Annotated in this window: 50 protein-coding genes (2 of these 50 cut by a window edge); 24 read left to right on the top strand and 26 right to left on the bottom strand. The window is 65.7% G+C overall.

From position 1 onward, the window contains the following. Positions 1-309, bottom strand: the 5' portion of a protein-coding gene (locus PSQ39_RS15925) for a glutathione S-transferase N-terminal domain-containing protein (RefSeq protein ID WP_273927819.1). The gene continues 306 nt to the left of window position 1, outside the view; only the first 309 of its 615 coding nucleotides appear in the window; its start codon is at positions 307-309; its stop codon lies off the left edge, out of view. A gap of 92 nt (positions 310-401) precedes the next feature. Between PSQ39_RS15925 and purB the strand changes: the two genes are divergently transcribed. Next, positions 402-1781, top strand: a complete 1380-nt coding sequence (purB, locus tag PSQ39_RS15920) for an adenylosuccinate lyase (RefSeq protein ID WP_273927818.1) — start codon at positions 402-404, stop codon at positions 1779-1781. Positions 1782-1917: 136 nt separating this feature from the next. Beyond that, positions 1918-2478 (top strand): YaeQ family protein, encoded by a 561-nt coding sequence (locus PSQ39_RS15915; protein WP_273927817.1) that lies wholly within the window; start codon positions 1918-1920, stop codon positions 2476-2478. A 17-nt stretch (positions 2479-2495) separates the two neighbouring features. Here the strand turns inward: PSQ39_RS15915 and PSQ39_RS15910 are convergent, their stop codons facing one another. Next, positions 2496-2987 (bottom strand): DUF3717 domain-containing protein, encoded by a 492-nt coding sequence (locus PSQ39_RS15910; RefSeq protein ID WP_273927816.1) that lies wholly within the window; start codon positions 2985-2987, stop codon positions 2496-2498. Positions 2988-3401: 414 nt separating this feature from the next. Here PSQ39_RS15910 and PSQ39_RS15905 point away from each other — a divergent pair, with 414 nt between their 5' ends. The 3 genes from PSQ39_RS15905 to PSQ39_RS15895 all read left to right on the top strand — a co-directional run bounded on the left by PSQ39_RS15905 (position 3402) and on the right by PSQ39_RS15895 (position 5055). Further along, complete coding sequence (locus PSQ39_RS15905) at positions 3402-4115, top strand: TerC family protein (RefSeq protein ID WP_273927815.1); 714 nt, start codon at positions 3402-3404, stop codon at positions 4113-4115. 66 nt (positions 4116-4181) lie between these two features. Next, positions 4182-4640, top strand: a complete 459-nt coding sequence (locus PSQ39_RS15900) for a hypothetical protein (RefSeq protein ID WP_273927814.1) — start codon at positions 4182-4184, stop codon at positions 4638-4640. Between the two features lie 61 nt (positions 4641-4701). Beyond that, positions 4702-5055 (top strand): phage holin family protein, encoded by a 354-nt coding sequence (locus PSQ39_RS15895; protein ID WP_273927813.1) that lies wholly within the window; start codon positions 4702-4704, stop codon positions 5053-5055. On the opposite strand, the gene PSQ39_RS15890 is transcribed toward PSQ39_RS15895, so the two are convergent. Next, on the bottom strand, positions 5023-6543 hold the full coding sequence (locus PSQ39_RS15890) for a M48 family metalloprotease (RefSeq protein WP_457809672.1): 1521 nt from the start codon (positions 6541-6543) through the stop codon (positions 5023-5025). The genes PSQ39_RS15895 and PSQ39_RS15890 overlap by 33 nt on opposite strands. Positions 6544-6568: 25 nt before the next feature. Further along, a complete protein-coding gene (tfpZ, locus tag PSQ39_RS15885) occupies positions 6569-7333 on the bottom strand; it encodes a TfpX/TfpZ family type IV pilin accessory protein (RefSeq protein WP_273927812.1) in 765 nt (254 codons plus the stop codon). A gap of 68 nt (positions 7334-7401) precedes the next feature. On the opposite strand from tfpZ, the gene moaC reads away from it, so the two are divergent. After that, positions 7402-7884 (top strand): cyclic pyranopterin monophosphate synthase MoaC, encoded by a 483-nt coding sequence (gene moaC / locus PSQ39_RS15880; protein WP_273927811.1) that lies wholly within the window; start codon positions 7402-7404, stop codon positions 7882-7884. On the opposite strand, the gene PSQ39_RS15875 is transcribed toward moaC, so the two are convergent. The 9 genes from PSQ39_RS15875 to sucC all read right to left on the bottom strand — a co-directional run bounded on the left by PSQ39_RS15875 (position 7823) and on the right by sucC (position 18286). Continuing rightward, the gene (locus PSQ39_RS15875) at positions 7823-9634 is read right to left on the bottom strand and encodes a PglL family O-oligosaccharyltransferase (RefSeq protein WP_273927810.1); all 1812 of its coding nucleotides are present in this window, start codon (positions 9632-9634) and stop codon (positions 7823-7825) included. The two genes, moaC and PSQ39_RS15875, sit on opposite strands and share 62 nt — an antisense overlap. A gap of 52 nt (positions 9635-9686) precedes the next feature. After that, positions 9687-10199: a pilin gene (locus tag PSQ39_RS15870; RefSeq protein ID WP_273927809.1), complete on the bottom strand. Its 513-nt coding sequence runs from the start codon at positions 10197-10199 to the stop codon at positions 9687-9689. 208 nt (positions 10200-10407) lie between these two features. Further along, positions 10408-11199 (bottom strand): 3',5'-cyclic-nucleotide phosphodiesterase, encoded by a 792-nt coding sequence (locus PSQ39_RS15865; RefSeq protein ID WP_273927808.1) that lies wholly within the window; start codon positions 11197-11199, stop codon positions 10408-10410. An 11-nt stretch (positions 11200-11210) separates the two neighbouring features. Further along, on the bottom strand, positions 11211-13487 hold the full coding sequence (locus PSQ39_RS15860; RefSeq protein ID WP_273927807.1) for a CHASE2 domain-containing protein: 2277 nt from the start codon (positions 13485-13487) through the stop codon (positions 11211-11213). 22 nt (positions 13488-13509) lie between these two features. Next, the gene (locus tag PSQ39_RS15855) at positions 13510-14181 is read right to left on the bottom strand and encodes an FHA domain-containing protein (RefSeq protein ID WP_273927806.1); all 672 of its coding nucleotides are present in this window, start codon (positions 14179-14181) and stop codon (positions 13510-13512) included. Positions 14182-14238: 57 nt separating this feature from the next. Beyond that, the gene (locus PSQ39_RS15850) at positions 14239-15024 is read right to left on the bottom strand and encodes a Stp1/IreP family PP2C-type Ser/Thr phosphatase (RefSeq protein WP_273927930.1); all 786 of its coding nucleotides are present in this window, start codon (positions 15022-15024) and stop codon (positions 14239-14241) included. Between the two features lie 357 nt (positions 15025-15381). Next, positions 15382-16071, bottom strand: a complete 690-nt coding sequence (locus PSQ39_RS15845; RefSeq protein WP_273927805.1) for a TerC family protein — start codon at positions 16069-16071, stop codon at positions 15382-15384. Between the two features lie 139 nt (positions 16072-16210). Beyond that, positions 16211-17107, bottom strand: coding sequence for a succinate--CoA ligase subunit alpha (gene sucD, locus PSQ39_RS15840; protein WP_273927804.1), 897 nt, complete (start codon positions 17105-17107; stop codon positions 16211-16213). Positions 17108-17125: 18 nt separating this feature from the next. After that, a complete protein-coding gene (gene sucC / locus PSQ39_RS15835; protein ID WP_273927803.1) occupies positions 17126-18286 on the bottom strand; it encodes an ADP-forming succinate--CoA ligase subunit beta in 1161 nt (386 codons plus the stop codon). A 157-nt stretch (positions 18287-18443) separates the two neighbouring features. Between sucC and argC the strand changes: the two genes are divergently transcribed. After that, the gene (argC, locus tag PSQ39_RS15830) at positions 18444-19379 is read left to right on the top strand and encodes an N-acetyl-gamma-glutamyl-phosphate reductase (RefSeq protein ID WP_273927802.1); all 936 of its coding nucleotides are present in this window, start codon (positions 18444-18446) and stop codon (positions 19377-19379) included. 120 nt (positions 19380-19499) lie between these two features. Here argC and recX read toward each other — a convergent pair whose 3' ends face one another. Beyond that, the gene (gene recX / locus PSQ39_RS15825) at positions 19500-19976 is read right to left on the bottom strand and encodes a recombination regulator RecX (RefSeq protein WP_273927801.1); all 477 of its coding nucleotides are present in this window, start codon (positions 19974-19976) and stop codon (positions 19500-19502) included. A gap of 60 nt (positions 19977-20036) precedes the next feature. Next, a complete protein-coding gene (gene recA / locus PSQ39_RS15820; protein ID WP_273927800.1) occupies positions 20037-21101 on the bottom strand; it encodes a recombinase RecA in 1065 nt (354 codons plus the stop codon). 148 nt (positions 21102-21249) lie between these two features. Between recA and PSQ39_RS15815 the strand changes: the two genes are divergently transcribed. The 3 genes from PSQ39_RS15815 (at position 21250) to PSQ39_RS15805 (ending at position 23982) form a co-directional block, all read left to right on the top strand. Further along, positions 21250-21729, top strand: coding sequence for a MarR family winged helix-turn-helix transcriptional regulator (locus PSQ39_RS15815; RefSeq protein WP_273927799.1), 480 nt, complete (start codon positions 21250-21252; stop codon positions 21727-21729). Between the two features lie 114 nt (positions 21730-21843). Beyond that, positions 21844-22518 carry a response regulator transcription factor gene (locus tag PSQ39_RS15810; RefSeq protein ID WP_273927798.1) on the top strand — a complete coding sequence of 225 codons (675 nt, stop codon included), beginning with the start codon at positions 21844-21846 and terminating at the stop codon, positions 22516-22518. 9 nt (positions 22519-22527) lie between these two features. Further along, positions 22528-23982 (top strand): sensor histidine kinase, encoded by a 1455-nt coding sequence (locus PSQ39_RS15805; RefSeq protein ID WP_273927797.1) that lies wholly within the window; start codon positions 22528-22530, stop codon positions 23980-23982. A gap of 20 nt (positions 23983-24002) precedes the next feature. Here the strand turns inward: PSQ39_RS15805 and PSQ39_RS15800 are convergent, their stop codons facing one another. The 3 genes from PSQ39_RS15800 to PSQ39_RS15790 are packed head-to-tail and all read right to left on the bottom strand — an operon-like array spanning position 24003 to position 26134. Further along, the gene (locus tag PSQ39_RS15800) at positions 24003-24659 is read right to left on the bottom strand and encodes an SPOR domain-containing protein (RefSeq protein WP_273927796.1); all 657 of its coding nucleotides are present in this window, start codon (positions 24657-24659) and stop codon (positions 24003-24005) included. 36 nt (positions 24660-24695) lie between these two features. After that, positions 24696-25538 carry a biotin--[acetyl-CoA-carboxylase] ligase gene (locus PSQ39_RS15795; protein ID WP_273927795.1) on the bottom strand — a complete coding sequence of 281 codons (843 nt, stop codon included), beginning with the start codon at positions 25536-25538 and terminating at the stop codon, positions 24696-24698. A gap of 11 nt (positions 25539-25549) precedes the next feature. Next, complete coding sequence (locus PSQ39_RS15790) at positions 25550-26134, bottom strand: SET domain-containing protein (protein WP_273927794.1); 585 nt, start codon at positions 26132-26134, stop codon at positions 25550-25552. Positions 26135-26274: 140 nt separating this feature from the next. Here PSQ39_RS15790 and PSQ39_RS15785 point away from each other — a divergent pair, with 140 nt between their 5' ends. Next, on the top strand, positions 26275-29202 hold the full coding sequence (locus PSQ39_RS15785) for a DNA topoisomerase III (protein ID WP_273927793.1): 2928 nt from the start codon (positions 26275-26277) through the stop codon (positions 29200-29202). Between the two features lie 74 nt (positions 29203-29276). On the opposite strand, the gene PSQ39_RS15780 is transcribed toward PSQ39_RS15785, so the two are convergent. After that, positions 29277-29930, bottom strand: coding sequence for a TetR/AcrR family transcriptional regulator (locus tag PSQ39_RS15780; protein ID WP_273927792.1), 654 nt, complete (start codon positions 29928-29930; stop codon positions 29277-29279). A gap of 120 nt (positions 29931-30050) precedes the next feature. On the opposite strand from PSQ39_RS15780, the gene PSQ39_RS15775 reads away from it, so the two are divergent. Together PSQ39_RS15775 and PSQ39_RS15770 are read left to right on the top strand one after the other, a co-directional pair. After that, the gene (locus tag PSQ39_RS15775; RefSeq protein WP_273927791.1) at positions 30051-31685 is read left to right on the top strand and encodes an acyl-CoA dehydrogenase family protein; all 1635 of its coding nucleotides are present in this window, start codon (positions 30051-30053) and stop codon (positions 31683-31685) included. Between the two features lie 83 nt (positions 31686-31768). Then, positions 31769-32752: a tripartite tricarboxylate transporter substrate binding protein gene (locus tag PSQ39_RS15770; RefSeq protein WP_273927790.1), complete on the top strand. Its 984-nt coding sequence runs from the start codon at positions 31769-31771 to the stop codon at positions 32750-32752. A 16-nt stretch (positions 32753-32768) separates the two neighbouring features. On the opposite strand, the gene PSQ39_RS15765 is transcribed toward PSQ39_RS15770, so the two are convergent. Continuing rightward, complete coding sequence (locus PSQ39_RS15765) at positions 32769-33497, bottom strand: class I SAM-dependent methyltransferase (RefSeq protein WP_273927789.1); 729 nt, start codon at positions 33495-33497, stop codon at positions 32769-32771. 106 nt (positions 33498-33603) lie between these two features. Here PSQ39_RS15765 and PSQ39_RS15760 point away from each other — a divergent pair, with 106 nt between their 5' ends. The 4 genes from PSQ39_RS15760 to PSQ39_RS15745 all read left to right on the top strand — a co-directional run bounded on the left by PSQ39_RS15760 (position 33604) and on the right by PSQ39_RS15745 (position 35948). Beyond that, positions 33604-34764 carry an MBL fold metallo-hydrolase gene (locus PSQ39_RS15760; RefSeq protein WP_273927788.1) on the top strand — a complete coding sequence of 387 codons (1161 nt, stop codon included), beginning with the start codon at positions 33604-33606 and terminating at the stop codon, positions 34762-34764. Positions 34765-34834: 70 nt separating this feature from the next. Next, positions 34835-35311, top strand: coding sequence for an FKBP-type peptidyl-prolyl cis-trans isomerase (locus tag PSQ39_RS15755; RefSeq protein ID WP_273927787.1), 477 nt, complete (start codon positions 34835-34837; stop codon positions 35309-35311). A 23-nt stretch (positions 35312-35334) separates the two neighbouring features. Continuing rightward, complete coding sequence (locus PSQ39_RS15750; RefSeq protein ID WP_273927786.1) at positions 35335-35724, top strand: translation initiation factor; 390 nt, start codon at positions 35335-35337, stop codon at positions 35722-35724. Next, positions 35721-35948, top strand: coding sequence for a DUF3820 family protein (locus PSQ39_RS15745; protein ID WP_273927785.1), 228 nt, complete (start codon positions 35721-35723; stop codon positions 35946-35948). The genes PSQ39_RS15750 and PSQ39_RS15745 overlap by 4 nt, the downstream gene beginning before the upstream one ends. A gap of 42 nt (positions 35949-35990) precedes the next feature. Here the strand turns inward: PSQ39_RS15745 and PSQ39_RS15740 are convergent, their stop codons facing one another. From PSQ39_RS15740 to tkt, 5 genes are all read right to left on the bottom strand, one after another. After that, positions 35991-37160 (bottom strand): GGDEF domain-containing protein, encoded by a 1170-nt coding sequence (locus tag PSQ39_RS15740; protein ID WP_273927784.1) that lies wholly within the window; start codon positions 37158-37160, stop codon positions 35991-35993. Between the two features lie 171 nt (positions 37161-37331). Further along, positions 37332-37772 carry a hypothetical protein gene (locus PSQ39_RS15735; protein WP_273927783.1) on the bottom strand — a complete coding sequence of 147 codons (441 nt, stop codon included), beginning with the start codon at positions 37770-37772 and terminating at the stop codon, positions 37332-37334. Positions 37773-37784: 12 nt separating this feature from the next. Next, positions 37785-38933, bottom strand: coding sequence for a branched-chain amino acid ABC transporter substrate-binding protein (locus PSQ39_RS15730; RefSeq protein WP_273927782.1), 1149 nt, complete (start codon positions 38931-38933; stop codon positions 37785-37787). A 209-nt stretch (positions 38934-39142) separates the two neighbouring features. Further along, on the bottom strand, positions 39143-40141 hold the full coding sequence (gene gap, locus PSQ39_RS15725) for a type I glyceraldehyde-3-phosphate dehydrogenase (protein ID WP_273927781.1): 999 nt from the start codon (positions 40139-40141) through the stop codon (positions 39143-39145). A 36-nt stretch (positions 40142-40177) separates the two neighbouring features. Next, positions 40178-42229 (bottom strand): transketolase, encoded by a 2052-nt coding sequence (tkt, locus tag PSQ39_RS15720; RefSeq protein ID WP_273927780.1) that lies wholly within the window; start codon positions 42227-42229, stop codon positions 40178-40180. 147 nt (positions 42230-42376) lie between these two features. Between tkt and speD the strand changes: the two genes are divergently transcribed. The 5 genes from speD to PSQ39_RS15695 are packed head-to-tail and all read left to right on the top strand — an operon-like array spanning position 42377 to position 48910. Then, complete coding sequence (gene speD / locus PSQ39_RS15715; RefSeq protein ID WP_273927779.1) at positions 42377-42808, top strand: adenosylmethionine decarboxylase; 432 nt, start codon at positions 42377-42379, stop codon at positions 42806-42808. Continuing rightward, the gene (locus PSQ39_RS15710) at positions 42805-43578 is read left to right on the top strand and encodes a nucleotidyltransferase family protein (RefSeq protein WP_273927778.1); all 774 of its coding nucleotides are present in this window, start codon (positions 42805-42807) and stop codon (positions 43576-43578) included. Before speD ends, PSQ39_RS15710 begins: the two co-directional genes overlap by 4 nt. A 45-nt stretch (positions 43579-43623) precedes the next feature. Then, positions 43624-45030 carry an aminopeptidase P N-terminal domain-containing protein gene (locus PSQ39_RS15705; RefSeq protein ID WP_273927777.1) on the top strand — a complete coding sequence of 469 codons (1407 nt, stop codon included), beginning with the start codon at positions 43624-43626 and terminating at the stop codon, positions 45028-45030. Further along, the gene (locus PSQ39_RS15700) at positions 45030-48320 is read left to right on the top strand and encodes a bifunctional diguanylate cyclase/phosphodiesterase (RefSeq protein WP_273927776.1); all 3291 of its coding nucleotides are present in this window, start codon (positions 45030-45032) and stop codon (positions 48318-48320) included. The genes PSQ39_RS15705 and PSQ39_RS15700 overlap by 1 nt, the downstream gene beginning before the upstream one ends. Before the next feature lie 14 nt (positions 48321-48334). Next, positions 48335-48910, top strand: coding sequence for an MOSC domain-containing protein (locus PSQ39_RS15695; RefSeq protein WP_273927775.1), 576 nt, complete (start codon positions 48335-48337; stop codon positions 48908-48910). Between the two features lie 55 nt (positions 48911-48965). Here PSQ39_RS15695 and PSQ39_RS15690 read toward each other — a convergent pair whose 3' ends face one another. Then, positions 48966-49529 (bottom strand): adenine phosphoribosyltransferase, encoded by a 564-nt coding sequence (locus PSQ39_RS15690; protein ID WP_273927774.1) that lies wholly within the window; start codon positions 49527-49529, stop codon positions 48966-48968. A gap of 216 nt (positions 49530-49745) precedes the next feature. Between PSQ39_RS15690 and PSQ39_RS15685 the strand changes: the two genes are divergently transcribed. Continuing rightward, positions 49746-53102, top strand: a complete 3357-nt coding sequence (locus PSQ39_RS15685) for an EAL domain-containing protein (RefSeq protein ID WP_337961940.1) — start codon at positions 49746-49748, stop codon at positions 53100-53102. 161 nt (positions 53103-53263) lie between these two features. Beyond that, positions 53264-55382 carry the 5' portion of an EAL domain-containing protein gene (locus PSQ39_RS15680; protein ID WP_273927773.1) on the top strand. It continues 761 nt past the right edge of the window, so only the first 2119 of its 2880 coding nucleotides appear in the window; it begins with the start codon at positions 53264-53266; its stop codon lies off the right edge, out of view.

The following is a 55382-nucleotide window of genomic DNA, read 5'->3' as shown; positions in this document are numbered from 1 at the left end:
GGCGTCCGACAAGCCGTCGGCCAAGGCCTCCCAGGTCTTGACCTCAGCGCGCTCGCGGCCCTGGGCCGGGATCAGCTTGCCCACAGGCGACAGGGTGTCGAGGTACTCAACAATGACGCGCGAATCGAACACGGCTTCGCCGCCTTCCATCACCAAGCAAGGCACTTTGCCCAGGGGGTTGGAGCTGCTGATCGTGGTGTCATCGGCCCAGACGTTTTCAACAACGAACTGGTAATCGAGTTTTTTCTCAGCCATCACGATGCGCACTTTGCGCACATAGGGGCTGGTGGTGGATCCGATCAGTTTCATGGGTCTCATTCTCAGGGTGGGGGACACGCAGTCCTTGGCACGCATTCTATCGACTCCCCCCCTCCCCCAAGCCGGCGTCCTACAATTCAGGGATGAGCTCCTCCCCCATCTCCGCCCTCTCGCCGCTGGACGGCCGTTACGCCAGCAAACTCAGCCCCCTGCGCCCACTCATGAGTGAGTTGGGTTACATGCACCGCCGCGTGCAGGTGGAGGTGGCCTGGTTCATCGCCTTGTCCGACGCTGGCTTCGCCGAATTCAAGCCGCTGACCCCCGGCGCCCGCACCTATTTGCTGGGCCTGGTGAAGAACTTCTCCGAAGCCGACGGCCTGGCCATCAAGGACATCGAAAAGACCACCAACCACGACGTGAAGGCCGTGGAGTACTGGATCAAGTCCAAGTTCGACGCCCGCCCGGAACTGCTGGCCGCATCGGAATTCGTGCACTTTGCCTGCACCAGCGAAGACATCAACAACACCAGCCACGCCCTGCAAATCAAGGCTGCCCGCGACCAGGTCATCCTGCCCGCCCTGGACGGCCTGATCAACAAGTTGCGCGAAATGGCCCAGGCCTACGCCGAGGTGCCCCTGCTGAGCCGCACCCACGGCCAGACCGCCAGCCCCACCACCGTGGGCAAGGAAGTCGCCAACGTGCTGGTGCGCCTGGCGGCCGCGCGCGAGAAGATCGCCGCCGTCAAGCTGCTGGGCAAGATGAATGGCGCGGTGGGCAACTACAACGCCCACCTCTCGGCCTGGCCCGACTTCGACTGGGAAGCCTTCAGCCGCAAGGTCATCGAAACCCCCGAGCCGCTGGGCCTGGGCCTGACCTTCCAGCCCTACAGCATCCAGATCGAGCCGCACGATTACATGGCCGAGTTCTTTGACGCCGTGGCCCGCGCCAACACCATCTTGGTCGACTGGTCGCGTGACGTCTGGGGCTATGTGAGCCTGGGTTACTTCAAGCAGCGCCTGAAGGCCGGTGAGATCGGTTCGTCGACGATGCCGCACAAGGTCAACCCGATCGACTTCGAAAACGCCGAAGGCAACCTGGGTCTGGCCAACGCCGTGCTGCGCCACCTGAGCGAAAAGCTGCCGGTGAGCCGCTGGCAACGTGACCTGACCGACAGCACCGTGCTGCGCAACATCGGCGTGGCCCTGGGTTACGCCGCGCTGGCCTACAGCTCGCTGAGCACCGGCCTGAACAAGCTCGAGCTCAACGAAGAAGCCCTGGCGGCTGACCTGGACGCGTCCTGGGAAGTGCTGGCCGAGCCGATCCAGACCGTGATGCGCCGTTTTGGCGTGCAAGGTGCTTACGAGAAGCTCAAGGAAGTCACCCGCGGCAAGACCGTGACCGCCGAAGCCCTGCACGGCCTGATCCGCTCGCTGGAGATCCCGCAAGCCGAAAAAGACCGCCTGCTGGCCATGACACCTGCCAGCTACGTGGGCAAAGCCGCCGAGCTGGCCCGCCGCGCCTGAGTCACCCACCCAGGTCCTGAGCCCCGGCTCGGGGCCTCAGCGCAGCCCCGCCCGACCCCGCGCCGGGAGGGCGCCAAGCCCCCCCTCTTTGCCTCGCCTCGCCCACCCTGGGCGCCGGGCCTGAACCCCAACCGCCATGGCCCTCAAATCCACCATCTTCAAAGCCGCGCTGTCGATTGCCGACATCGACCACAACTACTACGCCGACCACGCGCTGACCCTGGCGCGCCACCCCAGCGAGACCGATGAACGCATGATGGTCCGCCTGGCCGCGCTGGCGCTGCAAGCGCACTGGCTGCAAGACCTGTGCAACGGCGACGGTACGCTGGCCTTTGGCGCAGGTCTCTCGGACCCGGACGACCCGGATGTGTCGCTGACCGACTTCACCGGCCAAAAGCGCGTGTGGGTGGAAGTGGGCCAGCCCGAAGACAAGCCCCTGCTCAAGGCCTGCCAGAAGTCCGATCAGGTGCTGGTGTACTGCTTTCACCACGCGGCTGAAGTGTGGTGGCGCAGCATGGAGAGCAAGGTCGCGCGCATGGACAAGCTGCAGGTCTGGCGCGTGCCCACCGAGAGCTCGCAGGCGCTGGCCAAGCTCGCGCAACGCAGCATGCAGCTGCAGGCCACCGTGCAAGAGAACACCTTGATGCTCGGCGACGGCACACAGACCGTCGACATCGAGTGCGTGCGCTGGAAATGAAGCGCTGAACTGCCTGCTCAGGCCGGCCCGAAACGCGGGCGGGTGCGGGTGCGCGCCGCCGGCTGCTGGCCTGCTGCGGCCACCGCCGCGACGGCCGCGTGCGGCCCTTCAGCAGCGCGCTCCACATACCGGTTGAACCGCCAGGCGTCGCCCTCGATGGTGATGCGGCGCCAGGTGTGGCGCTTCTCGGCCGGGCTCATGCCGGGCCAATGCTGCACCTCGGAGAAGGTGCGACCACAGCCCTTGCACAACTCATCGCCCTGGCTGGTCGAACAGATGGCGATGCAAGGCGTGTCGGGCGTGCTGTCGTACCAGCCCTGCCAAGCGGCCGCCGCCCCGGCAGGCAGGGTGAATTCGTCGGCCTCGTCCTCATGGAAATACACCATCAAGGCATACACCTCGGCCAAAGCGCGCAACTCGGGCGGCAAGGTCACGCCGTCGGGCGATGGCCTCTTGTGGCGCCAGTAGTTGATGGCACTTTCGATGTCGGTGATGTGGATTCCAGCCATGGCAAAAAAGGATCAGGGGGCGCGATCATAAGGCCGCGCTCCCCAGGCCGCGGGCCAGGCGGCCCATGCCCCTCAACTCATGCGGCCAGCGCTTAAAGTCCCCAGAAGTCGGCAGGGTTTTCCGCACACAGAGCGGACTGGTGGTTAAATCCACCTCACGAAGGGGAGTAGCTCCCTCGGTGGCCCCAGCGTTCAGCGCGACGGCCACCAGATCAGCAAGTCGTCAATACGAAGAATTTCTTCCGGCTTGCTGGGCATTTATCTGCATGACTCCATGCCGAGCAAGACCTTCGATTCGAACCTGGGACAGGTTTGGTCGAAGTGCGCTTGAAGCCGCATCCGCCGGGGTGCGCGCCTCTGAACCACCGCCATCTGTCACCAGGGTTTGTTCTTGCAAATCCGGAGACTTTTCGCATGGAATTTTTATCTGCCCCCTGGTGGTCGGCGCTGCTGGCCATCATCCTCATTGACCTCGTGCTCGCTGGCGACAACGCCATCGTGATTGCGCTGGCCGCCCGCAACCTGCCCCCCAACCTGCAAAAGAAGGCCATCCTGTGGGGCACCGTGGGTGCCATTGCGGTGCGCTCGGTGATGACGGTGGGCGTGGTCTGGCTGCTCAAGGTCCCCGGCCTCATGCTGGTGGGCGGCCTGGGCCTGCTGTGGATTGCCTACAAGCTGCTGGCTGACCAGGACAGCGGCCACGGCGACGGCCCGGTGGTCAGCACTTTCTGGGGTGCCATGAAGACCATTGTGGTGGCCGACGCCCTGATGGGCATCGACAACGTGCTGGGCGTGGCCGGTGCCGCCCATGGCGCCTTTGACCTGGTGATCCTGGGGCTGCTGATCAGCGTGCCCATCGTGGTGTTTGGCAGCTCGGTGGTGCTCAAGTTGGTGGAGCGCTTCCCCGTGATCATCCATGCCGGCGCCGCCGTGCTGGCCTTCACCGCCGCCAAGATGATCGTGGGTGAGCCCCTGTTGGACGCCGTGTTTGATCCGCCGGAACTGGTGAACAGCATCGCCCGCTGGACGACTTACGGCGTGGCCATCGTCGGCGTGCTGGGTGCCGGTTGGCTGAGCACCCGCCGCCGTGCCGATCACGACGCTTCGCAGCAAAGCCCTGCGGCTTGAGGCGAGGTCCCGATGAGCTCTGTGGATTCAACCCGGCCCCACCAGGCCATCACGCAAGGAGACGCTATGGACACCCTGATTGCCTACATTGACGACGGCGAACACGCCAGCCAATTGCTGCTGCCCATGCGCGCTGCACGCGCAGCAGACGCCCCAGCCACGCAGTGGATCCTGGTGGCTTGCCCGCCGCGCATGACCCGCCGCGTCAGCCAGTGGGTGAGCCACGCCAACCGCGAACACTGGCGTGCCCGCTGGGCCGACAAGGTGTTGGGCCCGCTGGTGCAGGAGTTGCGCGGCCAGGGCGACCAAGTGAGCTGGCAACTGGCCCAGCAACCGCTGGCGGCCCTGACCCAAAGCCTGCGCCAGCAGCACCCGACTGCGCGCGTGTTGGACGCCCGTCGGCCCAAGCTGGGGGTGGACCTGGCACCGGTCAGCGCTGACCAACCCGCCTCGCATGACGCGCGTTGGAGCGTGCCTGGCGCCGTGGTCGGCCTGGGCGCGGCCTTGCTGCTGGCCGCGGACTGAGCCTCCCGCCATCCGCCCCAGGGTCATCGCTCTGGGGCGGCTCGGGTGCTATGCTGCGCCCATGAAACTCATCCTCAAATGGCTGTTCAGCGCCGCCTCGCTGCTGCTGGTGGCCTATGTCTATTCGGGCGTAGAGGTCACCAGTTTCACCTCGGCCCTGATCGCGGCTTTGGTGATTGGCCTGCTCAACGCCATCCTGCGCCCCGTGCTGGTGGTGCTGACCTTGCCGGTCACCGTGGTCACCTTGGGGCTGTTCCTGTTCGTCATCAATGCCCTGATGTTCTGGGCCGCCGCCACGGTGCTGGATGGCTTTCAGGTCACGGGTTTTGTGGCCGCGCTGATCGGCTCGCTGATCTACTCGGCCTTGGGCATGGTGATCGAATCAGCGCTGGGCCGACTGTTCCCGCAGGAGTAAGCCCACCTCGCGCGCGCGGGTGTCGATGATCGAAGCCTCCACGTGGTCGGCCCCGGCCTCGCCGCCGCGGCGCACCATGTCTTGCGCTGCCTTGAAGCGGTCCATCGCTGCGCTGTAATCGAAATGCGCCACCTGCGCCTCGGCCTCGGCCCGCAAGGCCCGCAGAGGCTTGCCGACGGCACGCCAGGCCGCGGCCATCATCTGCCAGGCGCTGGCGTCATGGGGACGCAGCGTGACCCAGGTCTGCAGGGTCTCGGCAGCGGCTTCAACCTCGGCGCTCACGCCTTGGGCCAGGCGTCCCTGCACGGCCAGGAACAAGGCAGGTCGCGGCCCTTGGGTACTGAGGGGCAAACGGGCCGCCGTCTCGGGTCGGCCTGCGGCCAAATCAATCTCACACAGCAACCAGGTTTGCAGGCGCTGCGCTTCGGGGTTGCCGCGCACTTTGTCTTGCAAGCGTATGGCCCATTGGCGCGCGCGTGGGTAGTCGCGCAGTTGGCGGGCTGCCAGGGCAGCGGTGTACAGCACCCCGGCCTGCCGAATGACCGGCAAGGCGGCAAAGCCAGCGGCATCGGGCTCGGCCACCCATTGGCGCTGCTGGTCGATGTTGCTGCTGCTCAGCGCGCGGGCGCGGGCGGCGATCAGGCTGTGCTCCAGGGTGGTGGGCACGGGGCCGGCGTCTTTGAGTTGCTGACGCGCCTGCATGTCGGCAATGCGCTCGGTGGTCAAAGGGTGGCTGCGCAGGTAGGGGTAGGCGCCGTTGTCATTCAGGCGTGAAGCCTGCTGCAGCTTGTCGAACATGGTGACAAAGCCTTGACCGTCGTAACCCGCCTGGGTCATGACGCCGTAACCCACGCGGTCGGCTTCGCGCTCCATGTCACGCGAAAAACGCAGCTGGTTTTGCAAAGTCAGGGCCTGCCCCCCCACCATCAAGGCGCTGGCAGCGTCCGGGCTTTTGCTGGCGGCCAAGGCGGCCAGGATCAGGGCCGCAATCATCAGCGGTGTCTGCTGACCTTCCTTGGACATCAAACGCGAGATGTGGCGCTGCGTGATGTGGCTCAGCTCATGCCCCAGCACCGAGGCCAATTCGTCCCGGTTGGCCACCACCGCGATCAGGCCTAGGTAAACCCCCATGTAGCCGCCGGGCAGGGCGAAGGCGTTGACCTGGCGATCACGCCCCAACACCACCTCCCAGGCGAAACGCTCGTCTTGGTCCGGGCTCAGCTCGCCCCGGCTGCGAGCGGCCTGCATCAGGGACAGCCAGATGTCCTCGACATAGGCCTGCAACACCGGGTCATCCAAGTAATCGGGGTCGCGGTAAAGCTCGCGCGCGATCTGGTCGCCCAGACGCCGCTCCGCCCCCAAGGTCATGCCCTCGCCCCCACCCAAGGACGGCAACTGGGCCGTCGCCAAGGGCGGAGCGCACAGGCTGAGGCACAGCAGCAGCCCCAGCGGCCGCCAGGCCAGTCGAGAAAGCGAGGAACGCGCCACGGTGATGTCTGCTCTCCAAAACAGGTCAGAACGAGTCGATGGGCAAAAAGCCCTGCACCGACCAGGAAGTGGGGTCCAACACCACGGTCCAGAAGGACTTGCGGCCCACCAATGGGATGTAAACCAGCCCCATGGCCTGGGTGCCCGTCGGCAAGCGGCTCACCAGCTCAGCAATGGCAGGGGCTTGGTCGGGGAAGCGCTTGGTCAATTCCGACAGGGGCTTGGCCGAAGCCTGAAGCTCGTCTTTGGCCGACAGGTAAGCTTGCCACAGATCGGGGCGCGAGGACAAAGACACCCCACTGAGCGCGGCCAACGTGGCATCTTGTTCTTCTTGAGGGCTTTTGAAAGGGCGCACAGACAACAAGCTGGGTCCGGTCCAAGGCAAGCGCCGCCACTGCGGGTCGGTTTGGGCCAGCAAGCCGTCATCCACCTCGATCGCATGCACCACACGGAAGCGGTTGAGCTCAAACACCAGATGCACCGGGCGCGCGACGGCCACGGTCCACAGGCCGTAACTGAGGGCGGCGATCTGCAACAGGCCAATCACAGAGAAGTCGAGCCGCCGCTCCCGGCGTGACTTCTGGCGGTTGTAGACCACCAGGGTGATCAAGGGACCGACGATGACGTCCACCCCCATGACCAGCAAGAACAGCTCACGCCCACCCGAGATCTCCCGGTAGGGGTAGGGGTACCAAAGACCGAACACGACCGCCGCCGCCAGCGCGGCGATCAACAAGCTGAGCAACAGATGCAGGCCGCTGGCGCGCAGCCTCTCCTGGATGGATTTCATACCCGTATGATGGCGAAAAATTGTTAACCCACGGCAAACCGATGGCTTGCCGCACAGCGCCTGCCGCCATGACTTCTCTGACCCATTTTGACGAACAAGGCCAAGCCCACATGGTCGACGTCGGCGACAAAGCCAGCACCCGGCGCATTGCCGTGGCCCAAGGCACTATTTTGATGGAAGCAGCCACGCTGGAACTGATCCTGTCGGGCAGCGCCAAGAAGGGTGACGTGCTGGGCATTGCACGCATCGCGGGCATCCAGGGTGCCAAGAAAACCAGTGACCTGATCCCCCTGTGCCACCCGATCGCCCTGACCCGCGTGGCGGTGGACTTTGAGCCCCTGTCGGCCGCTGAAAGCCCGGGCGTGCGCTGCACCGCACGCACCGAATGCACGGGCCCCACCGGCGTCGAGATGGAAGCCCTGACCGCCGTCCAGGTGGCCTTGCTGACGATCTACGACATGTGCAAGGCCGTGGACCGCGGCATGACCATCACGGACGTGCGCCTGCTGGAGAAGCGGGGAGGGAAGTCGGGCGACTTTGTGGTGGCTTGAGCGCCGGCTCAGGGGCCGGGATTCGGTTGTCGTAGAAGCCTTCGGGGGGCGGGGCTCGGCGTAGGACTTCGTTGAGTTCGGGGTAGGAATCGACAGCCATATCCCGCAGCGCCCTGAGTTCTTCCTCGTAGGTGGCCCGTCCATAGACATTGCCCATCACGCGCAGCTGGTGCAGGGCTTCGCCGGCTTCGCCATTGAGTGCCAAGGCAACGAGGTACTTGCGATGCAATCCGCCCCAATTGAAGTAGCGATTGGCCTGTTTGATGAGCTCCAGTTCATCTGCTGACATGCCACGGCGTGGTTCCATGCGCCCCAACGTCAGCAAAGCATCGAACTGATCGAGCAGATGTAAATTCGGGTCCACAAAATCGGCGGGCCGACGGCCCACCTTGCGCACTTCAAAACGCATAACGCGGTAAGCATCCTCGACCTCGACATACTCCCAGGCCACCGAAACCGCCAGGCTGGACCAGAGCAGAAACACCCCAGCGAGGGCCACCCGCTGAAAGCGGCTGGCCTCAGCGTTACGCGATCCACTGACCGGCGTCTCGGGCATCAACTGTGCGCTGAGTCCTCCACAGACCGCCGCTACCGGGAACAAGAAGAAGGCATACGCGAACGGAAACTCCAACTGGGAATGCACCAAAACCGGCACAGTGAAGGCCATCAGCACCACATCCAGGGGGCGTTTAGCCCGCCAAGCCAAGCGGGCTAAACTCCAAATCAACAGCCCGATCAATGCCAGTCCCAGCGGTACGCCCAGCCAGGCCAGCAGGTCCAACATCAGGTTGTGCGCATAGTCAGTTGGAACTGGGCCGGGCCAGACCTCCGACCCAACTCGCTGGGCGGCCGCCGTCGCGCGCCAGCCATAGCCGAACCAAGGTGCTTGGAAGATCCCCTCCATGACTTGCCGCCAGAGGATCACCCGGATGCTGTCGGTTCCAAATTGCAATGCACGGGGAGGATCCAAATCGGCGGCCAACACGAGGGCACCATGGAGCATCCGCAAGCCCAGTAAGCCACCGGCCCAGGCCAACACCATGCGCCATGGCGCCGGGCGACCTGCGCGCCACTCCGCCACCCACCAGTAAACACAGACGCAAGCCACACTGAGCAAGGCAGCACGTGACTCCGTAAGCACGATGCCGAAACTCAAGGTCAACGTCACCAAGCCAAACACCCATGGGCCCAAGCGTTGAAAGCGATAGAGACCGTAGCTGGCGATGGCAGACATCACAAGCAAAGTCCCCAACAAATTGGGCTGAGCCAGATTACCAACTGCTCGCCCGCCGGCACCACGGTCAACAGCCAGGATCCCGATGGATTCTTCAACACTGAGCCACTGCGCCGCTGCTATGTAGGTCGATAGCCCCCCTGCAATCAACAGCATGAAGGCAGCGACCACCAAGTATTTCGGGGCAGCCGTGCGGTCCTGAACCACCGAAAAACCCAAAGCCCAAGCCACTGCAGAGCCCACGACATACAAGCTGATCAGCAGCGCCTCACCGTGAAAGTAGATGAGTCCCGAGGCCCACTGCCAACCAACCATTGCCAACAGGCAGCCGAACACAAGCCAAGCCTGTCGGGGCAACGCGCTGATCCTCCGCCACCCGATTTGACAGCCTCCAAACACTGCGATCGCAGCAAACATCAGCGCTTCGTTGTGAAAACTGGTCCAAGGCGGGTAGTGATTGGGAGCTAGCCAACTCAACGCTACGAGGGCTGCAGCCAGTGATAACAAGATTGTCATGAAAAAACGCCCCTGAAGGGGCGTTTCCTTGAAGACTGGTCGGACCAGAAAATCAACCGCGGCAAGAGCCTGGCAGATACTTAGAGGCCAAGGTCGTGCCATCGGTGCCCGAACCACAACGCCATCCGTACAGCGGTTGACCCATCTGTGTACGAGCGCCTGCAGTGCTATTCGTCACTGGAGTAGCTGCGTTAACCAGCGGTGCCAAAGACACCTTCTTGCCAGTAATGGTGTTGTCACCTTGCGCTGTCACGATAATGTAACCGCCATCAGTCGTTTCAACCGAGGAAACGTACTTAGTTTGTTGCGTAGCGGTCGACGTACCGGACACACCCGATTCACAGCCCCAGGTGTTGGCGGTCGGTACGCTTGACGCGCTACCGGTTTGGAAGGTTTCGGTGATGGAGGTACGGCAGGCAGAAGCAGCCAACACCACTTCAGACACCTTGGCGCGCACGGTGTAGTCCTGGTAAGCCGGCAGGGCCACGGCAGCCAAGATACCGATGATCGCAACCACGATCATCAATTCGATCAAGGTAAAACCTTTTTGGATGGAACGCTTCATGTGAAAACTCCTGAAATGAAGGGGAAAGACGGTCTATCTCAGCAGCTTCTGTGCCAGGCCTTTTGAGGGGGGGCGAACCTTGAAACAAGGGTCTTTTGAGACAGAAATGTCGGTATTGGTCTTTTTTAGGTCCCACATCACGGCATGAAGCGACATTTTTGTCACGCCAAAAATGTCATTTCAGACCCATGCAAGACCTCCAACGAACTTAAATGATGAATTCGTCGCCTGCTTGCAAGCCTTTGAGGCACAAAGGCCAGCCCACAGGGTGCTCCCCCTGCGCTTCCAGGGCCTGGAGTTGGGCGGCGATGTCGGCCGTTTCAGAGGGCTTGGTGTGCGTGATGTGGATCGGGTAATCGGGCTGGCGGGGCAGGTGACGCAGTTCCTCGATCAAGGTGATGGGCGACAAATGGCCGCTTCGCACCGCCAGTTCATGTTCGGCCTCGCCAAAAGCCGTCTCGATGACCAAGGCCTTGACCGACAGTTGCTGCACCCGGGCCCAAAACCGGGGATCGCCCCCCGTGTCGCCACTGAAAACCCAAGCGCCATGGCCCCCATCCACCGCAAAGCCCACGGCGGGCACGGCGTGGCAGGCAGGCAAGACCTCAATTTGCACATCGGCACAAGGCAGTTGCTCACCCAACTCAAACGGATGCAGCGTGAGGAAAGGCTTGTCTGCCGAAGGCAAGCGGGTGAAGTCGGGCCAGATGACGTCGTTGAACACATGCTGGCGCAGGGCTTGGAGCGTGGCGGGCAGGCCACGCACGCGCAATGGGGTGTGCCGCAGCTTGGCCACACTGTCCAACATCAGGGGCAGGGCCGCAATGTGGTCCAGATGGGAATGGGTGAGAAACACATCGTTGATGCGGGCCATTTCGTCCAAGGTGAGGTCACCCACCCCCGTGCCGGCATCGATCAGCAGCTGTTCATTGACCAGAAACGAGGTGGTGCGGCAGTTCCGGGCAATGGCGCCCGAACATCCCAGAACCCGAATTCTCATGAAACCATCCCCTATTTGGTGTCGAGCACGGTCACGCCATCCCAATCGGCGGCCGGCAGGTGCTGCGAGAAGGCCAGGAGTCGCTGCTTGAAGAGCTGGCAGAGCCCGACCAAGCACTCTACATTCTGCAAATTTTCCAACATCTGCTGACAGACTGCCCAATCTTTTGCGCGGTAAGCGAGAAGAAATTGATCCCAGGCCTGGGCCTGGTCATCGGTCAAGCTGGAGGCCTGGTCCTGAGTCGGGGACGGCCAAGGGCAGGAGATGGCCACCGCATCCTCTTTGCCTTGCACGCGAACCCAGTCCAGGGCCTGCCACAGTGCGGTCGTGCCCGCCTGGGCGCGGGTGCTTTCGCTGGCGACAATGGACACGCCATACAGCTTGGACAAGCCTTCCAAGCGCGAGGCGAGGTTCACCGCGTCGCCAATCACGGTGTAGCTGCGGCGCAGGTCCGACCCCATGTCACCCACCCGCATGATGCCTGTGTTCAGGCCGATGCCAACCGCGATCGGGCTGAGCCCATGGGCTTGACGCTCCCGGTTGAAGAGCGCCACTTCCGCCACCATGTCCAAGGCCGCAGCAACCGCCCGCGCCGCGTGATCGGCTTGGACCACGGGCGCACCCCAGAACGCCATCACGCAGTCGCCCATGTACTTGTCGATGGTGCCCTGATGGCGCCGAATGCACAGGGTCAGGCGGCTGAACAGGCTGTTCAACAGGTCCTGCAAGGCCTCGGGCGACAGGCCTTCGGAGAGGCGGGTGAAGCCCCGCATATCGCAGAACATGACCGTCATCTCTCGGCTGGCGGCACGCATGGAGTAGCGCTCCGGTGCCAGCAACATCTGGTCGACCAATTCGGGCGGCACGTAGGTCCCAAACACGCCAGCCAGGCGCCGCTTGGCGCGGCTTTCGACCAGGTAGCCGTAGCTCATGTGCCCTCCCAGAACCAGCAAGACCAGCACCACGCAGCTGGCCAAGGGCAGGACCAAGTCTGCTGCCTGGTACAGCGCCAGGTTCAAACCGATCACCCCCAGCAGGGTCCCGATGCCCAAGGCCAGGGCGGTGACAGCCCCGACACGGGGCAGGGTCAAGGCCAGGAGGGTCGCCACGCCAATCAGCAGCAAGACCTCATAGCCCAGGGCATAGTCCGGCCGAACCGCCAAGCGCTGATCCAACAGCCCGCTGACCACGTTGGCATGCGACTCAACGCCTGGATAGGTTTGCCCCACCGGCGTGGCGCGCAAATCCAGCAAGCCGGGCGAGGTGGAGCCCACCAGGACAATGCGCCCACGCAGGGCTGCAGCATCCACCCGCCCCTGCAACACATCCACGGCCGACAGGTAGCGGTAAGAGCCCCCTCGAGGGCCGCCGGCACCACGGAACGGGATCAGGGTCGTCCCCCGCTCATCTACCGGAATGCGCTGCTGCAGTCCCGGTCCGATCAAGCCGAGGGCCTCTAAGACAGGCGGGGCCTGAGCCGATGCCAAGAGTGGCACCACCTGCGGCAGTCCCTTGGCCGCGCGGTACAAGCCCAAGGCCAGGGACTCGTAGTACTGCCCCTCAAAGTGCGCCAGCAGTGGCAAGGACCGGACCATGCCGTCCTCGTCGGTGACCGAGTTGAAAAAACCGGCCAAGGGCGCGGCCGCCGCCAGCTCAGCCAAGCTGGCCCCGTAACCATCCCAATCCAGGACCTGCAAGCCTTCCGCCGGCAGCCCAGCGGAGCTCAGCACGGGCGCCGGCAACACCCCCTTGCGCCGCCCCTCTCGGTCACTGGTGAAGTAGTACCCCAGCACCACGGGTCGGCCTTGCAGCACCTGGGCGAAACGATGGTCGTAGTTGAGCTGAGGCGCGAGCTGCTGAACCCGTTGAGCCAACAGGGGGTCGTCCGGGCCTGCGTGGCGGACCAAGGCCTGCAAGGCGTGCAGGCCAGAACTGGTATCGGCTTCGGAAAACAGCACGTCAAAGCCCAGCGCTGAGATGCCGTATTGATCAAAAAGACGCTGGGTCAACAGCGCGAGTTGGTCGCGCCCCCAAGGCCAATGCCCCACCTCGGCGAGGCTTTTTTCGTCGATGTCGACAATGACCACCCGCTCGTCGAGGCTGCCCGGCAAGGTGAGTCGCAGGCGCGTGTCATAGAGCAGCGCGTCCAGCCGGCTGATCAGCGACAGTTGGTAGCCGCCCAGCACGTGGCCCAGCAACAGGCACAGTGGCAGCAAGATGACCGCCAGGCGTCGGCCCTGCTTGATCAGAGCCCCTCGGTACCCCGCCCACCGGGTCGGCTCGGCCATGTTCCCCCGGCCTTCAGTCGGCTCAGGCCTGGAAGAACTGCATCTGGGTGCCCGCGAGCTCCATCACATCACCGCTCTTGAGCGTGACCGGCTCAGCGCCAACCGCGTTGCCGTTGAGGGTGGGGAAAGTGCCCCCTTCAACGTGCGCCAGCACGAAGCCATGGGGGCGGCGGGTGATGGCGGCCACTGCCACACCCGGTTTGCCGATGGTGGTCACCACCTTGGTGAGGCTGACCTCACGTCCGGCTGCAGAGCCAGACAGGACCTTGATGGAACCCGACAAAGCCTCAGCGGCATGCAAAGGCGGCAACTGGTAGCTGCCCATGGACGCCGGTACCGTGGGCAGGACGCCCGCGGCGGAGTGGGGCGGGCGCACCACCATGGTCTTGTCGTAGTCGGCCGCCTCTGTGTCGCCAATGAAGCGAATCTTGTACTTGCCGACCTCGATGGTGTCGCCGTTGTGCAATTGCTGCTTCTTGACGGCTTTGCCATTGACGTAGGTGCCGTTGGTGCTGTTGAGGTCTTCAAGGGTCACCTCAGCGCCCTCGAGCTGCAGCACAGCGTGTTCCCCGCTGACGGCCAGGTTATCGATCACGATGTCGTTGTAGGGGCGGCGACCCAGCGTCGTGCGCTCTTTGGTCAACTGCACTTCCTTGATGACGACCCCATCGATCGAGACGATCATCTTGGGCATGTTCGGTACTCCTGAAAACCTGGCTTGTTATGAAATCGCGGGAACTGCTGGCTGGATTCAGGCGCCCCAAAGGCGTGACAGCAGCCCTTTTTTGGAAAAAACATCCCCAGCTCGCACCAGCAGCACGCTGATATTATCGCGCCCCCCATGTTGATTGGCGAGATTGATCATGCGCGTTGCTTTTTGGGTCAGCGACTCGGGAACCGCCAGCAATTCAGCAATATCGGAGGCACTCAGCATGTCGGACAAACCATCGGAACACAGCAGGTAGAGATCGCCATTTTCGACGCGGCATTCGCTGACCTCGAGCAAAGCGGCATCTTCCACCCCCATGGCCCGGGTGACCAGGTTGCGGTTGATGGAGACCGCCGCCTGTTCAGGCGTGATCAGGCCCGCGTCCACTTGCTCCTGCAGCAAGGAATGGTCTTTGGTCAGCTGAATCAGCTCACCTTTGCGCAAGCGGTAGCAGCGTGAATCACCGATGTGCCCCAGCATCAAGCGCGCATCTTGAAACACGCCCATGACCAAGGTCGTGCCCATGCCCGAATACTGTGGGTTGCTGTGGGCGGCATTGAAAATGGCGCGGTTTGCGTTGTCGACGCAAATCTCCATGGCGCGCTGAATCTCTTTGGCATTGGCATGCCGCCCCGCCTGCGACAACCAGCGAGACAATTCAGTCCGGATGAAAGTCGTTGCCATGCCGCTGGCAACCTCGCCTGCGTTGTAACCGCCCATGCCGTCGGCCAGCACGGCCAAACAGGTCAACTCGTCAAAGGTCACCGAATCTTCGTTGTTGGCGCGGGCCAAACCCGGATCGGTGAAGGCACAAAACTCGTATTTCATTGTTTGAAAATCCAGGCGTCCACCTGACGACTTGAGCGCTGACACGCCAGGCCGGCCCCCAACGTGCGGTGACACTGACCGTCGTGGCTGATGGACATCCCAACCCTCCCCAGGGCTTTGGTCTATTTGATTGAGTTCGAAAAGCAGGGGCGCCGCGGCGGAAGACGCTGCAACGCGCAGCCTTGTCCGCCTCCCTCAGGCACTGTTCCGCACACAAACTTCACGTTCATGTGACAGATACAAACGGCTGACACAGTATCAGAGCCCCCGCTGACGGACAAGCCAGGGCTGACAAAAAAACAATGGGGCCACCGCTTTGGGCGGTGGCCCCAAGGAGTTTCAACTCAGCAGTGCGGATCAGGCAGCGGCGTGCTTGCTGGCGCTGCGCGCCTGCAGCCATTTGCCCAGACCGATCACCAAAGCAGCACCGGCAGCCGGGGCCAAGGTGTGCAACCAGGCGTTGGCTTCCAGGAAGTCCTTCAGGAACACGTCGCTGACGATGGTCTCACCAGCCACCCAGCCGATCAGGCCAGCACCCAACATCACGATGATGGGGAAGCGCTCCATGAGCTTGATCATCAAAGTGCTGCCGAAAATCACCAGCGGAATGCTGATGGCCAGGCCGATGATCAGCAAGGTGTCGCTGCCCTTGGCGGCGGCGGCCACGGCAATCACGTTGTCCAGGCTCATCACCAAATCAGCGATCAAGATGGTACGCACAGCGGCCATCATGCCGCCAGCAGCCTTGGCGTCGCCTTCTTCTTCCTCTTCTTCACTCAGGAGCTGCACGCCGATCCACAGCAGCAAACCGCCACCGACGATTTGCAGGAAAGGCAGACCCAAGAGCTTGGCGGCGACAAAGGTCAGGCCAATGCGCAGGACCACGGCTGCGGCCGAGCCAAACAAAATGGCCTTCTTTTGCTGCTCAGCTGGCAGCGAGCGGGCCGCCAAAGCGATCACCACTGCGTTATCGCCCGACAAAATGATGTTGATCCAGATGATCTTGATCAAGCCGATCCAGAACTCTGGGTTGTTCAGCATTTCCATGCATGTTCTCCTGTGTTTGAATGAAAGAAGCGCCCGAAACCTGCGTTTCGAGCGCTTCTTTGATATGGGAAGCCGAAGTGTAGCGGCCTCCAGCCCCTAGGCCGTCCGTAGTTTTGCGTACGGACGGGGGCCTCAGGCCTTACTTCAGTTGGGCCTTGAGCAGCTTGCCCAGTTCAGACGGGTTGCGCGTCACGACGAAGCCACACTCTTCCATGATGGCGAGCTTGGCGTCGGCGGTGTCAGCACCACCAGCGATCAGGGCGCCGGCGTGGCCCATGCGCTTGCCGGGAGGGGCGGTCACGCCAGCGATGAAGCCGACCACCGGCTTCTTCATGTTGGCCTTGCACCAGCGAGCGGCATCGGCCTCGTCCGGGCCGCCGATTTCGCCGATCATGATCACGGCGTCGGTGTCCGGATCGTCGTTGAAGGCTTGCATCACGTCGATGTGCTTCAGGCCGTTGATCGGGTCACCACCGATACCGACGGCGCTGGACTGGCCCAGACCGACTTCGGTCAGCATGGCCACCGCTTCATAGGTCAGGGTGCCGGAACGCGACACCACGCCGATGCGGCCCTTGCGGTGGATGTGACCGGGCATGATGCCGATCTTGATTTCGTCGGGCGTGATCAGGCCAGGGCAGTTGGGGCCCAGCAGCAAGGTCTTCTTGCCGCCGGCCGCTTCCTTGGCCTTCATCTTGTTGCGCACTTCGAGCATGTCACGGACCGGGATGCCTTCGGTGATGCAGATGGCCAGGTCCAGGTCAGCTTCAACAGCTTCCCAGATGGCAGCCGCAGCGCCTGCGGGCGGCACGTAGATCACCGACACGGTGGCGCCGGTTTGGTGTGCAGCTTCCTTGACGGAGGCGTAGATGGGGATGTTGAAGATCGACTCGCCGGCCTTCTTCGGGTTCACGCCGGCCACGAAGGCGTTCTTGCCGTTCGCGTATTCCTGGCACTTTTCGGTGTGGAACTGGCCAGTCTTGCCCGTGATGCCCTGGGTGATGACCTTGGTGTCTTTGTTGATGTAAATCGACATGTTTCTTCTCCGGGCTTCTTACTTGACGGCAGCGACGATCTTGGTCGCAGCTTCGGCCATGGTGTCGGCAGCAATGATCGGCAGGCCGGATTCGGCCAGCAGCTTCTTGCCCAGCTCTTCGTTGGTGCCCTTCATGCGGACCACCAGCGGCACGGACAGGTTCACAGCCTTGCAAGCGGTGATCACGCCGTTGGCGATGGTGTCGCACTTCATGATGCCGCCGAAGATGTTGACCAGAATGCCCTTGACCTTGGGGTTCTTGAGCATGATCTTGAAGGCTTCGGTGACCTTCTCAGCAGTGGCACCGCCGCCCACGTCCAAGAAGTTGGCCGGCTCGCCGCCGAACAGCTTGATGGTGTCCATGGTGGCCATGGCCAGACCGGCACCGTTGACCAGGCAGCCAATGTTGCCATCCAACGAGATGTAAGCCAGGTCAAACTTGGAAGCTTCGACTTCAGCCGGATCTTCTTCGTCCAGGTCGCGGAAAGCCACGATTTCCGGGTGACGGAACAGGGCGTTGGCGTCGAAGTTGAACTTGGCGTCCAGAGCGATCAGGTTGTTCTTGCTGTCGCGGTTCAGCGGGTTGATTTCCACCAACGAAGCGTCGGTTTCCATGTAGCACTTGAACAGCTTTTGGAAGATGTCGACGGCTTGGGCGGTCGACTCAGCGGGCAGGCCGATGCCATTGGCGATCTTGGTGGCTTGCTCAGCGCTCAGACCGGTCAGCGGATCGATGAACTCGGTGATGATCTTTTCGGGGGTGGAGTGGGCCACTTCCTCGATGTCCATGCCGCCTTCGCTGGACGCAATGAAGGCGAGCTTCTGCGTGGCGCGGTCGGTCACGATGGACACGTAGTATTCCTTTTGGATGTCAGCGCCGTCTTCGATGTAGAGGCGACGAACCTTCTGGCCTTCGGGGCCAGTTTGGTGCGTGACCAGCTGCATGCCGAGGATGTCGCCGGCGAGCTTCTTCACGTCTTCAATGGTCTTGGCAACCTTGACGCCGCCGCCTTTGCCACGGCCACCCGCGTGGATCTGGGCTTTGACAACCCAAACCGGACCACCCAATTTTTGGGCGGCTTCAACAGCTTCTTGAACTGTAAATGCAGGAATGCCGCGGGGAACGGGCACACCAAACTGACGCAAGATTTCCTTGCCTTGGTACTCGTGAATCTTCATGAGGGCTCTCTCAGGAATGGATGATTTTCACCCGGCGACCTCGCAATTTGCCGGCGTCGGGCAGTGGACACAGCAACCCTGAAATGTATCATGTTGCTCTGCACAAACCTTGTGCGTAACTGACACGGCATGAACAGCATTGGGGCACAGAACAACCATGGCCAAGGTTTTTATTGATGGCGAAGCCGGCACCACCGGCCTGCAAATCCGCGAACGTCTGCAACACATGCCGGCGATTGAAGTGGTCAGCATTGCGGCCGATCGGCGCAAGGACCCGGCTGCCAAGCGCGAGCTGATCGCTGGCGTGGACCTGGTCATTTTGTGCCTGCACGACGATGCAGCGCGCGAGACCGTGGCCATGGTCGACGAGCTCGAAGCCAGCACCGGCCGCCCAGGCCCCAAGATCATCGACGCTTCGACCGCACACCGCGTCGCGCCGGGCTGGGTGTTTGGTTTTCCGGAACTGGCGGCTGGCCAGCGCGCGGCGGTGCAAGCGGCCCGACGGGTGGCCAACCCAGGCTGCTACGCCACGGGCGCGATTGCCCTGCTGCGCCCCCTGATCGATGCGGGCTTGCTGCCCGCCGACCACCCAGTGGCCCTGCCCTCGGTCAGCGGTTACTCAGGCGGCGGCCGCCCCATGATCGAGGCCTACGAAAAGGGCGAAGCTCCGCTGTTCGAGGCCTACGCACTGGGCCTCAAGCACAAGCACATCCCCGAGATCATGGCCTACACCGGCCTGACGCGCCGTCCTCTGTTTGTGCCGGCGGTGGGCAACTTCCGCCAAGGCATGCTGGTGCAGTTGCCCCTGCACCTGGACACCCTGCCAGGCAGCCCCAAGGCGGCCGACCTGCATGACGCTCTGGTGCGGCATTACGCCGCGAGTGCGGCTGAAGGCGGCTGGGTCAGCGTGCAAGACGCTGGCAGCGACGGCAAGCTCGATGCCCTGGCTTTGAACGACACCAACAAGCTCGAACTGCGCGTTTTCGGCAACGACGAGTACCACCATGCCGTGCTGATCGCGCGTCTGGACAACCTGGGCAAGGGTGCCAGCGGTGCGGCTGTGCAAAACCTGCAATTGATGCTGGGGCTCTGAGCGCCCCATCCGGCCTGGCAGCCACCACAAGAAAAGGCCCCCGTCGGGGCCTTTTTTCATGGGAGGAATCCCTGTCGACGACGCGAAGGCCCCGCCCGCTGAGCGCAGCTGATTTGCCAGCTAATCGGCGCTGGAATCCAGGTCCTCTTCAGGAACGCCCTGACCCGCCAGCACCCGACGCACCACCTCGGATGAGAAGCCTCGGGTCAGCAAAAAACGGCTTTGTTTGGCCCGGGTGGGCGCATCGGTGGGCAGTTGGTCAAAGCGCTTGGCCCACACGGCCTGGGCGCGGGACAGCTCGCTGTCCTTGAGGCCAGCCAGCGCTTGTTGCACGGCCTCGCCCTGCACGCCCTTGGCTTGCAACTCCTGCCGCAGGCGGCCGGCGCCCAGGCGCGAGGCGCGGCGGTAGAGCAGGGACTCGATCACCCGCTGCTCATCGATGAAGCCGCGCGCCTGCAGCTCGTCCAGGGCCTGCGCCAGTTCGCCAGGCACCTCTTCATGCGGCGCGAGCTTGCGCTCCAGCTCAGCACGCGAGTGCTCGCGCATCGACAGGTAGCGCAGGGCGCGCCCCTTGAGCGAGATTTTTTCAAACGACATGCGTGCCTGACAACCGCGCTCGGCGCCCGGACCTCAGACCCTGGCGCCGATGCGGCTCACTCACTCGGCGTCAGCCACCGGGGCCGCGCTCAAGGCGGGGGGCAGCAGGGCAATGCCCAGGCTGTCGCGCACCTTGTTCTCGATCTCACGGGCCAAGTCGGGGTTTTCGCGCAGGAACTCGCGGGCGTTGTCCCGGCCTTGGCCGATTTTTTCACCGTTGTAGGCGTACCAGGCACCCGACTTCTCGATGATCTTGGCGTTCACGCCCATGTCGATGATTTCGCCATGGCGGCTGATGCCTTCACCGAACAGGATGTCGAACTCTGCCGTCTTGAACGGAGGCGACACCTTGTTCTTGACCACTTTGACCTTGGTTTCGTTGCCGATCGATTCCTCACCCTTCTTGATGGTGCCGGTGCGGCGGATGTCCAGGCGCACCGAGGCGTAGAACTTCAGCGCGTTACCGCCGGTGGTGGTCTCGGGCGAACCGAACATCACGCCGATCTTCATGCGGATCTGGTTGATGAAGATGACCATGCAGTTGGTCTTCTTGATGGTCGAGGTCAGCTTGCGCAGGGCCTGGCTCATCAAACGGGCCTGCAGGCCCGGCAGGGAGTCACCCATTTCGCCTTCGATTTCGGCCTTCGGGGTCAGGGCGGCCACCGAGTCGACCACGATCAGGTCCACGGCGCCCGAGCGCACCAGGCTGTCGACGATTTCCAGCGCTTGTTCGCCGGTGTCAGGTTGGCTGATCAGCAGCTCTTGCAGGTTCACACCCAGCTTTTGGGCGTACTGGATGTCCAGTGCGTGCTCGGCGTCCACAAAGGCGCAGGTGCCGCCTTGTTTTTGCATTTCGGCCACGACCTGCAGGGTCAGGGTGGTCTTGCCCGAAGATTCCGGACCGTAGATTTCAACCACCCGGCCGCGCGGCAGGCCGCCCACGCCCAGGGCCACGTCCAGGCCCAGCGAACCAGTGGAGATGACCTGGATGTCCTCGATCACCTCGCCTTCGCCCAGGCGCATGATGGTGCCCTTGCCGAACTGCTTTTCAATCTGGGCCAGCGCGGCCTGCAAGGCCTTGGCTTTTTCGGGATTGGCGGCGTTGCCTTTGACGGGTGCGTCCATGGTGTGACTCCTGATGTGTGTGTCTGAGAACCGGTGGGTCAGCACTGTGATTGGTCACAGGCTGGATGCTTGAACAGTAGTTTACGCAAGCCTTGAAAAAATATCTCTGATTTTTTAGTCAGTTTGCCTGACTATTAAAATCATGACCATGCAAGCCCTTCCCCACCCCGATGATGCGTGGCGCCAGACCCACCTGGGCCGCCTGATGGGCCACGCGCTGCGCCGCTTCGACGAACGGGTGTTGACCCTGATGGCGCACAACATTGAAGTGCCGCTGGCCCTGTCCAACCTCGCCGCCCGGGCCCAGGTCAGCGCCGCCCACATCCACATCACGCGCCACCTGGCCCTGGAGGGGTCCCGCCTGACCGACCTGGCTGCCAGCGCTGGCATGAGCAAACAGGCCATGGCCGACCTGGTGACGCAGTGCGAGGCCTGGGGCCTGGTGCGGCGCGAGCCCGACCCGCTGGACGCACGCGCCCGGCGCGTGTGCTTCACCGCCACCGGTCTGACCTGGCTGCAGGCCTTCCGCGACGCGGTGGCCCAGGCCGAAGCCGAGTTCCGCCAAGCGGTGGGCGTCGAAGTCGCCACCGTGGTGGCACTGGGCCTGGAGGCCTACGCGGGCGCCTGAGCCCGCCCTCAAGGCCAGAGGATCAACACCGGGTTTTGCCAGGTCGGCAGGCCTCGCCATCGCGCCTAAAATTTAGCCATGGGGCCCACGCGCCCCCACCGCCCAGGAGACCCCATGAGAATTCTGATTGCCGAAGACGACCAGGTGCTGGCCGATGGTTTGCTGCGCACCCTGCGCGCCTCGGGCGCGGCGGTGGACCATGTGGCCAGCGGCACCGAGGCCGATGCCGCCCTGATGACGAACAACGAGTTCGATCTGCTGATCCTGGACCTGGGGCTGCCGCGCATGCACGGGCTGGAGGTGCTCAAGCGCCTGCGCAGCCGCGGCTCGGCCCTGCCAGTGCTGGTGTTGACCGCCGCAGACAGCGTCGAAGAACGCGTCAAAGGCTTGGACTACGGCGCCGACGATTACATGGCCAAGCCCTTTTCGCTGCAAGAACTGGAAGCCCGCGTGCGCGCGCTGACCCGACGCGGCATGGGCGGCACCAGCAGCGCCATCAAGCATGGCCCGCTGGTCTACGACCAGGCGGGTCGCGTGGCCACCATCGACGGCAAGATGGTCGAGCTGTCGGCCCGCGAACTGGGCCTGCTCGAAGTGCTGCTGCAGCGCGCTGGCCGCCTGGTCAGCAAAGACCAGCTGGTGGAGCGCCTGTGCGAATGGGGCGAGGAGGTCAGCAACAACGCCATCGAGGTCTACATCCACCGCCTGCGCAAGAAGATCGAGCGCGGGCCCATCCGCATCGCCACCGTGCGCGGCCTGGGCTACTGCCTCGAAAAAATCCCCAGCTAGGCCCCTGCTTTGAAAATCTTCCAGCGTGAGCAGCGCTCGCTGTTCGGCGAAATCCTGGACTGGATGCTCACGCCGCTGCTGCTGCTGTGGCCGGTCAGCCTGGCGCTGACCTGGCTGGTCGCACAGGGCATTGCCAACAAGCCCTTTGACCGTGCGCTGGAGTACAACGTGCAGGCGCTGGCTCAGCTCATCACGGTGCAGAACAACCGGGCCAACTTCAACCTGCCCCAGCCCGCCAGCGAGCTGCTGCGCGCCGACGACTCCGACATGGTGTACTACCAGGTGATGGGCACGCGTGGCGAGTATTTGTCCGGCGAACGCGAGCTGCCCTTGCCCACCGAGGAAGACAAAACCGTCATTGGCGTGGTGCGACTGCGCGACGACGAGCTCAAGGGCCTGGAAGTGCGTGTGGCCTACATCTGGGTGCGCCTGCCGCTGGAAAACGCCGAACCTGCGCTGGTGCAGGTGGCCGAGACGCGCGAAAAGCGCTCCGTGCTGGCCACCGAAATCATCAAGGGCGTGATGCTGCCGCAGTTCGTCATCCTGCCACTGGCTGTGCTGCTGGTGTGGCTGGCGCTGGCGCGCGGCATCAAGCCACTGTCCCAGTTGGAAGAGCGCATCCGCGCCCGCGACCCGGATGACCTGAGCCCGCTGGACGACAAGGCCGTGCCCATGGAGGTGGCGCCCCTGGTGTCCTCGGTGAACGACTTGCTGACCCGGCTCAACGACTCGATTGCGACCCAGAAACGCTTTCTGGCCGACGCCGCGCACCAGCTCAAAACCCCCTTGGCGGGCCTGCGCATGCAGGCCGACCTGGCGCAGCGTGAAGGCACCAGCACCGATGAGCTCAAGCAGTCGCTCAAGCAAATCGGACGCTCCAGCATCCGCGCCACCCACACCGTCAACCAGCTGCTGGCCCTGGCCCGGGCGGAGAACAGCGGCGCGGCCCTGGCACGCCAGCCCTGCGATTTGGCCCGGCTGACCATGGAGGTGGTGCAGGACTCCGTGCCGCGCGCGCTCGAAAAACGCATCGACCTGGGCTACGACGGCGCCTCCCCCGGCACCCCCGGGGTGCAGCTGCAAGGCAACCCGACCCTGGTCAAGGAGCTGATCCGCAACCTGGTGGACAACGCCATCAACTACACGCCGTCCAGCGCCGAGCGTCCCGGCGTGGTCACCGCCCGCGTGCTGGCCGACACCTTCAGCCGCACCCTGCTGCTGCAAGTGGAAGACTCCGGCCCGGGCATCCCCGTGGCCGAACGCGAACTGGTGTTCCAGCCTTTTTACCGGGCCTTGGGCACCGATGCGGACGGCTCCGGCCTGGGCCTGCCGATCGTGCTGGAAATCGCGCGCCAGCACGAGGCCACGCTGACCCTGACCGACGCCCATCCGGGCCAGGCCGCGCCGGGCGCCTGCTTCACCGTGCGCTTTGTCTCGACCAGCCCGGAAGGCCTGCCGAGCTGAAACGGCGCCAGCGCCGGCGCTCAGCAGGGACGCAGGGTCTTGCCAGCCAACTGATCGCGCACCGGGTCGAGCTTGGCCTTGATCGCCTCATCCACCGCCGGCAGCTTGAGGCTGAAGCCCTTGGCGTCGGCCCGCTCTTGCTGGACGCGGGCCGTGCGCACGCCGCGCTGCGACAACGCATTGAGTTCTTCGTTGGCCGCCCCGGGGCTGGAGAAGCTGCCCAGCGACAGCCCGGGCTCCAGCGCCGGGTTGCCCACCGGCTCGAAAGGAATGCGGCGCGCGCGCAATTCGGCCTTCTTGCGGTTCAGGGTATCGACATCCGCGTAGCGGCCCATGTAGATGACCCAGCGCCCTGGCAGGGTCACGGGCTCCAGGCTCCAGGCCTTCTCATCCAGGGACTGCGCCAGCACAGGGCGCAAAGCAGCGGCCTGTTTCTCATCCAAAGGCCCAGCCACCAGGCACTCCTTGGAGGCTTCTGCGGCGGCCTCGGCAGCCGCCGTGAGCCGGTGGCTTTCTTCAGCGCTCAAGACCTTGAGCGCCTCGGGCTTGATCTGCTGCGCCAGGCGCTGCGGCTCGGAGGGATTGGCCGGGGCCCAGCCCCAAGCCGCCAGGTGGCCCTGGCTCCACGCAAAGTAGGCCCCGTTGGCCAGCAGCAGCAAAACAAGGAGCAAGCGCATGGGTGAGGGCGGTGTCTTTCGGTGGCAGAGGGGCGTTCAACGGGGGGCAGCCAGGGGCCGGACGCTCACCTCGGAACTGTGGATGGCCTGGGTGCCGTGACGAGTATGCACGAGCAAAGCACCGTCCGCGCCCACCCCCAGGGACGTGCCCTCCGACCCGTCGCTGGTGCGCACCTCACGGCCACGCAGGACATCGCGTGCGGCAAAACGCGCATGCAAGGGCGCAAAGCCCTGCTCGACAAAATCATGTACGGTGCGTGCCAGGTCGGGCACGACGCGCTCCAAGGCGCTGGGCGCGCTGGCCTCGGGCCAAAAATCACGCAGGCACGCCGGGGCGGTGGACAGGCCTTCCGCCTGGCGCGGCAGCACATTGAGCCCAATGCCCATCACCACATAGCGCGGCGGCACCGCTTGGCCGGCAGCGACCGCCCCAGCGCCGGCGGTCTCGATCAAGATGCCGCCCACCTTGCGGTCCTGCAGCCACAGGTCATTGGGCCACTTGAGCCCCAAGCCAGACCGACCATCAGGATCCAAGGACTCCACCAAAGACAGGCCCACGGCCAGCGACAGGCCCGACCAATCGCGTGGCGCCAGCGGCAAACCCAGGGACATCATCAGCGAGGGCGGGCCCTCGGCGGCTTCGCCCAGGCTGCCCTCCACACCGCTTTGCCAGACCCGGCCCAGGCGGCCGCGGCCGGCCGTCTGGCGCTCGGCCACCAGCAGCACGCGCTCATCGCGCCCAGCGCGGGCACGGCGCATCAGCTCGGTGTTGGTGGAGTCGATCTCGGGCAGCACCTCGACCGAAAAGTCTGGCCACAGCGGCTGCACCGCCTCCCACACCGCCTCGGCGGGCCAACGCACCACGGGGTGGTTGCTCATGGCGGGCGGGCTCAGCGGCGGGCCGGCTTGGCCGGGGACTGGGCCGAGCGCTGGGGCTGGGCCGGAGAGGCCGCCTTGCCCGCCGCCTGCGCCTTGCGCTGGGGCGGAATCTTGGGCGTGGCGGGACGCCGCTTGGGCGCCAGCAAGGTGCCGCGGCAGGCCTCGGCGCCGCACCAGCAGGGGTACTCGGCTTTGAGCTTGGGCGTGTAGCGCTCGTCGATGATCAGGCCGTAGTCGTAGTTCAGCTCTTCGCCCGCGTAGATGTTGCGCAGCGCCTTGATGAAGATGCGGCCGTCTTCTTCGTCAGCGATGCAATTGGGGTCGCAGCTGTGGTTGATCCATCGCGAGGAGTTGCCCCCGTTGAGCGCGTCGATCACCCGGTCTTCATCGACGTGGAAATAGAAGGTGTGGTTGGGGTCGTTCGGGTCGTGCGGGTGGCGGTCCTGGGCTTCATCCCAAGTGATGACTTCGCCCACGTACTCGATCACGGTTTCGCCCTCGGCGATGTCCTGCACCGCAAACACGCCCCTGCCGTGCACGCCTGAGCGACGTGTTTGAATGCGGCGACCGGAATTCACGGGGGCTTTTGCAGACATGACCAAAAACTCTGTTAATTTGAAAGGGCACCTGCGCGTGCATACACGTGCACGTGTGCGTGCATGTGCGCGCGAAACCCGGATTGTAGGAGGCTGGCAGACCAGCCTCGGGCCGGACCTTGAAAAGGGAAGACGCTGAAATGACAAAAACTCTGGTGATTGCTGAAAAACCCTCGGTGGCTCAGGACATCGTGCGGGCGCTCACCCCGACGGCAGGCAAGTTCGAGAAGCACGACGACCATTTCGAAAACGACCGTTTTGTGGTGACCAGCGCCGTGGGCCACCTGGTGGAAATCCAGGCCCCCGAGCAATTCGACGTGAAACGCGGCAAGTGGAGCTTTGCCAACCTGCCCGTGATTCCGCCTTTCTTCGACCTCAAGCCCGTGGACAAGACCAAGAGCCGGCTCAACGCCGTGGTCAAGCTGGCCAAGCGCAAGGACGTCAGCAACCTCGTCAACGCCTGTGACGCGGGCCGCGAAGGGGAGCTGATCTTCCGCTTGATCGAGCAATATGCCGGCGGCCAAAAAGGCGGCCAGTACCAGTCCCTGGGCAAGCCCGTGAAGCGCCTGTGGCTGCAGTCCATGACGCCCCAGGCCATCCGCGACGGCTTTGACAAGCTGCGCAGCGAAGCGCAGATGGCCGGCCTGGCCAGCGCCGCGCGCAGCCGCTCGGAGGCCGACTGGCTGGTGGGCATCAACGGCACCCGCGCCATGACCGCCTTCAACTCGCGCGACGGCGGCTTCTTCCTGACCACCGTGGGCCGGGTGCAGACCCCCACGCTGGCCGTGGTGGTGGAGCGCGAAGAGCAAATCCGCAAGTTCGTCAGCCGCGACTACTGGGAAATCCATGCCAGCTTCGGCGCCGCCGCCGGCGAGTACGCGGGCAAGTGGTTCGACCCCAAGCACAAGAAAGACCCCGAAGACGCCGAGAAGCGCGCCGATCGCGTCTGGAGCGCGGCCCAGGCCCAGGCCATTGCCGACGCCACACGCGGCCGCCCGGCCAGCGTGACCGAAGAGAGCAAGCCCACCACCCAGGCCTCGCCGCTGCTGTTTGACCTGACCTCGCTGCAGCGCGAAGCCAACGGCAAATTCGGCTTCAGCGCCAAGACCACGCTGGCCCTGGCGCAAAGCCTGTACGAACGCCACAAGGCCCTGACCTACCCCCGGACCGACTCGCGCGCCCTGCCCGAAGACTATGTGCCGGTGGCCAAGCAGACCTTCGAAATGCTGGCCGACAGCGACATGCGCCACCTGGCGCCGCACGCGCTGACGGCGCTCAACAACGGCTACATCCGGCCGTCCAAGCGCATCTTCGACAACGCCAAGGTCAGTGATCACTTTGCCATCATCCCGACGCTGCAAGCCCCCAGCGGCCTGAGCGACGCCGAGCAAAAGCTGTACGACCTGGTGGTGCGCCGCTTCATGGCGGTGTTCTTCCCCAGCGCGGAATACCAGGTCACGACCCGCATCAGCCAAGTGCAGGAACACCACTTCAAGACCGAGGGCAAGGTGCTGGTCAAGCCCGGTTGGCTGGCCATCTACGGCAAGGAAGCCGCCGCCGAAGTCAGCGACGCCAAGGACGGTGACAAGGGCCAGAACCTGGTGCCGGTGGCGCCGGGCGAGAAGCCACTGGCCGAGAGCGTGGACGCCAAGGGCCTGAAGACCCGCCCGCCCGCACGCTACTCCGAAGCCACCTTGCTGGGCGCCATGGAAGGCGCGGGCAAGATGGTCGAAGACGAAGAGCTGCGCGAAGCCATGCAGGAAAAGGGCTTGGGCACGCCAGCCACGCGCGCGGCCATCATCGAAGGTCTGATCCTCGAGAAATACATGCTGCGCGAAGGCCGGGAGATGACCCCCACCGCCAAGGCCTTCCAGCTCATGACCCTGCTGCGCGGCCTGGGCGTGGAAGAACTCTCGCGCCCCGAGCTGACCGGGGAGTGGGAGTACAAGCTCACGCAAATGGAAAAAGGCCTGCTCAGCCGCGAAGACTTCATGCAGCAGATCGCGGCCATGACCGAGCACATCGTCAAAAAGGCCAAAGAGTACGACCGCGACACCGTGCCCGGTGACTACGCCACCCTGTCCACGCCTTGCCCCAAGTGCGCGGGCGTGGTCAAAGAGAACTACCGCCGCTACAGCTGCACCGGCGCTGACGGTCACAGCGAGGGCTGCGGCTTCTCCTTCACCAAGTCGCCGGCCGGCCGCACCTTCGAGCCCGATGAAGCCGAGATCTTCCTGCGCGACAAGAAGATCGGTCCGCTGGACGGCTTCCGCTCCAAGGCCGGCTGGCCCTTCACCGCCGAGATCGGCCTCAACTTCAGCGAAGAAGACCAGAACTGGAAGCTCGAGTTCGACTTCGGTGACGACAAGGACGGCGAAGAAAGCGGCGAGCTGCAGGACTTCAGCGCGCAAGAATCCCTGGGCCCTTGCCCCAAATGCGGCTCAGCCGTGTTCGAGCACGGCAGCAACTACGTCTGCAGCCACTCGGTGCCGACCGCAGAACAGCCCACGCCCAGCTGCGACTTCAAGAGCGGCAAGATCATCCTGCAGCAACCGGTGGAGCGCGAGCAGATGCACAAGCTACTGAGCACCGGCAAGACCGACCTGCTCGACAAGTTCGTCAGCATGCGCACGCGCCGCAACTTCAAGGCCTTCCTGGCCTGGGACGCCACGGCCAACAAGGTGAACTTCGAGTTCGAGCCGCGCGCCAGCAAGTTCCCGCCGCGCAAGACGGCCACGGGGGCCGCCGCCAAGGCCGCGCCTGCGGCCAAGAAGGCTGCCGGCAAGAGCGCGGCCAAGAGCGCCGTGAAAACGCCCAAGGCCCCGCGCAAGACCACCCCGGGCAGCGGCCTGACGCCAAGCACCGAACTCGCCGCCGTCATCGGTGGTGAGGCCGTGGCCCGCACCGAGGTGATCAAGAAGGTCTGGGACTACGTGAAGGCCAACGGCCTGCAAGACAGCGCCAACAAGCGCGCCATCAACGCCGACGCCAAGCTGCTGCCGGTGTTTGGCAAGCCGCAGATCACGATGTTCGAGCTCGCTGGGATCGTCGGCAAGCACCTCAAATAAAGCGGTAGAAGCCCCAACGGTCGCGCACGGCGTGTCGCGTCCGGCCCCCCAAGGGGGCCACCGGCCGCCTGGGCTCAGGCCGGGCGCATCAAGGCCTGGCCCAGGTAGCCGCGCAAAGCCTGACTGGCCTGGCGCTGCAAGGCCGCCAGGTCGGGCGCGCGCTCGCTGCCCAGGTGGGCATGGGCGACCAGGCCGTAGAGCAAGGTCTGGCAAGCGCGCGCGACCTCGGGCAGGGGCGTGGGCGGCGGCTGGGGCAGGTCGGCAGCGGCTTGCAAGACCAGCTCCCAGGCCTCGACAAAGCGCTGGTACATCTTGCGGTAGGCCGCCACGCCTGAAAGATGGCGCTCCAACAGGTAGTGCGCGGCCCACTCGGCCGCCGCGCCCTGGTGAGCCGCCAACTGCGAGACCAGAACCGCTTGCACCAACTCATCCAACGGCCGGCCTGCAGGGGCCTGCGCCACCGCTTGCAAGGCGCCCAGCAAGGCCTTGGAACGCAGGTGCAGGCAGACCCGCGCCAGGTCTTCCTTGCTGGCAAAGTACTCGTAAAAGCTGCCCAGGCTGGTGCCCGCCAGGCCGGTGATCTCGCGGATGGTGATGCGCTCATAGTCGCGCTCGACCAAAAGCTGAACAAAGGCCTGCTGCAAGGCCTCGGCCGTGAGGCGCGCCCGCGACTGGCGAGGGCGGCGGCGCTGGGGTTTGGCGGGGGGCAGGGCAGGGTGGGTGGTCATGCAGGCAAATCCGGACACCTGAGGGCGGCGCTGTCCCTAGAATTTTGAAGCACCGGGCCTGCCATTGTGGCGCGGCCCCGCCACCGCCCCAGCCACCCAAGTGGCCCCAGGAGACAGCGCATGATCGGTCAACACCCCGACAACCAAGTCCCGGAACTCAAGGACTACAACCTGTTCAGCAGCGACCCCGCGCTGCAGCGCGCCGTGGCCCGCGGTCAGGCCGACTGGCGCCGCCCCGAACTGTTGCGCCAGGGCGCGGAGTACGGCAGCGAGGCCACGCTGCGCGCCGCCGAAGACGCCAACCTGTATCCGCCCGAGCTGCACACCCACTCGGCCACCGGCCAGCGCATCGACGTCGTCAAGTTCCACCCCGCTTGGCACACGATGATGGCCATGGCCCGGCGCAACGGCAACGCCAACCTGCCCTACAGCGACACCCGCGCCTCGGCCTGGAGCGCTTACGGCGCCTCCATGTACATGCACAGCCAGATCGAATCGGGCTCGGGCTGCCCCACCACCATGACCAAGGCCTGCATCCCGGTGGTGGCACTCAACCCCGCGCTGTCCGCGCAACTGGCCCCCCAGCTGCTGTCACTGGAACATGACCCACGCGACCTGCCGCTGGCGCAAAAGACCTCCATCACCATCGGCATGGGCATGACCGAAAAACAGGGCGGCAGCGACGTGCGCAGCAACACCACCCGCGCCGTGCCGAGCGGCAGCGGCCCCTGGGGCGACGAGTACCTGCTGACCGGGCACAAATGGTTCTTCTCGGCCCCGATGTGCGACGGCCACCTGGTGCTGGCCAAGACCGATGAACACGGCTCGTCCTGCTTTTTTGTGCCGCGTTGGCGCCCCGACGGCAGCAAGAACCCGATCCACATCCAGCGCCTCAAGGACAAGGTGGGCAACCGCTCCAACGCCAGCAGCGAGGTCGAATTCAAAGCGGCTTTTGGGGTGCGGGTGGGCGCCGAGGGCCGCGGCATCCGCACCCTCATTGAAATGGCCAACTACACCCGGCTGGACTGCGCCCTGTCCAGCGCCGGCTACCTGCGCCAGGGCCTGGTCCAGGCCCTGCACTACACGCGCAACCGCTTCGCCTTTGGCCGCTACCTGGCCGAGCAAGCGGCCATGCAAACCCTGCTGGCCGACATGGCGCTGGAGTCCGAAGCCGCCACCGTGCTGGCCATGGACCTGGCGGCCCGCTTTGGTTCTTCCGACCCCGCCGACCTGGCCTGGCGCCGCCTGCTGACGCCCGCGGCCAAGTTCTGGAATTGCAAGCGTGCCGTGGGCTTTTGCGGCGAGGCCATGGAGGTGTTCGGTGGCAACGGCTACGTGGAGAGCGGCCCCATGGGGCGCCTGTTCCGCGAAGCCCCGGTCAACTCGATCTGGGAGGGCTCAGGCAACGTGATGTGCCTGGACGTGTTGCGCGCCGTGGCCCACGCGCCCGACGAGGCCCACGGCGTGCTGGACCAGCTGCAGGCCGTGGCCTCGCAAGCGCCGGAGCTGCTCAGCCAGGTGCATCGCCTGCGCCGCGAACTGATGCTGCCCCCCGAGGTGCTGGAGGCCCAGGCCCGCCGCTTCACCCAACGCCTGGCCTTGACCGCCCAAGCCTGCCTGATGCTGCAGCACGCCAGCACCCGCGCGGCCAACGCCTTCATTGCCAGCCGCTTCGACCCCGACTGGGGCCCGGTCACCGGCATCAGCGCCGGCACCCCGCACCCCGCCGAGCTGCTGCAGGCGGCCTGGGCCTGAGGCCCCAGGTGCACACCCAGCCGCGCCCCAGGCCTGAGCGGCCATCCGCCAGACCGCACAATGGGGGAGAACAAGGAGACCCCATGCGCCGCTTCACCCTGAGCGCTGGCCTGGCCCTGCTGGCCAGTGCCCTGCTCGCCCCGACCGCCCAAGCCGCCCCCTGGCCCACGGAACGCCCGATCAAGCTGGTCGTGCCCTTTCCACCGGGCCAGGCCTCGGACATCTTTGCCCGCGCCCTGGCCGAGCAACTCAGCACCCGGCTGGGCCAGAGCGTGGTGGTGGAGAACAAGGCCGGCGCCGGCAGCAACATTGGCAGCGAATTCGTGGCGCGCGCCACCCCCGACGGCTACACCTTGCTGATCGCGGGCAGCGCCATGAGCATCAACCAGACCCTGTACAAAAAGGTCAACTTCGACCCCACGCGCGACCTGGTCGGCATCTCGCTGATCGCCAAGGTGCCGCTGATCTTTTTGGCCACGCCGGCCTCGGGCATCACCAACCTGCGCCAACTGGTGCAGCAAGCCAAGGCCGCGCCGGGCCGCTTGAGTTACGCCAGCGCCGGCATCGGGGGCACCCAGCACCTGTCGGGCGAGATGCTCAAGGCGCAGGCCGGCCTGTTCATCACCCACATCCCCTACCGAGGCAGCGGGCCGGCCCAGGCCGATTTTCTGGGGGCGCAGATCCCCTTGATGGTGGACTCGGTCACGGCGGCCCTGCCCCATGTGCAGGCGCACAAAGCGGTGCCACTGGCCGTGACCTCGGCCACGCGGTCCTCGCAGCTGCCCGAGGTGCCCACCGTGCGCGAAAGCGGGGTGCCAGGCCTGAAAGACTTTGAAGCCGTGGGCTGGCTGGGCCTGATGGCGCCACGCGGCACGCCGCCCGAGGTGCTGCAGCGCCTCAACACCGAGGTGGTGGGTGCGCTCAAGTCGGATCGTTTGGCCCACTTCATCCGCGAGCGCGGCTCCGAACCCAGCCCCACCACCGGGCCCGAGTTCGACCGCTTTGTGGCCAGCGAAATCGTCCAATGGGGCCGGGCCGTGAAGGCCTCTGGCGCCAGCGCCGAATAAAACCCGCGCCGGGCCCTCAGGCCAGGGCGACAGGCTGGGGCGGTGCCCCGCCCAAATCCCCGCGCTGGTAGCTCAGCAAGCGGCCCTTGTAGGCCAGGGTGTGGGCGGTGGCAAGCTGGTCCAGGCGCTCTTCGTGCAGGCGAAAGCCCTGCGCCGCCATCTGGCGGTGAAAAGCGGGCCGGTTGCCACGGTCGGGATCAACGATCCAGACCTGGGACTGGTCGGAGGCATGCAGGCCAATGAAGCCGGCCAGGTCGGCATGGGCATCGCGCTCGTACAGCAGGTCGCTGCCGATGATGAGGTCAAACAAGCCCGTGACGCAGGCCCGCACCGGGTCGCCCACCAAGGCCTCGGGGGCGCCCCAGTGGCCATGCAGGTACTTGAGCGGCGGCAGTTCGTTCAAGCGCAGGTTCTCCAGCAAAAAGGCCGCCGTCAGCGGGTGGCAGTCGCTGGCCGTGACGTCCGAGCCGCGCCGGTGCGTGACCAGGCTGGCCAAGGCCAGGCCGCAGCCAATCTCCAGGATGCGCTCGCCCTGGCACAGGGTGCGGCTGGCCATGCGCGCGGCCAGCTGTGCACCCGAAGGCCACAGCAGGCCAAACAAGGGCCAGGAAGCGGATGAAATGCCCAGGCGCTCAGCCTCGCCCAACGGGTCGGCAAACTGCTGGCGGTCGAGCAGGGATCGGATCAGGAGGTGGTCAGCGCCCGCGACGGCGATGCTCTCTTGCTTGGTGTGGTAGCCGGGCATCGTCGGTAGCCCGGTCGGCTTGCGTGACCAGGGCAGGGGGACATAAAGAAGAGGGCCATTATGCGCGTCGCCCCCGGCAGGCTGGCCGCGCGCCACAATGCGGCCCATGCCAAACCACTCCGACGTCGGGCGCCGCGCGCGCCTTGCCCGCCCTGGTCCCCTGCGCCTGGCCCTCACAGTGGCCCTGGCGGGCCTGATGGCCGGCTGCAGCAGCCCCCCCGCCAGCGACCCCAGTGCCAACAGCCCGCACCGCAACGCCAAGGGTTTTCACAACCCCAGTGGCGTGCAGGTGGAAAAGCCGCTCGGTGACTTGCTGCGCTGGCAGTGGGAGAAGTGGCGCGACGGCCTGCCCGTGGCGGCGCGCCAGGCCACGCCCCAGCAGGCACCGGACCTGGCCTTCCTGCAGGCCAACGCGCGCGCCGGCGCCCAGATGCAGCCCGCGCTGACCTGGATCGGCCACGCCAGCACCCTGGTGCAGGCCAGCGGCCTGAACGTGCTGACCGACCCCATGTTCTCGCAGCGGGCCTTCATGGTGCAGTGGATCGGCCCCCAGCGCCAGCAGCCACCCGGCCTGACGCTGGACCAGCTGCCCCCCATCGACGTGGTGCTGATCTCGCACAACCACTACGACCACCTCGACCGCGCCAGCGTGCAAGCCCTGGCGGCGCAGGCCGGTGGCTCGCCCCTGTTCCTGGTGCCGCTGGGCCTGAAGGCCTGGATGCAGGACCAAGGCATCGAACGCGTGGAAGAGCTGGACTGGTGGCAGGAGCGCCGCGTGGCCGGCGTGGACTTTGCGCTCACGCCCGTGCAGCACTGGTCGGCGCGCGGCGTGAGCGACCACAACCACTCGCTGTGGGGCGGCTGGACCGTGCTGGGGCCGGACTTCCACTGGTACTTCAGTGGGGACACCGGCTACAGCGCCGATTTCAAGGCCACCCGGGAGCGCTATGCCGCGCGCCAAGTGCCGGCCCAGGGCGGCGGCTTTGACCTGGCCTTGATCGCCATCGGCGCCTACGCGCCGCGCTGGTTCATGAAAGAGCAGCACGTGGACCCTGATGAAGCCGTGCAAGTGCACCTGGACCTTGGCGCCAAGCGCAGCGTGGGCGTGCACTGGGGCACTTTCTTGCTGAGCGACGAGGCGCTGGACCAGCCGCCATTGGACCTGGCCCAGGCGCGCCAGACCCGGGGCCTGAGCGAGGCCGATTTTGGTGTCATGGCCCTGGGCGAAACCCGGCGCCTGCCCCGGCGCACCGTGAGCCCACCCTGATCGCCCCGGCAGGGGCGGCCGCAGTGCGCGACAATGCGGCCCTCATTTCCCGCGCATGAAAGGCCGCCCCATGAAAATCGACAAAGACACCGTCGTCACCCTGCAATTCAAAGTGGCCAATGCCCAGGGCAAGCTGATCGAGCAAAGCAAAGAGCCCATGGTCTACCTGCATGGCGGCTACGACAACACCCTGCCCAAGATCGAAGAAGCCCTGCAAGGCCAGGAAGCCGGCCACAAGGTGCAACTGAACCTGGCCGCCGCCGACGCCTTTGGCGTGCGCGACGAAAGCCTGGTGCGTGTGATCCCCAAGAGCGAGTTCCCGCCCGGCGTGAAGGTTGGCGGCCAGCTCGAAGGCCGCAACGACCAGGGCGAACCACAGATCTACACCGTCATGAAGATCAAGGGCCCCGAAGTCCACCTGGACGGCAACCACCCGCTGGCCGGTCTGGACCTGCAGTTCAGCCTGCATGTGACCGGCGTGCGCGCCGCCAGTGAAGAAGAGATCGCCCACCGCCACGTGCACGGCGAACACGGCCACCAACACTGAGAGCGCGCACGGCGCCCGCGAGCATGAAGAAGAACGGACTGGCCGACCTGGCCCAGATGGCCCAACTGGCGGGCCTGCGCACCGTGGCGGCCAGCGAACGCTCCTGCCCCGGCTGCGGCGAAGCGCTGGACGCCTGCCGCTGCGCCGCCCTGGCCCAGGCCAAGGCCTTGCGCAGCGCCCCGGTGCGGGTGTGGCTGGAGACCAAGGGCCGGCGCGGCAAAGGCGTCACCCTGGTCAAGGGCCTGCCGCTGGATGAGGCCGCGCTCGATGCCCTGGGCAAACAGCTCAAAGCCACTTGCGGCTCAGGCGGCACGGTCAAGGACGGTGTGATCGAAGTGCAAGGCGACCACCGCGAGACCGTGCTGGCCGCCTTGCTGAAACAAGGCTACGCCGCCAAACAGGCCGGTGGATGAAACCCGAAGACCTGCAGCGCCTGGTCACGCTGGAGATGCCCTTTGGCAAGCACAAGGGCACGGTGATTGCCGACCTGCCCGCCAACTACCTGCATTGGTTGGCGCGTGAGGGCTTTCCGAAGGGCGAATTGGGCCAATTGCTGGCCTTGATGCGCGAGATCGACCACAACGGCTTGGGCGAGCTGCTCACGCCCTTGCGCGCGGCGGCACGGCGCCGGCCCTGAGGCAGGACGGCGCGCGCCCCCAAGCGCCTCCCGCCAAATCCTTCAAGCCGCCGGGCGCAGCCCGCGCTGGGCCTTGAGTTGCGCCTTCTCGGCGTACATGCGCTGGTCCGCCTGCTGCACCAACTGGCCCGGTTGTTGCCCGTCCTCGGGCCAACGGGCCGAACCCAGGCTCAACTCAATCGGCACGGCACGCCCCGCCCAAGGCATGGGTCCATCCAGGGCCGCACGCAAGCGGGCCACCGCCTGCTCGGCCAGGCCCACCGAGGCCACGTCATGCAAGAGCACGATGAACTCATCGCCCCCCAGGCGGGCCACAAAGTCACCGCCCCGGGCAAAGGCCTGCAAGCGACGTCCGACCTCGATCAGCAAGGCGTCACCGGCCGCATGGCCCAGCTGGTCGTTGACCTGTTTGAAGCCGTTGATGTCGGCCATGACCAGCGCAAACGGGGTGCCGCTGCGCTCGGCGCGCCAGACCTCGCGGTCCAGCATCTCGTCAAAATAACGGCGGTTGGGCAAGCCCGTGAGCGCATCCTCGCGCGCCAGGTTCAACACCTGGGCCTGGGCCAGCTGGTAGCAGGCCAAGCTGACGCTGTAGGTCCAGCCCATGGTGAAGATCACGATGACCAGGTGCAGCACGCCCTGAATGGGGTGGTTCTGTATCGCCAGGTCGTCTTGGGCTTGCCAGGCCAGCCCCCAGCGGCTGGCCAAGGCCAGGGCCATCAAGCCCGCGAAAGCAGCGGCCAGGCGCTGCGCCGCCCGCGCCTGGGGACGGCTGCGCCAGCTCAAGGTGAAAGCCGTGCCCAACAACAAAGCCACCGCCGCCGCGTCGTGCATGAGGTAGCGGCGAATCGCGTGGTCGCGGTTGCCCCAGGCCAGCACCACCGCCAGCACCCACAGGCTAGGCAACAGCTTGGCACCTGACCGGGCCCAGGCACAGCCGCAGAAGGCCAGGCTGCCTTGCAACATGAGGCTCAGGCTGATCAGGCTGGCCGCGTGGTTGAGCACCAAAGCCGTGCTGAAGGACCCGCCAAAGAGTTGCGCCAGGGGCAGGGTCAAGAAGCCCAACACCGACGTGAGCGAGGCCCCCATCCACCAACGCAGACCCTTAATCTCTCGGTTGATGAACCAAATGGTGAGCATCACCACCCAAGTGACCAGGGAGACACAGGCCACGACGACCGCCAGGGTTTGACGGTCCAAGAGAGACAACATGGAAGCCACACTTTCAGACCTCCAGGTCTGCGGCCCCTGACAGGTGCCGGGCCCACCCGAAGGCATGTCTAAATTGTCCCTCTGGGGCCGCGTTCAGCGTTGATCTTGATCAAGCCTGAACCGGCACGCCAGCCCCCAGGCCCCGCGAGAGGCGCCGCCGCGGGAGCGCACTCAGCAAGCCAGGCTGGCAAAAAAAGGCAGGCCCGCCAAGCCCTCGGCACGCAGCCAACGGCCCTGCCAATGCCACTCGCCGCCCTGGCGCCAGCGCAGGCACAGGCTCAGCTCGCCCTGCAGTTCACTGGGCAGGGCCAACGCGGGCCAGCGCTGGCCGTCGCAGTGCAGGGTCGCCTCCTGCAGCGCGCCCTGGGCCGGGGGCAGGGCCAGGCCGGCACCATCGTCCAGCCACAGGCGCCAATCACGCACATGGCCACGCAGCGGCGGCATGAAGGCCGGCGCACCCGGGGCGCGAGCGGCCACCGCCGCAGCGGCCCAGCGCAGCGCCCGCTGCGGGCCCAGCGGACCCAGGCTGCGCGGCGCCAGCTCGGCCAGCTCGGAGTCGGCGCCTTGCCAGACCCAGTGCAAGGCCGGGTCGGCTTCGGGGAGGAAGCTCACTCGCAGACGCGCTCAGTTCAGCGGGGTGCGCACACCGTCGCGGAAGCCGTACAGGGTCACGGCGGGTTGGGTCAGCTCGCCCTTGGCGGTGAAGGCAATGGCGCCAGTCACCCCCTTGAAGTTGGTCTTGGCCAGCGCGCCCAGGTAGACCTGGGGGTCGGTGGAATTGGCGCTCTTCATGGCCTCGATCAGCACGCGCGCGGCGTCATAGGCGTAGGGGCTGTAAATCTGGAACTGACCGGGGAAGCGGGCGTCGTACTTCTTCTTCCAGTCGGCGCCGCCCGGCATCTTGGCCAGCGAGGCACCCCCGGTGGCGCAGGTCACGCCAGCCAAGGGGGCCGCCTTGGACGACAGCTCGGCCAGCTTTTCGGTGCACAGCGCGTCACCGCCAAACAGCTTCACATCGGCCATGCCAAGCTGCTCCAGCTGGCGCAGCATGGGGCCAGCCTGGGCGTCCAGGCCGCCATAGAACACCGCGTCAGGCTTCTTGGCCTTGAGCGCGGTCAGGATGGCGGTGAAGTCGGTGGCCTTGTCATTGGTGAACTCTTCGCCCACCACGGTCAAGCCCTTTTGCAGCGCCGTGGCCTTGAACACGGCGGCCACGCCCTGGCCGTAGGCCGTGCGGTCGTCAATGATGGCCACGCGCTTGACCTTGAGCGCATCGGCGGCGTAGTAGGCCAGCGCCGCGCCCAGGGCGTTGTCGTTGGCGATCAGGCGGAAGGTGGTCTTGTAGCCGGGCTTGGTCAGGTCGGGGTTGGAGGCCGAGGCGGTGATGTTGGGCAGCTCGCACTTGGCGTACAGGCCCGAGGCCGGGATCGAGGTGCCCGACTGCAAGTGGCCCACCACGCCGGCGACACGGGCATCGCACATTTTCTGCGCCACCGCCGTGGCCTGGCGTGGGTCGCCGGCGTCGTCTTCGGCGGCCAGCTCGAAGCGGATCTTCTTGCCGCCAATCACCAGGTTTTGCGTGTTGGCTTCTTCCAGCGCCAGGCGCACACCGTTTTCAGTGTCTTTGCCGATGTGGGCGATGCCACCCGAGGTGGGGCCGGCATGGCCGATCTTGACGGTTTGCACATCCTGGGCCGAGGCCAGGGTCACGGTGCCCAGGGCACAGGCAGCGACGCCCAGTGCGCGGCGCAGAGAAGCAGAGGAAGACAGCATGTTGGAAATCCCTTGAACGGCTGCAACAAGACAAAACCAGCGCACCGGGGCAGCCAGCACCGGCACGGGGACAGGACCTGGCCAGCGGGAAGCGCGAGCCTCAACAGGCTCCCGGCTGGGTGACACCAGGCCGGACAGGGCGCTTCGCGCGTGCGCAGGTCCAAAACAAAACGCGCCCAAAGGCGCGTTTTGCGGGGGCCTGTGAAGGCTTACTTGGAGACGACGCGCACCATTTCGAGGCACTTGTTCGAGTAGCCCCATTCGTTGTCGTACCAGCTCACGACCTTGACGAAGGTGCTGTCCAGCGCAATGCCGGCTTCAGCGTCGAACACCGAGGTGCAGGACTCGCCACGGAAGTCGGTGGCCACCACCTTGTCTTCGGTGTAACCCAGCACGCCCTTCAGAGCGCCTTGGGACTGGGCCTTCATTTCGGCGCAGATCTCAGCGTAGCTGGCGGCGCTGTTGAGTTCCACGGTCAAGTCCACCACCGACACGTCGGAGGTGGGCACGCGGAAGGACATGCCGGTCAGCTTCTTGTTGAGCTCAGGAATCACCACGCCCACGGCCTTGGCCGCGCCCGTGCTCGACGGGATGATGTTTTCCAGGATGCCACGGCCGCCGCGCCAGTCTTTGTTGGACGGGCCGTCCACGGTCTTTTGCGTGGCGGTGGCCGCGTGCACCGTGGTCATCAGGCCGCGCTTGATGCCCCACTTGTCGTTCAGCACCTTGGCCACGGGGGCCAGGCAGTTGGTGGTGCACGAAGCGTTGGAGATGATGGCTTGGCCGGCGTAGGTCTTGTCGTTGACGCCGTAGACGAACATCGGGGTGTCGTCCTTGGACGGGGCCGACAGGATGACCTTCTTGGCGCCAGCGGCCAGGTGCTTCTCGGCGGTTTCCTTGGTCAGGAACAGGCCGGTGGATTCGATCACCACGTCGGCGCCGACTTCGTCCCACTTCAGGTTCGCGGGGTCGCGCTCGGCCGTCAGGCGGATCTTCTTGCCGTTGACCACCAGGGTGTTGCCTTCGATGGCGATGTCACCCTTGAAGCGGCCGTGCACGCTGTCGTACTTCAGCATGTACGCCAGGTAGTCGGGTTCGAGCAGGTCGTTGATGCCCACGATCTCGATGTCGGAGAAGTTCTGCACCGCGGCGCGGAACACCATGCGGCCAATGCGGCCGAAGCCGTTGATACCAACCTTGATAGCCATGACAGTCTCTTTCTGAAGTTGAATGAAATGCAATGCTTACTTGGCCAGCACGGCGCGCACCGTGTCAGCCACGTTCTCGGGGGTGAAGCCGAAGTGCTTGAACAGCACCGGCGCAGGCGCCGACTCACCATAGGTGTCGATGCCCACCACAGCGGACACGCCGTACTTCCACCAGCCATCGGTGCTGCCCATTTCGACCGCCACGCGGGGCAGGCCGGCCGGCAGCACGGACTTCTTGTAGGCCACGGTCTGGCGGTCGAAGGTGGTGGTGCTGGGCACCGAGACCACGCGCACAAAGACCTTCTTCTCGGCCAGCAGCTTTTGCGCGGCCAGGGCCAGTTGCACTTCGGAGCCGGTGGCGATGATGACGGCCTGGGCCTTCTTCTTGAAGCCGATGTCGGCCGGCTCGCTCAGGATGTAGGCACCGCGGCTGATCTCGCCCAGGTCTTTCTTGGGCGAGTAGGGCAGGTTCTGACGCGACAGCAACAGGGCGGTCGGGCGGTTCTTGTTCTCCAGGGCCACGGCCCAGGCGATGGTGGTTTCAGCCGTGTCGGCGGGACGCCACACGTCCAGGTTCGGGATCAGGCGCAGGCTGGCGGCGTGCTCGATCGACTGGTGGGTCGGACCGTCTTCACCCAGGCCGATGGAGTCGTGGGTGAACACATGGATGACGCGCTGCTTCATCAGCGCGGCCATGCGGATGGCGTTGCGGCTGTAGTCGCTGAAGGTCAGGAAGGTGCCACCGTAGGGGATGAAACCACCGTGCAGGGCGACGCCGTTCATGATGGCGGCCATGCCGAATTCGCGCACACCGTAGTTGATGTGGCGGCCACCGATCAGGCGGCCTTCGGCGTCGGCGGTCTGCACCACGTCGCCCGCCGCGTCAAAGCGCAGGTTGGGCGTGCTCTTGGTGTTGGTCAGGTTGGAGCCGGTCAGGTCGGCGGAGCCACCCAGCAATTCGGGCAGGGCGGCCGTGAAGGCTTCCAGCGCCAGTTGGCTGGCCTTGCGGCTGGCCACGGTTTCGGCCTTGGTGTGGGCGGCGATGGCGGCGTCCACCGCCACTTGGGCGAAGTTCTTCGGCAGCTCGCCGGCCATGCGGCGCAGCAGCTCGGCGGCCAGCTCGGGGTGGGCGGCCTGGTAGGCGGCAAAGCGGGCGTCCCATTCGCCTTCGGCGGCCTGGCCCTTGGTCTTGGCGTCCCAGCCGGCGTACACGTCGGCAGGGATCTCGAACGGGGCGTGGTTCCAGCCCAGGGCGGCGCGGGTCAGGCCGATTTCTTCGGCACCCAGCGGCTCGCCGTGCGCCTTGGCGGTGTTGGCGCGGTTGGGCGAACCCTTGCCGATGGCGGTCTTGCAGATGATCAGGCTGGGCGCGCTGGCGCTGGCCTTGGCTTGGGCAATGGCTTGCGACACAGCGTCCACGTCGTGGCCGTCCACCGGGCCGATGACGTTCCAGCCATAGGCTTGGAAGCGTTGGGCCGTGTTGTCGATGAACCAGGGGGCCACTTGGCCGTCGATGGAGATGCCGTTGTCGTCGTACAGGGCGATCAGCTTGTTGAGCTTCCAGGCACCGGCCAGGGCAGCAGCTTCGTGGCTGATGCCTTCCATCAAGCAACCATCGCCCAGGAAGGCGTAGGTGTGGTGGTCGACCACGGCATGGCCGTCGCGGTTGAACTCTTTGGCCAGCAGCTTTTCAGCCAGTGCAAAGCCGACGGCATTGGTGATGCCTTGGCCCAGCGGGCCGGTGGTCGTCTCCACGCCGGGGGTGATGCCCACTTCGGGGTGGCCAGCGGTCTTGCTGTGCAGCTTGCGGAAGTTCTTCAGCTCGTCCATCGGCAGGTCGTAGCCGGTGAGGTGCAGCAGCGCGTAAATGAGCATGGAGCCGTGGCCGTTGGACAGCACAAAGCGGTCGCGGTCCAGCCAGTTCGGGTTGCTCGGGCTGTGCTTGAGGTGCTGGGACCACAGGGCCACGGCCATGTCGGCCATGCCCATGGGCGCACCCGGGTGACCCGAGTTGGCAAGTTGAACGGCGTCCATGGCCAACGCGCGAATTGCGTTTGCCATGTCTTGGTGTTGTTGGGTGTTGGCCATCGGAAGCAGCTCCGGGTTGGAGGGTCTGGGGAAACCCCTATTTTACCGGCGCGGCCGACCCCTCCCGCCACAGCGGTGCACAAGCCTGTTTTTACCCCCCTCGGATGGCGATCGAGCCCCTTGACATGCACTAAAGTGGAGCCCTTCATGGATGGCCTGCACCTCACCGCCGATTTGCACCGCTGCCGCTGCGACCCGCAGTGGTTGCTGGACGCGAACGCGCTGGGCCAGGCCTGCCTGGCGGCCGTGGCGAACTGCGGCCTGCACAGCGTGGGCCAGCTGTTCCACACCTTCCCGGCCAGCGCCCAAGGCCCTGGCGGCGTGACCGCCACGGTGCTGCTGGCCGAGTCGCACCTGTGCGTGCACACCTGGCCTGAGCGCGCCGCGGTGACGCTGGACGTCTATGTGTGCAACTTCAGCGCCGACCACAGCGAACGCGCCCGCGCCTTGCAGCAAGCCTTGCTGGCCCTGTTCCAGCCCGAGCGGCAACAGCTGCAGGAATGGCAGCGCGGCCAGTCGCTGCATGCCGCGCCAGCCCCTGCGCTGGCGCCTCTCGTTTTCAGCCCGGTGCCCGCATGAGTGACCTGACGCCAACGCCGACCCTGCCCATTCCCGCCTTGCTGCTGGCCGCCGGCCGGGGCGAGCGCATGCGCCCGCTGACCGACCACACCCCCAAGCCCTTGTTGCGCGTGCACGACCAGCCGCTGCTGGCGTGGCACCTGCAGGCGCTGGGCCAGGCCGGCTGTGCCCGCGTGGTCATCAACACGGCCTGGCTGGGCGAGCAAATCCAAAGCCATTTCGGCGCCGGCTTTGACCACCCACAAGGCCACATCGCGCTGCGCTATTCCGACGAGGCCGCCGACTTTGGCCGCGCCCTGGAAACCGCAGGCGGCATGGCGCGCGCCCTGCCGCTGCTGGGCCCGGTGTTCTGGCTGGCCGCGGGTGATGTGTTCGCGCCGGACTTTGTCTTCGACCCCGCCGCCGTGGCCCGCTTTGTGGCCAGCCCGGCGCTGGCCCACCTGTGGCTGGTGCCCAACCCAGCGCACAACCCCCGCGGCGACTTTGGCCTGAGCGAGGCCGGGCTGGCCCTGAACCTGCCGCCCGAAGCCTCCGGCCCACGCTACACCTACAGCACCATCGGCCTGTTCCGCGCCGAGTTGCTGGGCGCGCCCTGGACCGATCTGTCCCCTGGCAACCCCCGCGGCGCCGTGGCCGCCCTGGCCCCGCTGCTGCGCCAGGCCATGGACCAAGGCCGGGTAAGTGCCAGCCTGTACCACGGGCGCTGGACCGATGTCGGCACGCCCGAACGCCTGGCCGAACTCAACCGCGTGCCCGCCAGCGGAACCTAAGGCCCCCAGCCCCCTCTACCGACGTCTACCTTCACCAGGCCGCCCATGACTTCCACCGCCCCCCTGAGCCTCCCCGCCTCGGTCTATGCCGAACGCCGCGACCGCGTGGCGCGCGCCATTGGCACGCGTGGCATTGCCATCATCCCCACGGCGCCGGAGCGCCAGCGCAACCGCGACAGCGACTTTCTGTACCGCCACGACAGCTACTTCTACTACCTGACCGGCTTCACCGAGCCCAACGCCTGGCTGGTCATCACGGGCGACGGCCACAGCACCCTGTGGTGCCAACCCAAGGACCTGGAGCGCGAGATCTGGGACGGCTACCGCCTGGGCCCCGATGCCGCGCCCGAGGCGCTGGGGGTGGACGCGGCCTGGTCGGTGGCCGAGCTCGACACCCGGCTGCCGCGCCTGCTGGAAAACCGCGACGTGGTGCACTACCCCTTTGCCACCCACAAGGGCCTGGAAACGCGTGTGGACGGCTGGCTCAGCCAGGTGCGCGCCCGGGTCCGCTTTGGCGCCCTGTGCCCGGCGGTGCAGCGTGACCTGTGCGACGTGCTCGACGAGATGCGCCTGGTCAAAGACGTGCACGAGCAAGACACCATGCGCCGCGCCGCACGCATCAGCGCCCGGGCCCATGTGCGCGCCATGCAACTGAGCGCACGCAAGCTGCGCGCTGGCGAAGACGTGCGTGAGTACCACCTCGACGCCGAGCTGCTGCATGAGTTCCGCCTGGGCGGCTCGCAGTACCCGGCCTACAGCTCCATCGTGGCGGCGGGCGCGAACGCCTGCGTGCTGCACTACCGCGCCGACGCCGCCCCGGTGCGCGACGGCGAGCTGGTGCTGATCGACGCCGGCTGCGAACTCGACGGCTACGCCAGCGACATCACCCGAACCTTCCCCGCCAACGGCCGCTTCAGCGGGCCGCAGCGCGCGCTGTACGAACTGGTGCTGGCCTCACAGGACGCCTCGGTGGCCGCCACCCGCGCGGGTGCCCGCTTCAACGACCCGCACGAAGCCACGGTGGCCGTGCTCTCGCAGGGCCTGCTGGACCTGGGCCTGCTGGACCGCAACACCGTGGGCACGGTCGAGGACGTGATCGCCAACCGCAGCTACTTCCCCTTCTACATGCACCGCACCAGCCACTGGCTGGGCATGGATGTGCACGACTGCGGCAGCTATGTGGAACCAACTGAAGTGGGCCAGACCAGCTTGCGCCTGGACCCCTTGTCGGGCGAGACCATCACCAACCGCCCCAGCCGCATCCTGCGCCCGGGCATGGTGCTGACGCTGGAGCCCGGCCTGTATGTGCGGCCCGCCCCGGGGGTGCCCGAGGCCTTCCACCACATCGGCATCCGCATCGAGGACGACGCCATCGTCACCGAACAGGGCTGCGAGCTGATCACCCGTGACGTGCCCGTCCACCCGGATGAGATCGAAGCCTTGATGCGCTGATGCCCTTGCCTGCTGACACCCCCGCCCCGCTGGTCCCTGCCGAGACACAGCCGCGCCCGCGCCGCCTGCTGGCCAATGAACAAAGCGTGCCCCGATTGCACTTGATCGGCACGCTGCTGATCGTGCTCGGCCTGACGCTGGCGCTGACTGGCTTTTTCTCCTGGCAGAACCTGTCGGAGCAAAGTGCCTCCTTGCGGCGCATGGAGGCGGTGATCGAGCGCCAACAGCACGCCCGCCTGAGCGCCGAAATGGAATCCGCCCTCAGCTACCTGACTTTTGTACGCTCCCGTACCGATCAGGTGCTGCGCCAAAGCCTGACCAGCCAGGTCGACGGGGCCATGCAGGTGGTCGAGTCGATTTACCAGCACGAGTCCCCGCGCCGCCCAGCGGCCGAAGTCAAGCGCCTGATCATCGAGGCCTTGCGCCAGGTGCGTTTTTTTGACGGCCGGGGTTACTACTTCATTGACGACCTCGAAGGCCGCTTTGTGCTGCTGCCCACCGCGCCGCAACTGGAGGGCAAGCTGCTGCCCGACAACCGCGACGACACGGGCCACCGCATCATGCAAGGCCTGATCGAGGCCGCCCAACAGCCGCGCGGTCAGGGCTTTTCGCGCTACCGCTGGTACCTGCCGGACCAACCCAAGCAGATGGCTGACAAGCTGGCCTATGTGCGCCACTTTGCGCCCTACGGCTGGCTGATCGGCGCGGGCGACTACACCTACAAATGGGAAGAACAGCAGCAGAAAGAAGCGCTGGACCACCTGCGCTCGCTGCGCTTTGGCAGCAGCGGCTACTTCGGCCTGATCGACAGCCAGGGCCGCTCTCTGCTGTCGCCGGGCAATGCTTCGCTGGAAGGCAAGCACTACTCGGTGCTGCCCCCAGCCGAGGGGCGGGCGCTGGAGAAAATGCACCAGAGCAGCCACAACGGGGGCGGCTTCGTCCGTTACGAGTGGCCGGACCCCAAAACCGGGCAACTGGCCCCGAAAACCGCCTTGGTCAAGACCATCCAGCCCTGGGGCTGGGTCGTGGCCGCGACCGTGTTCGACGACGAGCTGCAAGAAGCGCTGAACCAAGAGCGCCTGCTCTACGAGCAAGGCAGCAGCCAGCGCCTCATGACCCAGGCCCTGGCCGTGCTGGCCGCGCTGCTGGTGGCGCTGGGGGGCTCGCTGCTGTTCTCGCGCTGGTCACGCCGCCTGTTCAACGCCTACCACCACCAAAACGCGCGCCACATTGCGGTGCTGCGCCAGCAGGCCGCCGAGTTGCGCACCCTGACTCGCGCCATGGACCAAAGCCCGGTGTCCATCCTGATCACCGACACCTCGCGCCGCATCAGCTACGTGAACCCCGAGTTCGAGCGCCTGAGCGGCTACAGCGCCGCCGAGGTGCTGGGCCAGAGCCCTGACTTCCTGCGCCTGAGCCAGCGCCCGCAAGGGCGTTACAAGGCCCTGTGGCAGGCCCTGGACGCCGGCCAAAATTGGCAGGGCGAAGTGCCCACACGCTGCAAAGACGGCCGGGTGCTGTGGCAAAGCGTGCAGCTCTCGCCCATCTTCGACGACCAAGGTCAGGCCGTGCAGTACCTGGGCATCCTGGAAGACATCACCGAGCGCCGCCACATGGACGCCGAGCTGCGCATCGCGGCCACGGCCTTCGAAACCCAGGAAGGCATGATGGTGGCGGACAGCCAGGGCGTGATCCTGAAGGTCAACCAGGCTTTCTGCGAGATCACCGGCTACAGCTCGCAAGACGCCGTGGGCCAGACCCCCAAGCTGCTCAAGTCAGGCCGCCACGACGACGCCTTCTACGCCAACATGTGGCAAGCGGTGATGTCGCGCGGCCAATGGCGCGGTGAGATCTGGAACCGCCGCAAGAATGGCGAAATCTTCCCCGAATGGCTGACCATCACCGCCGTGAAGAGCCAAGACGGCGACGTGACCCACTACGTCAGCACCCTGACCGACATCACCCAGCGCAAGGCGGCTGAAAACGAGATTCGCCACCTGGCCTTCTTCGACCCCCTGACCGGCCTGCCCAACCGCCGCCTGCTGCTGGACCGGCTGCGCCAGGCCCTGGCCTCCAGCCAGCGGCGCCAGCGCAATGGCGCCTTGATCTTCATCGACCTGGACAACTTCAAGACCCTCAACGACACCTTGGGCCACGACAAGGGTGACCTGTTGCTCAAGCAGGTGGCGCAGCGCCTCAAAGCCGGGGTGCGTGAAACCGACACCGTGTCACGCCTGGGCGGCGATGAATTTGTGGTCATGCTCGAAGGCCTGGACCTGAACAACGGCGAGGCCGCGCGCCAGGCCGAGAGCGTGGGCGAAACCCTGCGTGAGGCGCTGAACCAGGCCTACGACCTCAACGGCAACGAGTACCACTGCTCGCCCAGCATGGGCATCACCTTGTTCGACCGCCAATCCCACCTCGACGAGATGCTGCAGCGTGCCGACTTGGCGATGTACCAGGCCAAGGCCGCTGGGCGCAACACGCTGCGCTTTTTTGACCCGGCCATGCAGGCCCTGGTGGCGCAGCGCGCGGCCATGGAGGCCGATTTGCGCGTGGCCATCCGCGACGGCCAGCTGCTGCTGTACTACCAGGCCCAGGTCAGTGCCGCCGGCCAGGTGGTGGGCGCCGAAGCCCTGGTGCGCTGGCGCCACCCGCAACAAGGCCTGGTGTCACCGGCCGACTTCATCCCCCTGGCCGAAGAGACCGGGCTGATCCTGCCGCTGGGCCTGTGGGTGCTGACCGAGGGCTGTCGCCAACTCGCCGACTGGGCACGAACCCCGGAGCGCACCCACCTGACCCTGGCCATCAACGTCAGCGCGCGCCAGTACCGCCAGCCCGACTTTGTCGAGCAGGTGCTGAACACGCTGGCCACCACCGGAGCGCCCGCCAGCCGACTCAAACTGGAACTGACCGAAAGCCTGCTGCTGCACGACGTGGAAGACATCATCACCAAGATGACGGCCTTGCAGGCGCACGGCGTGGGCTTCTCGCTGGACGACTTTGGCACGGGCTATTCCAGCCTCAGCTACCTCAAGCGCCTGCCGCTGGACCAGCTCAAGATCGACCAGTCTTTTGTGCGCGACCTGCTGGTGGACAGCAACGACGCCACCATCGCCCGAACCATCGTGGCCCTGGGCAAGAACCTGGGCCTGTCGGTGATCGCCGAAGGCGTGGAAACCGCCGCCCAGCGCGACTGCCTGGCCAGCTATGGCTGCGACGCCTACCAAGGCTACCTGTATGGGCGCCCGGGCCCGGCAGCCGAGCTGCCCACCCACGCCGAAGTCTGAACCTGGAGGCCTTGATGCAAGTCCTGTCGCTCAACATCGGCCAAGTCCGGCCCTTGCAGATCGCGGGGCGGCGCGTCATGAGCGCGATTGGCAAGCAGCCCGTCAGTGGGGCGGTGGCGGTGGGCCCGCTGGGCCTGGCCGGGGACGAACAAGCCGACCCCAGCGTGCATGGCGGGCTGGAAAAAGCCATCTACGCCTGGCCCACCGAGCACTACGCCTACTGGCAGGCCCAGCGCCGCGAGCAGGGCGTGAGCCTGTTCGACGAAACCCTGCCGCCGGGCTTTGCGGGCGAGAACCTCAGCCTGAGTGGCCTGCTGGAGCAGCAGGTGTGGGTCGGTGACTGCCTGGTGTTTGAGCACTGCGTGCTGCGCGTCACCGCCGCCCGCGAGCCCTGCGGCAAGTTCAACGCCGTGATGGGCTTTGCCCAGGCCGCCAAGCGCATGCTGCAAAGCCAGCGCAGCGGCTTTTACCTGGCCGTGCAACAGCCCGGCACGCTGCGCGCTGGCGAGTCTTTTGAGCTGCGCCCGGGTCAGCGCTCGCTGAGCATCCCGCAGGCCCTGCTGAGCAAGGCCGCGCGGCACCGCGACTGAAGGGGCCGCATCCAGCGCTGGCCTGGTGCCTGTTCGGCCAAAGCGCGTTCGACGCTCAGTGCCCGGCGAAGTCCACCAGGGTGAACAAGGGCAAGCCGCTCTCGCGCAAGCGATCGGAGCCGCCCAGCTCGGGCAAATCCACAATGGCCGCCCCCTCGGTGACCACCGCGCCCAGCTTCTCCAGCAAGCGCCGGCCCGCCATCATGGTGCCGCCAGTGGCGATCAGGTCGTCGATCAGCAACACCCGGTCGCCGGGCTTGACGGCGTCGGTGTGCAGCTCCACGGTGGCGCTGCCGTACTCCAGCTCGTAGGTTTCTTCCACCGTGGTGAAGGGCAGCTTGCCTTTTTTGCGGATCGGCACAAAACCCACGTTCAGCTCATAGGCCACGACCGCGCCCAGAATGAAGCCGCGCGCATCCAGACCGGCCACCACATCGGGGCGCAACTTCTTGTCCATGTAGCGGTGCACGAACGCGTCGATCAGCACGCGAAACACCTTCGGGTCTTGCAGCAAGGGGGTGATGTCGCGGAACTGCACGCCCGCCGCGGGCCAGTCCGGCACGGTTCGGATGTGGTCTTTGAGGTATTGGTTGACGGAAAAAGGCGTATCAGCGCTCATGGGGTTTCAAAATCCAAAAAAAGAGCCGCTCCCGGGCGGTCATCCCCGATTTTGCCAAGCCAGCGTCGCACGCCACAAAACCAGCCTCATCACAAGGACATCCTGCTCCGTTAGATACGCCCAAGCAACAAATGAAACTGAGGGTTGATTTGCGTTACAGGTTCATGCACATAATCGCCCCACACTCATGCCCCTCTGGGGGCGAACCTGTCGCCCATGGCCATCGCCCTGCTCTTGATCGAATGCGATAGCGCCCACCAGGAGGCGCTGCGCGACATGCTCACCCGCCAGCACCCTGGCTGGCAGCTGCAAACGGCCAGTTCCGTGGCACAGGCCCTTGCCTTGCTCCAAGAGCGGATGCCGGACGTGGCCTTGGTGGGCACCCCTTTGCCGGATGGCACGGCCTTTGACCTGCTCCCAGCTTTGGGTGACACCCCCGGCCTGATCCTGGTGGCGCCCGGCGAAGAAGCCACCGCTGCCCGCGCGCTGCGCGAGGGCTTTGCTGATTACCTGATCAAAGACGAGCGCCAGGGCTACCTGCTGACCCTGCCCGGCCAGGTGCTGGCGGCGGTGGACAAGCAGCGGCTGGAGCGCGCCTTGAAAGAAAGTGCGGCCCTGTCCGAGCTGGCCCTGGAAGGTGCAGGCCTGGGCTTTTGGCAGCGCAACCTGTTGACCGGCGAGGCCTCGCTGAGCCTGCGTTGGCGGGACATGCTGGGCCTGCCCGCAGCCGCCTCGACCGACGCCTGGAAACACGCCATGCACCCGCAGGACTGGGACCGGGTGCAGTCCACGCTGCGGCATTACCTGGGCGGCGACCAACCGGTGTACGAAGCCGAGTACCGCCTGCGCCACCGGGACGGCCACTGGCTGTGGGTCGCCAGCCGAGGCCGCGTGATGGAGTGGACCCCCGAGGGCCAGCCCCGGCTGCTCTGTGGCACCTTCATGGACATCAGTGCGCGGCGCGGCGCCGACGAAGCCCTGGCTCGCCAGCACCGCCTGCTGCAGGCCTTGTCCCAAGCGCAAAACACCTTCATCGCCAATGTGGAACCCCACCTGGCTTTTGATGGGCTGCTGCAATTTCTGATCACCTTCACCGGGGCCGACGCAGGCTGCCTGGGTGAGTCGGTGCGCCAAGGGACCGAGCCCCCCATGTGCCTGATCCACGCCAGCACCCAGCCCTTGGACGAGACCATGCAGCGCTTGCTGCAAACCGCGCTGCAAACCCGCCAAACCCAGCACAGCCAGCAAGAGGCCGTGGACGAACTGCCGGCCCAGCGCTACGAGGCCATCCCGATCAGCAACGCCGGCCGGGTGGCGGCCTGCCTGGGCCTGAGCTTGCCAGCCGACGCGCCAGCGCTGGACCTGAGCGAACTCGAGCCCTTGCTCAACACGGCCAGCCAGTTGGTGCTGGCCTGGCGCGGCCGGCTGGAGCGCCGCCAGGCCCAGGACCAATTGCGCGAAGCCACCGAACTGCTGGCGCAAAAGACCAAGGCCCTGGAAGTGACGCTGGACAGCATCAGCCAAGGCATCTCCAGTGTGGATGCCGATGGGGTGATCCAGATCTACAACCGCCGCTACCTGGAGGTGCTGGACCTGCCTGAATCGCTGCTGGCCCGGCACCCCAAGGCGCACGAGGTGGTGCGCTTCCAGGCCGACCGCGGCGACTTCGGCGAAGGGTACGAATACATCACGCCCGAGGCGCGCGCCTATGTGGCCGGCGAGTACGCGCAAAGCGGGCCTCAAATGCCCGAAATCTACCTGCGCCGCACGCGCCAAGGCCGGGTGATTGAAGTCCACACCCTGCTGCAACCGGGCGGCAGTCGGGTGCGCACCTTCAGCGACGTGACCCGCTATTTCGAAGCCCAAGAGGCGCTGCGCCAAAGTGAAGAACGCTGGCGCGACCTGAGCCAACTGTCCTCGGACTGGTACTGGGAGCAGGATGAACACTTTCGCTTCGTGCGCCTGGACGGCCATGTCAGCGAACGCACGGGCTTGCCCGACGAGTCCAGCACCTTGGGTAGGACGCGCTGGGAAATTGATGCCCCCAACGTCACCGAAGCCCAGTGGGCCGAACATCGGCGCACGCTGGAAGCGCACCAGCCTTTCTACGACTTTGAGATGCAGCGCGCCGCCACCGTGGGTGGGCGCCTGCATTGGGTGTCGATCAGCGGAGCGCCCATCTTCGACGCCGAAGGCCACTTCACCGGCTACCGGGGCGTGGGGCGCGACATCACGGAAAAGAAAAAGGCCGAGGCCATCATCGAGCGCCTGGCCTTCTACGATGAACTCACCAGCCTGCCGAACCGGCGCCTGCTGCTGGTGCGGCTGACCGCCGCCATCCACCGTTGCGCCAACGGCCAGCACCAGGGCGCCTTGCTGTTCCTGGACCTGGACAACTTCAAAGACCTCAACGACACCTTGGGCCATGACCGAGGGGACCAGCTGCTGACGCAGGTGGCCACGCGCCTGGTGGCCTGTGTGCGCCCCGATGACACGGTGGCGCGCCTGGGCGGGGATGAGTTCGTGGTCGTGCTGGGGCAGTTGGGCGCGTCCACGCCGGAGGCCGCAGCCGCCGCCGAGACCGTGGCGCAGAAAATCCTCAGCGCCCTCAACCAACCCTACCCGATTGGCGACAGCCTGCACCACAGCACGCCCAGCATCGGGATTGCCTTGTTCAACAGCACGCCATCCACGGCCGATGAATTGCTCAAGCGCGGCGACCTGGCCATGTACCAGGCCAAGGCCGCTGGGCGCAACACCTTGTGTTTCTTCGATCCAGGCATGCAAGAGGCGGTGAGCGCGCGGTCAGCCATGGAAGCCGACATGCGCCAAGCCCTGCAGCACGGCGAGTTCCGCCTGCTGTACCAACCCGTGGTCAATGGCCAGGGACGCATGCTGGGGGTGGAAGCCCTGGTGCGCTGGAACCACCCGCAGCGCGGCCACATCTCGCCCGCCGATTTCATTCCGCTGGCCGAGAAGACCGGGCTGATCCTGCCGCTGGGACGCTGGGTGCTGCAAACCGCCTGCCGCCAATTGGTGGCCTGGTCCAGTGAGCCCTTGATGGCGCACCTGACGGTGGCAGTGAACGTGAGTGCGCGCGAGTTCCGCGACCCTGGTTTTGTCGAGGCGGTGCTGGCGGTGCTGGAGTCCACCGGCGCGCGCCCCACCCAGCTCAAGCTGGAACTGACCGAGAGCCTGCTGCTCAACGACGTGGAAGACATCATCGGCAAGATGACCCGGCTGCAAATGCGCGGCGTGGGCTTCTCGCTGGACGACTTTGGCACGGGCTATTCCAGCCTCAGCTACCTCAAGCGCCTGCCGCTGGACCAACTCAAGATCGACCAGTCTTTTGTGCGCGACGTGCTGACCGACCCCAACGACGCCACCATTGCCCGCACCATCATCGCCCTGGCCAGCAGCTTGGGCCTGTCGGTGGTGGCCGAAGGCGTGGAAACCGTGGGCCAGCGCGCCTTCTTGCTGCGCAACGGTTGCGACGCCTTCCAGGGCTACCTGTTCAGCCGCCCGGTGGCCGCGGTGGCTTTGCCGGCGCTGATGGCCTCGCCCCTGGGATGAATCATATTTATCAAAATAAATCCCCTGAAATCGCAATTAAAAAGCCACAGGTGATATTTTTTGCTCTATATTGTGTTCCAACAGCCCCGGTGAAGCCCCTCAGCGACGTGTTCGCCCCGAGGGCCTGAACCATCCTGGCACCGGACTGAACCAGCCTTGCCATGAGCACCCTGCCTGCCCCCGACCGTGAGCCCCGCACCCGGCAACAACTGCGCAGCCAGTTGTTCGACCTGGCGCCTGTGGGACTGTGCCTGATGGCCGCTGGGCAACCCCAGCTGATCAACCGGCGCCTGGCCCGCATGCTGGGCGGTGATGGCCACGAAACCCAGTTGAGCCCCGCCGAGTTGCTGCGCCGCTGGCCCGCCCTGTGGCCTCAGTTCCGCCACATGGGGGACGAGCACCGGGTGGTGAGCATCGATCGGCCCGGTCTGGCGCCCTTCAATGGCCGCGCCTTTTCACGCCCGCTGAGCGCCTTGGGCGAAGACCAGGAGATCGTCACCCTGGTCAACGAAGCCCAGCTCAACTGGATGAGCTTCTCCAGCGACTGGCAAGCCCGCATGCTGGCCCTGACCGAGTCCATGAGCCACACCGGCTCGGCCGAACTGGACCTGGACCGGGGCCAGGCCGTGGTCTCGCGCGGCATGGCGACGCTGGTGGGCCGCCCGGAACTGGACGGGGCGCAAAAAGCCTGGCGCCTGCTGCGCTGGGTGCCCCAAGAGGAACGCGGCTATGTGGCCTCGATCTGGGCCGCGGCCATCGACGACGAGCCCTTTGAATTTCAGCACCGGCTGCAAACCGCAGACGGCCAGCGCCTGGAAATCCTGCACCGGGGCATGGTCGAGGTCACGCCGGACGGGCGCCGGCGCGGCTACATGACACTGCAAAACATCACCTTGCAGCGCGAGACCGAGCAACGCATTCAAGAACTGGCCAACCACGACGAGGTGACCGGCCTGCCCAACCGCAAGCAGCTGCTGGACCGCATCGACGCGGCCGTGCACGCGGCCAGCTGGGACCCACGGGCTTTTGCCCTGCTGTCGATCCAGATCGATCCCATCGACCAACTGTCCCAAGCCATGGGTTACGGCGCGGGCGACGCCCTGGCCATGGCGGTGGCGGCGCGCCTCAGCGCCCTGGTGGGCCCCGACAGCCTGGTGGCCCGCGTGGGCAGCGGTGAGTTCGCCCTGCTGCTGGGGGAGGCCGAAAGCGCCACACCCGAAGCTTTGCAACGCACCGCCCGCCAAGTGGTCGGAGCGCTGGCCCGCCCCGAGCGCCTGGGCTGCGCCGAGATCGTGCCCCTGGCCCAGATCGGGGTGGCCAGCTTCCCCAGCGACGCCCAAAGCGCCAGCCAGTTGCTGGAAGCCGCCCAAACAGCGCGCCTGGGTGTGCAAGGCACCAGCGACCAGGTGGCGTTTTTCACCCCCGAGATCACCGCCAAGGCCATGCGCCGCCTGGCCATTGAGTCGGGCCTGCGCCACGCCGTGGAACGCGAGGAACTGCGACTGCAGTTTCAGCTGCAAATCGATTTGAGCAGTGGCAGCGCCGTGGGGGCCGAGGTGCTGCTGGCCTGGCACAGCGAGGCGCTGGGCGAGGTCCCGCCCGAGGAGTTCTTGCCTGTGGCGCGCCAGACCGGCCTGATTGTGGCGCTGGGCGACTGGCAGCGCGACAGCGTCTGCGAGCTGTTGCAGCGCTGGCTGCGCCAGGGTGTGCGTCCGCTGCGCCTGGCGCTCAACCACTCGGTGCTGCAACTGCAGCAACCGGACTTGGTGCCCAAAATCCAACGCAGCCTGCTCGAGCACGGCGTGCCCTCGACCTTGCTGGGCCTGGAAATCGCTGAGCAGGTGCTGATGAACGGCAGCCCCGATGTGGCACGCAAACTGGCCGAACTGCGCGCCCTGGGCCTGGAGATCGCCCTGGACGACTTTGGCACGGGCTATTCCAACCTCAACCAATTGCGCCACCTGCCGGTGGATGTGCTCAAGGTGCACCGCTCTTGCGTGCCCGATGTGACGGCGGCTTCGGGCGCGGTGTCGCTGACGCGCGCCATCATCAACCTGGCGCACAGCCTGCAAATGAAGGTGCTGGCCGAAGGGGTGGAAACCGAAGGCCAGTTGACCCTGCTGATGGCCAATGGCTGCGACCGCCTGCAAGGCACCGCCTTCAGCCCGGTGGTGGACCAGGCCACCCTGGAAGCCCAACTGAGCACCGAACTGCCACGCCTGCCGGAGCGCTTCCTGCGTCGCCAGCGCGAGCGCACGCTGCTGCTGGTGGACGACGAGC

It is taken from the genome of Curvibacter microcysteis, assembly GCF_028649455.1.
Classification (GTDB): domain Bacteria; phylum Pseudomonadota; class Gammaproteobacteria; order Burkholderiales; family Burkholderiaceae_C; genus Curvibacter; species Curvibacter microcysteis.
Note: the sequence above shows the minus strand (reverse complement) of the source record. Positions and strands in the feature narration are given on the sequence as shown.

Excerpts from the sequence above, each read along its gene's own strand:
- PSQ39_RS15760 (WP_273927788.1), top strand. The coding sequence starts at position 33,604 with ATGCCAAACCACTCCGACGTCGGGCGCCGCGCGCGCCTTGCCCGCCCT.
- PSQ39_RS15765 (WP_273927789.1), bottom strand. The coding sequence starts at position 33,497 with ATGCCCGGCTACCACACCAAGCAAGAGAGCATCGCCGTCGCGGGCGCT.
- PSQ39_RS15775 (WP_273927791.1), top strand. The coding sequence starts at position 30,051 with ATGATCGGTCAACACCCCGACAACCAAGTCCCGGAACTCAAGGACTAC.
- tkt (WP_273927780.1), bottom strand. The coding sequence starts at position 42,229 with ATGGCCAACACCCAACAACACCAAGACATGGCAAACGCAATTCGCGCG.
- PSQ39_RS15690 (WP_273927774.1), bottom strand. The coding sequence starts at position 49,529 with ATGAGCGCTGATACGCCTTTTTCCGTCAACCAATACCTCAAAGACCAC.
- PSQ39_RS15710 (WP_273927778.1), top strand. The coding sequence starts at position 42,805 with ATGAGTGACCTGACGCCAACGCCGACCCTGCCCATTCCCGCCTTGCTG.
- PSQ39_RS15770 (WP_273927790.1), top strand. The coding sequence starts at position 31,769 with ATGCGCCGCTTCACCCTGAGCGCTGGCCTGGCCCTGCTGGCCAGTGCC.
- PSQ39_RS15730 (WP_273927782.1), bottom strand. The coding sequence starts at position 38,933 with ATGCTGTCTTCCTCTGCTTCTCTGCGCCGCGCACTGGGCGTCGCTGCC.
- PSQ39_RS15740 (WP_273927784.1), bottom strand. The coding sequence starts at position 37,160 with ATGTTGTCTCTCTTGGACCGTCAAACCCTGGCGGTCGTCGTGGCCTGT.
- PSQ39_RS15750 (WP_273927786.1), top strand. The coding sequence starts at position 35,335 with ATGAAGAAGAACGGACTGGCCGACCTGGCCCAGATGGCCCAACTGGCG.
- PSQ39_RS15855 (WP_273927806.1), bottom strand. The coding sequence starts at position 14,181 with ATGCCCAAGATGATCGTCTCGATCGATGGGGTCGTCATCAAGGAAGTG.
- PSQ39_RS15745 (WP_273927785.1), top strand. The coding sequence starts at position 35,721 with ATGAAACCCGAAGACCTGCAGCGCCTGGTCACGCTGGAGATGCCCTTT.
- PSQ39_RS15860 (WP_273927807.1), bottom strand. The coding sequence starts at position 13,487 with ATGGCCGAGCCGACCCGGTGGGCGGGGTACCGAGGGGCTCTGATCAAG.
- PSQ39_RS15700 (WP_273927776.1), top strand. The coding sequence starts at position 45,030 with ATGCCCTTGCCTGCTGACACCCCCGCCCCGCTGGTCCCTGCCGAGACA.
- tfpZ (WP_273927812.1), bottom strand. The coding sequence starts at position 7,333 with ATGAAATCCATCCAGGAGAGGCTGCGCGCCAGCGGCCTGCATCTGTTG.
- PSQ39_RS15870 (WP_273927809.1), bottom strand. The coding sequence starts at position 10,199 with ATGAAGCGTTCCATCCAAAAAGGTTTTACCTTGATCGAATTGATGATC.
- PSQ39_RS15795 (WP_273927795.1), bottom strand. The coding sequence starts at position 25,538 with ATGAGCAACCACCCCGTGGTGCGTTGGCCCGCCGAGGCGGTGTGGGAG.
- gap (WP_273927781.1), bottom strand. The coding sequence starts at position 40,141 with ATGGCTATCAAGGTTGGTATCAACGGCTTCGGCCGCATTGGCCGCATG.
- PSQ39_RS15800 (WP_273927796.1), bottom strand. The coding sequence starts at position 24,659 with ATGCGCTTGCTCCTTGTTTTGCTGCTGCTGGCCAACGGGGCCTACTTT.
- argC (WP_273927802.1), top strand. The coding sequence starts at position 18,444 with ATGGCCAAGGTTTTTATTGATGGCGAAGCCGGCACCACCGGCCTGCAA.
- PSQ39_RS15895 (WP_273927813.1), top strand. The coding sequence starts at position 4,702 with ATGAAACTCATCCTCAAATGGCTGTTCAGCGCCGCCTCGCTGCTGCTG.
- PSQ39_RS15810 (WP_273927798.1), top strand. The coding sequence starts at position 21,844 with ATGAGAATTCTGATTGCCGAAGACGACCAGGTGCTGGCCGATGGTTTG.
- moaC (WP_273927811.1), top strand. The coding sequence starts at position 7,402 with ATGACTTCTCTGACCCATTTTGACGAACAAGGCCAAGCCCACATGGTC.
- PSQ39_RS15915 (WP_273927817.1), top strand. The coding sequence starts at position 1,918 with ATGGCCCTCAAATCCACCATCTTCAAAGCCGCGCTGTCGATTGCCGAC.
- PSQ39_RS15790 (WP_273927794.1), bottom strand. The coding sequence starts at position 26,134 with ATGTCTGCAAAAGCCCCCGTGAATTCCGGTCGCCGCATTCAAACACGT.
- sucD (WP_273927804.1), bottom strand. The coding sequence starts at position 17,107 with ATGTCGATTTACATCAACAAAGACACCAAGGTCATCACCCAGGGCATC.
- sucC (WP_273927803.1), bottom strand. The coding sequence starts at position 18,286 with ATGAAGATTCACGAGTACCAAGGCAAGGAAATCTTGCGTCAGTTTGGT.
- PSQ39_RS15845 (WP_273927805.1), bottom strand. The coding sequence starts at position 16,071 with ATGGAAATGCTGAACAACCCAGAGTTCTGGATCGGCTTGATCAAGATC.
- PSQ39_RS15785 (WP_273927793.1), top strand. The coding sequence starts at position 26,275 with ATGACAAAAACTCTGGTGATTGCTGAAAAACCCTCGGTGGCTCAGGAC.
- PSQ39_RS15850 (WP_273927930.1), bottom strand. The coding sequence starts at position 15,024 with ATGAAATACGAGTTTTGTGCCTTCACCGATCCGGGTTTGGCCCGCGCC.
- PSQ39_RS15875 (WP_273927810.1), bottom strand. The coding sequence starts at position 9,634 with ATGACAATCTTGTTATCACTGGCTGCAGCCCTCGTAGCGTTGAGTTGG.
- PSQ39_RS15910 (WP_273927816.1), bottom strand. The coding sequence starts at position 2,987 with ATGGCTGGAATCCACATCACCGACATCGAAAGTGCCATCAACTACTGG.
- PSQ39_RS15685 (WP_337961940.1), top strand. The coding sequence starts at position 49,746 with ATGGCCATCGCCCTGCTCTTGATCGAATGCGATAGCGCCCACCAGGAG.
- PSQ39_RS15815 (WP_273927799.1), top strand. The coding sequence starts at position 21,250 with ATGCAAGCCCTTCCCCACCCCGATGATGCGTGGCGCCAGACCCACCTG.
- PSQ39_RS15900 (WP_273927814.1), top strand. The coding sequence starts at position 4,182 with ATGGACACCCTGATTGCCTACATTGACGACGGCGAACACGCCAGCCAA.
- PSQ39_RS15755 (WP_273927787.1), top strand. The coding sequence starts at position 34,835 with ATGAAAATCGACAAAGACACCGTCGTCACCCTGCAATTCAAAGTGGCC.
- PSQ39_RS15905 (WP_273927815.1), top strand. The coding sequence starts at position 3,402 with ATGGAATTTTTATCTGCCCCCTGGTGGTCGGCGCTGCTGGCCATCATC.
- recX (WP_273927801.1), bottom strand. The coding sequence starts at position 19,976 with ATGTCGTTTGAAAAAATCTCGCTCAAGGGGCGCGCCCTGCGCTACCTG.
- PSQ39_RS15695 (WP_273927775.1), top strand. The coding sequence starts at position 48,335 with ATGCAAGTCCTGTCGCTCAACATCGGCCAAGTCCGGCCCTTGCAGATC.
- PSQ39_RS15780 (WP_273927792.1), bottom strand. The coding sequence starts at position 29,930 with ATGACCACCCACCCTGCCCTGCCCCCCGCCAAACCCCAGCGCCGCCGC.
- recA (WP_273927800.1), bottom strand. The coding sequence starts at position 21,101 with ATGGACGCACCCGTCAAAGGCAACGCCGCCAATCCCGAAAAAGCCAAG.
- PSQ39_RS15865 (WP_273927808.1), bottom strand. The coding sequence starts at position 11,199 with ATGAGAATTCGGGTTCTGGGATGTTCGGGCGCCATTGCCCGGAACTGC.
- speD (WP_273927779.1), top strand. The coding sequence starts at position 42,377 with ATGGATGGCCTGCACCTCACCGCCGATTTGCACCGCTGCCGCTGCGAC.
- purB (WP_273927818.1), top strand. The coding sequence starts at position 402 with ATGAGCTCCTCCCCCATCTCCGCCCTCTCGCCGCTGGACGGCCGTTAC.
- PSQ39_RS15705 (WP_273927777.1), top strand. The coding sequence starts at position 43,624 with ATGACTTCCACCGCCCCCCTGAGCCTCCCCGCCTCGGTCTATGCCGAA.